This window comes from Desulfobotulus sp. (assembly GCF_034006065.1).
GTDB lineage: Bacteria > Desulfobacterota > Desulfobacteria > Desulfobacterales > ASO4-4 > Desulfobotulus.
In genome coordinates, this window is the sequence record NZ_JAVETM010000018.1 from 1 (window position 1) to 57,671 (window position 57,671).

Consider the following 57,671-nt stretch of genomic DNA (forward strand, 5'->3'; position numbering starts at 1 on the left):
TTTGCGGCGCTTGTTTTCTCCGTGGGGGGTGCGGGCTCGGGTCATGGGAACTCCGGCGGATCAGAAGGTGAAATCGATGCTGTACCAGTCTGTTTCAAAATTCCAGAAGGAGAGAAAAAAAAGGATATGGTGCAGATAAAGCGGCAGGGTGAGTTCGCTGAGCTTGGCCTTGGCCCGGAGCCTGTATGCCCGCCCCTTTTCCATTTCTTCCACCTGGGCGATGACCAGGTTGGAAATATTGCACATTTTTCGTTTGGCTTCTTCAAAATCCTGGGTGACGTGGGGGGCAAAACCCTCCCAGGACCGTGTGACCGTGTAGGTTTCCCGGATGGCGTTGTAGCGGATGGTGTGGGTGAGCTTGATGTCGGAAAGTTCCAGGGAAGGGCGGAAACGTCGCGGACTTTCCAGCACCAGGTAATAGGAAAAGGTGACGGGAACGCCGCTTTGTACGGCAGCTTCGATTTTCGGGGTGAAGGCCCCTTCCGTGCGCAGGTAAACCTCAAGAACCTGGTCCCGGTTGGCCAGGATGAGGTTGGTGATGGCCGCTTCCTTGGCGTGGGCGCTGGCCCAGAAAGGGAAACCTGAAAGGAAAAAAAGGAAAAGCAGGAAGAAGAAACACCTGAACCCTTGCCGCGCGGGATTGGAGGATGACAGCCTGCAAAGGGATGGGTTCATGGAGATTTTCCTGCTCTTGAAGGCCTAATCCCTGGGGCGGGGCGCCACAAGGGAGCGGATCCAGCCAAAGATCGTGTTGCCGCGCAGAAGATCCCGATCCAGCAGATCAAACTGACGGCCGACCTCCCTGGGATCGGAGAGCCAGTCACCCCGGGTGACGATTTTACGGTCCGGATCCAGGGTGCGGAGAACCTGAGCGGGGTTGCCTGCGGCAATGCAGTTTTCGGGAATATCTTTCACCACCACGCTGCCTGCACCGATGATGCTGTTTTTCCCGATGGTGACACCTTTGCAGACAATGACACTGTCGCCCAGCCAGACATTCTCTCCGATGATCACCGGGCGGGTGACGCCGATGGGCATGGATCGGTCATAGATGTCATGCCAGTCTGCGTCTGTGATGTACACGCCGTTGGCCAGCATGGTATTGGCACCAATAACGATTTTTTCCGCAGCACTGATCCGGGCGCCCGGACAGATCAGGCAGTATTCACCGATTTCAATGCCGTGAATATCTTTTCTGTCGCTCCATACACAGAGCCGGACCTTGGCATCAGGACTGGCGATGAGGGTGGTATAACTGCCCACGCGCACAGGACCACCAAAGACTTCCATATGCCAGGGCTTGATGGCGTGGATGCCATGGCCTAAGGATTCAAACTCCGGCTTCAGGAATTTTTTTAAGTAAAATTTCTGAAACCGGTTGTAGGCTTTTTTAATGAAATAGGGACGGTGATCCTTACGCAAGGGAAACCTCGAAATTAATTTTAAAAATCATCCGTAACCACACCATAGGGATTTTTTGCCCAGAACCCATGGTCAAAAAGATCCCCGGCCGACGTGATCCCGTAAAGGGCGTCAGCGGCCATGAGTACCACGGCATTGGTCCAGGTGAGCTTGTCCTCGGGCCAGATCACCATGTCCGGAAAGGTGAAGCCGCACCAGAAGGAGCCGTCTTCATAGCGCCGGTCCAGAATCCAGTTAAAGACGATGCGGGCCTGACCGGGGTTGCCCATGGCGGCAAGGGCAAGGACGAGTTCGGAGGTTTCCGCCATGGTGACCCAGGGCTGGTCGGAAACGCAGCGCACCCCCATGCCTTCCACCATGAATTTCTTCCAGTATTTTTCCATGCGGCGCTGGGCCTCTGCGCCCGAAAGGGCGCCACAGAGTACGGGGTAGAACCAGTCCATGGAGTAGCGGGATTTGGACACATTGAACACGTGGCGGCGGTGGCGGATGGCATGGCCCAGTCGGGTAAGGGCGGTCTGCCATTGGGGTCGTTTTTGATCCAGGATGGCGGCAAGGGCGCAGGCACACTTCAGGCTCATGAAGATGGCGCTGGAGCCTGTGAGCAGGCACATGGGGTCGATTTTGCCTTCAGGACTTCTGGCCCACCAGATTTCTCCTTCCGGAGCCTGCATGTCCAGAATAAAACCCATGGCCTTTTCCAGCATGGGCCAGCAGGACACGAGAAATTCCCTGTCCTGATGAAGCCGCCAGTCGTGGAAAAGTCCCACGGCGATGTAGGCGGTCATGTTGGTATCCTGGGTGCGGTCGTCGGGCAGACCGTTTTTGTATGAGGCGTACCAGGCACCGTTTTCCAGCTGCTGATCCCTCAGCCAGAAGAACCCCTTCCGGGCGGCCTGGTGATGCCCGGTAATGGAAAGGCCCATGATGGATTCCACCATGTCCCAGGGATCGGTTTTTTCTCCTCCGCACCAGGGGATTTCTCCGGAATCCCGCTGGGCCGCCAGGATGCTGTCACCCACGGCCCGGATATCCAGGGCAAGGGGAAGGGTTTCTTTTGCCGTTCTGACTTCCATGTGCTGTCCTTAAATGTTTGCCGACCAGAAGGGGACAATACCGAAACGGTAAGATTCTTTTAAGCCAGGCCATACCGGAAAGCCCGACATCCCTGGAAAAAACGATCCTGACCCATACCAGAAAAAAAAAAGACCTGCAATGCATTCGTGTGGGATGCCGGATGGATGGGACTCTTGCGGGGGGTGGGAAAGGACAGGGCAGTAAAAAGAGCGGTCCCTCTTCTTCAGGGGTTTGGGCTGTGATTGTTTCGTTGACTTTTGCCCCCTTCTATCTTAATCAATAAATCTTGATGTATGAATCTTTCAACGGAGGCCCCATGGAAATTCACAGGACCCCAGGCAGTATGCAGAAACAGTCCCAGGCATGGAAAAAAGAGGGGCGAAGCATCGGCTTTGTTCCCACCATGGGGTTTTTGCATGAAGGTCATCTTTCCCTCATGGATATTGCGGCCCGTAACGCAGATCTGGTGGTGGTGAGTATTTTTGTCAATCCCACCCAGTTCGGCCCCACAGAAGACCTGGCAAGCTATCCGAGAAACCTTGAAAGGGATCTGGAACTGTGTCAGAGCCGGGGCGTGGCCGCGGTCTTTACTCCGGAGCCCCAAGACATGTACGGCCCGGAATTTCAGACCTATGTGACCCTGGAAAAATTGCCCAACCACCTCTGCGGCCTGTCGAGACCCGTTCATTTTCGCGGGGTAGCCACGGTGGTGAGCAAGCTTTTCAATATGGTTTTGCCGGATGTGGCGGTTTTCGGAGAAAAGGATTTTCAGCAGCTGGCCGTGATCCGGCAGCTGACGCAGGATCTGAATTTTCCCGTGCGGATTCTCGGAGGCCCCATTGTCCGGGAATCCGATGGCCTGGCCATGAGTTCCAGGAATACCTACCTGTCTTCCGGAGAGCGGGCTTCGGCCCTCTGCCTTTCCAGGGCCCTGGAAGGGGCGTCCAGACGCGTGAAAGAAGGGGAGATCCGCGCAGATCACATCCGCAGGGAGGCGGAGAAGGAAATCAGCTCCCATCCCTTTACGGAGATCGACTATGTGACCCTGTGCAGGCCCGATACCCTGGAAGAGGTGGAGGTGATTTCAGGCCCCACCCTGATGGCGCTGGCTGTGAAGGTGGGGAAAACCCGGCTGATTGACAATGCCGTGCTGACGCCCTGAGGGCAGATGCCGTACCTTGGGATCCCCGCTGGCGGAGTGAATGGATTTTTTTTTTTTTAAAGTGCTGGTTGATTGTCTTTCCATGTGGCGTTTGGGCCGCATATCAAAAAAAGGAGTTCTGATGAGTAAGGAACGCATGCTGTTTACTTCCGAATCTGTTACCGAAGGGCACCCTGACAAGGTGGCGGATGCCATTTCCGACGCTATTCTGGATGCCATCATGGCCCAGGATACCCGTTGCCGCGTGGCCTGTGAAACCCTGGTTACCACAGGTATGGCCATCATCGCCGGTGAAATCACCACCTCCTGTTATGTGGACATGCCCCAGATTGTCCGCAACACCATCCGGGAAATCGGCTACAATTCCTCGGACATGGGTTTTGACTGGCAGACCTGCGCTGTGCTGACCACCATTGGTCAGCAGTCTCCGGACATTGCCCAGGGCGTGGATCGGGGCAGTGAGGAAGAACAGGGAGCTGGGGATCAGGGCCTTATGTTCGGTTTTGCATGCAACGATACGCCGGAGCTGATGCCTGCCCCCATCATGCTGGCCCACCAGCTGACCCGCAGGCTGGCCAAGGTGCGCAAGGAAGGTGTGCTGAACTTCCTGCGTCCGGATGGCAAGGCCCAGGTAACGGTGGAGTATGAAGGCTGCAGACCTGTGCGCGTGGATGCGGTGGTGGTGTCCACCCAGCATACGCCGGAAGTGGCCTATGCCACCCTGAAGGAAGGGGTGCTGGAAGAGGTGATCCGCTCCGTGATTCCCGCCCACATGCTGGATGCTAAAACCAAATATTTCATCAACCCCACAGGTAAGTTTGTGGTGGGCGGACCCATGGGCGATTGCGGCCTCACGGGACGCAAGATCATTGTGGATACCTATGGCGGTCAGGGCAGCCATGGCGGCGGCTGCTTTTCCGGCAAGGATCCTTCCAAGGTGGACCGCAGTGCTTCCTACATGGGACGTTACATTGCCAAGAACATTGTGGCCGCAGGCCTTGCAGACAAGTGCGAGATTCAGGTGGCCTACGCCATTGGCGTGGCGGAGCCCGTATCCGTGCTGGTGAATACCTATGGCACGGGTAAGCTCAGTGAAACCCGGATGGGTGAAGTGGTGCGTTCGGTCTTTAATCTGCGGCCTGCGGGCATTATCCGTCAGCTGGATCTGCTCCGCCCCATTTACAGCCAGACCGCAGCCTATGGCCATTTTGGTCGCAATGAGCGGCCGGGCTTCACCTGGGAGGAAACCAACATGGTGGACGCCCTGAGGGCTGCCGCAGGCATCTGATCGGAAGAAAAGAAATACTGAAGAAGCTGAAAGGGCGACCCCAGGGTCGCCCTTTGTCGTTCGTTTTTCAGAAAGCTTGCGTCTTATGGATGGAGAGGGGATTTTTTTTGTTTTTCCGTTTTGGGCGGGATCACTTCGAGGAGGGCGCGTAAGGCCTTGTTCACGGATTCCGAGGTTTTGAAGACGCAGGCAATGTCCGGATCAAGGATAATGGAAACCGTTTGCTGTTCTCCTGCAAAACGGTTTTTTTTCGCTTGGGTATAATCCAGATCATATTCGGCCTGCATGTTATCCGAAGGGGTTTTCTTTTTCATGGCGCCTGATCTCCCTTGGGGTTGCATGGCGTGCGCTGATAATCCGCAGAATACCGTTTGTTTGCTCAGTAAAGATTACCAGCAGTATGCGATTTTTGCTTGAATGTCCAAGATGATTTCCCTCTGCTCCTCCAGAGAAGAGTGGCACACATCGTCAAAAATACAAGCGGAAATATCGGCAAAAACGCTCTGGGCCTCTTCAAACCGGATGCCGTGTTTTTTTAGATTTGCTTCGGCCTTTACCGTATCCCATTCGAAGGTCAATGCCATCCTGTCATATCCCCAGGTAGGCTTTTTTCACATCCTCGTTGGCCAGAAGGTTTTCCGCCGTATCTGAAAGGGTGATTTCTCCGTTTTCCATGACATAGCCCCTGTGGGCTGTTTTCAGGGCGAGGTTGGCATTCTGTTCAATGAGAAAGATGGTGGCCCCATCCCGGTTGATCTGCTCAATGATTTCAAAAATCTGTTTGATGATGAGCGGTGCAAGGCCCAGGGAAGGCTCATCGAGGAGCAGGAGTTTGGGCCGTCCCATGAGTGCCCGGGAGATGGCCAGCATCTGCTGCTCGCCTCCGGAAAGGGTTCCGCCAGCCTGTTTGCGGCGCTGGGCCAGGATGGGAAAAAGGGAGAAGATGTATTCAAGATCTGTTCTGATCCCTGCCTTGTCTTTACGGAGAAAAGCGCCCATTTCCAGGTTTTCCATGACCGTGAGCAGGGGGAAGATGTGGCGGCCTTCGGGCACATGGCAAAGGCCCATGGCCACAATTTTTTCCGGAGGCCTGCCTGTGATTTCCCTGTCCATGAAACGGATGCTCCCGCTTCTGGGCGGTGTGATGGCGGAGATGGATTTGAGGGTGGTGGTTTTTCCGGCGCCATTGGCGCCAATGAGGGCCACAATCTCTCCTTCGGAAATGTCGATGGAAATGTTTTTGAGGGCCCGGATGTTCCCATAATAGGTGTTGATGGCCTCAAGCGTCAGCATGGCTTTCCTCCCCGAGATAGGCTTTGATGACAAGGGGGTTGTTCTTGATGTCCATGGGAGCGCCTTCGGCGATCTTGGAGCCGTAATCCATGACAAAGATGCGTTCGGAGATATTCATGACAAGCTTCATGTCGTGCTCAATGAGAAGGATGCTGATGCCATCCTCATCCCGGATTTTACGGATCAGCTGATCCAGCTCCAGGGTTTCAGAAGGGTTCATGCCCGCAGCAGGTTCGTCCAGAAGAAGCAGGAAGGGATCCGTGGCCATGGCCCTTGCGATTTCAAGACGCCTCTGGGCACCATAGGAAAGGTTTTTGGCCAGCTCATTCACCTCTGCGGAGAGACCGACTTTTTTGAGAAGGGCATAGCAGTACTCCGCCGTTTCCCTTTCCTCCCGCCGCACGGACGGTGGACGGAAGATGGCTCCCAGGATTCCGGAGCGGGTCCGGACGTGGCGTCCGATCATCACGTTTTCAAGTGCGGTCATGTTGGGGAAAAGGCGGATGTTCTGAAAGGTTCGGGCCAGTCCTTTTTCCGTGACCTTGTTGGCCTTCATGCCATTGATGCGCAAGCGCGGTTTTTCCGGAGGCGTGATGAAAATATCCCCGTGGGTGGGGGTGTAGATACCTGTGATGCAGTTGAAAAATGTGGTTTTACCCGCGCCGTTGGGACCGATGAGGGCAACGATCTCGCCCTTTCGGATATCCAGGCTGACCCGGTTCAAGGCCCTTAAACCGCCGAAATCCATGGTAAGGGTCTGGACTTTTAAAATGGGTTCCATGGTTTAAGCCGCCCCTTTGTCTTGGTGAAATTCATAGGCTTTGCGTTTGCTCTGGATCAGGCCCTGGGGACGGAAAACCATCATGAGGATCATGGCAGAACCGAAGATCAGCATGCGGTAATTGCCCACTTCCCGGAGATACTCGGGCAGGAGGATCATGATCAACCCCCCCAGCACCACGCCGAGGATGGAGCCCATGCCGCCCAGAACCACGATGGAGAGAATGATGACAGACTCCATGAAGGTGAAGCTTTTGGGATTGATGTAGGTATTGTAACCGGCAAAGATCACGCCCGCCATGCCCGCCCACATGGCGCCCAGGGCAAAGGCGGAAAGCTTGACGCCTGCTTTGTCGATGCCCATGGCCTGGCAGGCGATCTCATCTTCCCGCAGGGCCACCCAGGCCCTTCCCAGCCTGGAATTCTGGAGGCGGTTGATCACAAAGATGGTGAGAATGACGGCAAAGACCATGATGTAGTAGATGTAGAGGATGGCTTCGCTGAGGCTGAAACTGATCCCGAAAAACTCCGGCCTGGGAATGCCGCGGATACCAGTGGGACCGCCGGAGAATTTTCCCCAGTTTTCAAGCACAATGCGGGTGATTTCCCCAAAACCCAGAGTCACGATGGCCAGATAATCCCCCCTGAGCCGCAGCACGGGAAGGGCGAGGAGAATGCCGAACAGGCCGGCAAGGCCTGCGCCAATGGGAAGGCAGGTCCAGAAGCCAAGGGCAAAATGCTTGTTCAGAAGGGCGTAGCCGTAGGCTCCCACGGCAAAGAAGGCCACATATCCGAGGTTGAGCAGGCCCGCCTGCCCCACCACGATATTGAGCCCGAGTCCCAGAACCACATAGATGAGGGCCAGGGTCATGATGCTGATCTGGTAGGGATTCACCAGGTGGGGAAAGAGGAGGGTGATGCCCAGCACAAGCCCCAGGGCCGGAAGGATGAGTTTGGGATTTTCCGCAAGACCCTGAAAAAATCCGGTTTTTTCCTCTGCCTGTCCCTGGGCCCTGCGTTTCAGCCCCCTTTCCTTGCGGCGGAGCAGCTCCCGCCAGGCATAGGAGCCGAAAAATACTCCCAAGCCCACATAGAGCATGTTTTCCCAGCGCCAGAGAATGGTTCTTTCCAGGGGATTCACCCGGATGACCAGGATGGGGAAGGTGAGAAACATGAACCACAGGGCTGCAATGACAGATTTTCTGAGTTCCTGAAGCGTGAACATAAAAACCTCTTTGGGGATTGATCATCAGACCTTTTGGGTGCTGTTTTTGCCAAGAATGCCCGCAGGCCGGAAAATCAGGATGAGGACCAGAAGCGCAAAAGCGAAAACGTCTTCATATTCCGAGGAAATATACCCCGTGGCAAAACTTTCCGTCCATCCCAGGATCAGGCCGCCCAGCACAGCGCCGGGGATGGAGCCGATACCGCCGAGCACGGCTGCGATAAAGGCTTTGAGCCCTGCAATGAAGCCCACAAAGTAGTTGATCTGACCGATGTAGGAAGCAATGAGCACCCCGCCCACTGCGGCCAGGGAAGAACCGATGATGAAGGTGCTGGAAATCACCCGATCCACGTTCACGCCCACAAGAAGGGCCATTTCCCTGTCCTGGGAGGTGGCGCGCATGGCTTTCCCCGTCCGGCTGTACCGGATGAGCAGGGTGAGCAGCACCATGACCACGGCGGTGGTGGCGAGGATGATGAAGCGGGGCGTATTGATGATGTGGGACCAGGGGGCCAGCCACTGGAATTCCGGAATCAGAGCGGGAAAGCGGAGAAAATCCGAGGTCTGGGCCAGCATCACATAGTTCTGCAGAAAGATGGACATACCAATGGCGCTGATGAGGGGGGAAAGGCGCTGGGCGCTGCGCAGGGGCTTGTAGGCCACCTTTTCAATGGTAAAACCATAGGCTGCGGACCAGATGATGGCGGCAAGCCCCGCCAGAAGGAGAATGGCAAGGGGAGGAAAGCCCATGACCGCAAGGGCTGTGGCGGTGATCAGGGCCGTGAAGGCACCGATCATGTAGATTTCCCCGTGGGCGAAGTTGATGAGTCCGATGATGCCGTAGACCATGGTGTAGCCCAGGGCAATGAGGGCGTAGATGCTGCCCCGCGTGAGACCGCTGAGAAAGTATTCGAGAAACTGTTCCATGGGTTTGGTTTTCCCGTTTTTTTATTTAAAAAAATGCTTCCGGAACCATGGCCCGGAACCTTTGGGAAGGTCTGGCGCTGTTTTTCCAGATCTTCCATCCTGTGTGCCGACGAAGTCCGGGAAAGAAAGAAGGGGCAGAGAAGTCAGGGGCAGAGACGATTTTTGCCGTGAGGCGTGTACGCCATCTGCGCGTCTGCCTTCTTCCTTTTCCGGATCCCGGCGGTCCATTCCAGTGGTCCGACCTTTTGTCCGCAGGGTGGCTTACCCTATTTCAGGTCCGGGGGCAAGGCCCCGGACCTGAAACTTTGCTGAAAATACTTTTCAGGGGTGAGAAGGTGCTATTTCAGTTCCACGTATTGGCCGTTCTGAACCTGATACATGGAAAAGCCCACGCCAATGGCGTCGCCTTTGCTGTCAAAGCTGATTTTTCCAAGGGGGGTGTCAATGTATTCCGTGCGAAGGGCGTTCATGATGGCGGGAGCTTCGGTGGAACCGGCCTTTTCAATGGCATTGACAAGGGCAAGGCCTGCGGCGTAGGCGTTGAGGAAGAAGGCGCCGGGCTCTTCCCCATACACGGAGCGATGCTCTTCCTGGGCGGCAATGGCCATGGGATTGCTGGAAACATCCACAGGACCTGTGGCATAAACGCCTTCGGCAAACTCGCCTGCAACGCGGATGAAGGTATCATCCTTGACGCCATCTGCGGAGATGAAGGTGGTTTTCATGTCGTTGTTGCGCATCTGCATGACCAGTTTGGAGGCTTCGGGGTGGTAACCGCCGAAAATCACGCCGTCTGCGTTGCTGTGACGGATTTTCTGTACCACGGCGGTATAATCCACAGCGCCTGCGGTGATGCCTTCATAGAGAACCACTTCCGCTTCGCCGGACTCTTCTATGAATTTTCTGGCAAATTCGGCAAGGCCCCGTCCATAGTCCCCACGGTCGTGGAGGACCACAATGCGCTTCAGCCCCAGGGTATGGAGGGCGAAGTCCACCTGGAGTCTGGCCTGGGAGTCATCCGGGGCAATGGTGCGGAAGAAGATGGGATAATCACCGCTCTGGGTGATTTCCGGGTTGGTGGCCGAGGGAGACATGCAGACAATGCCCGTGTCTTTATAAATGCCCAGGGCGGAGATGGTGGCGCCGGAGCAGATGTGTCCGATCACCACTTTTACGCCATCGGTGGCGAGCTTGGTGGCGGTGTTGGTGGCCACTTCGGGCTTGCACACGTCGTCTTCCGCCACAAGAACCACCTGTTTGCCCAGAAGTCCACCCTGGGCGTTGACATTTCTGACAACCAGTTCTGCGGCGCGTCGGCTGGGGATGCCGTAGGAGGCGAGGTCACCGGAGAGGGCACCTCCGTAACCGATCTTGATCACCTCTTCCTGGGCCTTTTTCCCGCAGGATACGATTAGGGCTGTGGATAGGAAAATGAGGGCCATGATAAGAGAGAGCCGTGCAAAGGGTTTCATCTGGGTTTTTCCTCCCGTTGGGGTTGGTAAAGAATTTAAAAAAACCGATAAAGGATATAAATAGTTAAGAGGAGATGGGGCGTCAAGAGGGAAAGGATTTTTACGGAAAAAGTCCTGGAGGAAAGCGCTTTACGGCCTCCTGGGAAATGGTTATGCTGCAACGTAAGAAAATAGAGGGAGGACGGTGATGAGCCGGACCGTGGCGCTGGTTGTGAAAGAGGACGTTCAGGCCCAGAAAACCGCTGATGCTTTCAGTGTATGGCTGGGGCATCGGGGGGTTCAGGTCATGAGGAGGACGGCCATCGCCGGGTCTCCCATGCCATGTTGTGATGCACCATTGAGCGTGGATCTGGCCTTTGTGCTGGGTGGAGACGGCACCTTTTTGTCCGCAGCCCGCTGGATCGGAGACCTTGAGATTCCCATTCTGGGGGTGAAGTTCGGTGAGGTGGGTTTTCTTGCGGAGGTGCTGGAAGACCGGCTCTATGAAATCGCGGATGCGGTGCTGGAGGGTTCCTATGTTGCCGAGGAAAGAATGCGCCTGCGGGTGACCCTGAGTCGGGGAGGAGAAATTCTGATGGAGGAAAGGGTGTTAAATGACGTGGTCATTTCCAAAAGCGCCCTTGCCCGTCTCGCGCGGGTGCGTACGGAAATTGACGGGCGCTACCTGACCACCTACACGGGCGATGGCCTGATCATCGCCACGCCCACGGGGTCCACGGCCTATTCCATGGCCGCAGGAGGGCCTGTGGTACATCCGGCCATTGAGGCCATCCTCCTGACGCCCATCTGCCCTTTCACCCTGACCAACCGCCCCCTGATTCTGCCCGATGGGGTTCAGATTACCGTGCGGCTGGACCCCCGCTCTTCCGGGGATATCATGATGACCTGTGACGGACAGTCCGGCCATGCCCTGCATCATGGGGACACCCTTTGCGTGGTGCGCGCGGAGGCACCCGTGCGCATGATCACCCTGCCGGATCAGCGTTATTTTGATGTGCTGAAAGCCAAACTCCGCTGGAGCGGAGAAAGAATTTAAAGGATACGGGTTGTTTTTGTTTCTGATTTTTACCTGAGAGGATAGTGGGAGATTATCATGACAACGGACCTTTCCCAGATTGTGAAACGGCTTCCTTTGGGAGGCAGTGGCCTGGAGTTTGTGGATTATCTTGTGGATACTGCCCAGCGTCAGATTCTGTTCCTGGATATTCTCCGAAACCACGGGAATGATTTTTTCCAGTATCTTGCCGACGGCCAGCCGCCTGTGCTGTTTTTTCCCTATGAGATGATCCTGGATGGCCGCACCTTTGAGCGCCCCGTGAACTATGCATTGGTGCGGATCAAGGACAGAAGGAGCCGGGGGGATCGGAAGATAAAGGCTGAGCAGAAAAAAAAGGAAACCTTCCGGCACGATCGCAGACCTGTGGTGGTCATTGATCCCCGTTCCGGCAATGCGCCGGGCATCGGAGGATCCAAACGGGCTTCGGAAATCGGACTGGCCCTGGACAAGGGACATCCTGTGTATTTTATCCTGTTTTTTCCGGAACCCGTTGTCGGCCAGACCCTGGAGGATGTGAAAAATGCGGAGATCGCGTTCATTGAGGAAGTGGCCCGCAGGCACCCGGACAGTGGAAGACCCAGTATCATCGGCAACAGCCAGGCGGGATGGGCCGTGGCGCTGATGAGTGCGGATCGGCCCAATCTCACAGGGCCTCTGGTTCTCAATGGGTCGCCCATTTCCTATTGGGCCGGGGTGCGTGGGCGGCATGTGGTGCGGTATAAGGCAGGTCTCATCGGCGGGGTCTGGAGCGTGGAGCTGGCCAGTGATCTTGGGGCCGGATATTTTGACGGCGCCAATCTCGCATCCGGCCATGAGGGGTTGGACATGGCTGAAGCCTATTGCCGCAGCCCGTACTATCTTTACAGCCATGTGGATACGGAATCGGACAGGTTTCGGGATTTTTCAAGGTGGTGGAGCAGCTACTACCTCATGACTGCCGAAGAAATCCGTTTCATGATCCAGCACCTTTTCATCGAGAACCAGCTGGAGCTGGGAGAGGTGAGCTTTCAGGAGGGCAAGCGCATTGATCTTCGGGATCTGGCGGACCCCATTGTCCTTTTTTCCTCAGACGGTGATAACGTGACTCCGCCCCAGCAGGCCCTGAACTGGATTGTCAAGGTGTGGGGCAGTCTGGAGGAGGTGAAGAAGCAACAGCAGGTGATCATTTATATGGTGCATGCCCATGTGGGCCATATCGGACTTTTTGTGTCGGACAGGGTGGCCAATAAGGAACATTCGGAGATCATCGGCAGCATTGACATGGTGGATTATCTGGCTCCGGGCCTTTACGAGATGGTCATCGAGAAGGGAGACCCGCGCTATTCAGAGAAGGCTTACCGGGTACGTTTTGAAGCCCGGACCTTTGCGGATATTGAAGGCCTGGATGACGGTGTGGAAGATGAGTTGGATTTCTATCCTGTTGCGGAGATTTCCCGCATCAACGACCTCTGTTACAGGAGCTTTTTTCAGCCCTGGATCCGGTGCATGGTAACTCCCCAGTCGGCGGCCTTCATGCGCATGCATCATCCCCAGAGGCTTTTGCGCATGGTTGTTGCGGATATCAACCCTGCCATGCTTCCTGTGAAACTTGCCGCCCGGATGGCCCGCAAGGCAAGGATGCCCGCATCTCCGGAAAATACCTTCCGCAGGGCCGAGGCCACCTTAGTGGATTTTTTTGCCACCTTCATGGACATGGGCCAGAGATTGCGGGATGCGGCGGAAGAACAGCTTTTCACCCTGATCTACAGCAACCCCATGGTGCGCATGCTTTCCAGCACCCAGAGGCCCTCGGTGCGGCCTCAGCGGGAGGAATCCTCCCATGAGGCGGCATGGCGTTCGGTTGAGGAAGGTTTCTGGCGGGAGAAGATTGTCAAAGGGGGGTTTGCGGAGGCTCTGGTCCGTGTGCTGGTGGCTGTGGCAGGAGCAGACGGTGTGGTGCATCAGGAAGAGATTACCGTACTGGTGGAGTTGATCCGCAACCACCCGAAAACCGCGAACATGCCGGATGCCCGTATCCGGGATCTGGTGCGGGAGCAGTCCCGGATTCTGGAGCTGGATCCCGCAGCGGCTATGGAAGCCCTCCCTATCCTGATCGCGGACCCTTCGGATCGTTTCAGTGTGGTGGAAATGGCCCAGTGCCTGGCGCTTTCGGATCTGGTTGTGGATCCTTCCGAGGAAAAGCTCCTGAATCGCCTCATGGAAATACTGGAAGTGTAGGTGAGGGAAACGTCTTCTGCGGGAGGCGTTTCCAGAAGCTTTTTTTTAAGGATTCTGTATCCGTTTTCCCTGGTGGATGCCAATGAGAATATAAAGGAGGCAACCGAGAAAGGGGATGAGGGCGATGAAACCCCAGAGGGCCTTCTTGCCCCTGGATCCGAAATCCCGGCGCAGGACATCAAAAAAGGCGAGGTTGGTGAGCAGAAGAAAGAAAAAACCGATGCCCACCCATACAAGAACGGTCTGCATGAAAAAAGAATCCTTTCAGAAAGAGGGCCTGCAAGGGGCCCGGTTTTTGTCCCTTTCAGATCTGTGACAGAAGCGCTTTTTCCAGATGCTGGCAGAAAATCCGGGCAATGCCCGGACGCAGCCCCATGGGACGGGACGGAATATCCGGGGTCAGGCCCATGGCAAGAAAGGTTTTGCGCCAGGAGTTGGTTTCTCCCATCAGATCTTCTTCAAAATGACGGCCTTTCACCAGGGTGAAGGGCAGGATGTGGGCCTTTGTAAAACCCGCCTCAAAGACCTTGCGTGCAACTTCTTCCTTTCCCGGCGCGCCCTCAATCATACCGTAAAAGGCCCTTTTTCCCCAGGTTTCCATGAAGATTTTTCCAAAAAGATGGAAAAAAGCCCCGCCCGGATGGATTGAGCCGTGCAGAGCCAGCACCAGGGCCGTATCTTCGGGAAGCTGTGCGGCCTCGTCCAGGGCCAGGGCTGCCTGGTGGCAGTCTTCCACGGAGGCCAGGAGGGGAAGTCCCAGCCCGGTTCTGAGGGGGGCATTTCGGCGGAGGGCTGCGAGTTTGTGAAACTCTGCAGCGCAGACCATGTGCAGGGATTGGATCAGGGCGCAGGGGTGCCCTGCATCCGCCAGTTGTCGGAGGATCAGCTCCGGCGGCGGTGGGGTGTGACTTGTGCGGTGCTGTTGAACGCTCCGGGACGCAAAGGCCCAGTGAAAATCACACTGGGGAAAGGCCTCCCGGAACCGGGCCTCCAGAAAGTCCCGGACTTCCTGGCTGTCCTTTTGGGTGCCAAAGGCCGTGAGAATGACAGGGATTCGGGAAGGGGAATGGGCAGGCATGGGCTTTCCTCATGAAAGGGATGGAAACATCAGAATCCGGGAATCCGTGACAGGGGCTTGTTTTTTTACGGGTTTTTCTTCCGGAGTTTTCCTGCAACGTCCAGCACGGCTTCGGCGTAGGGCCGACTTTTGTTGTAGGTGAGAATCACCTTCAGCTGGGCCTCAGGGGACATGCCCCGTTTCCACCCATGGTTTTTCAGGTAACGGGCTGCACTGAAAATGGCGTCTTCATGGGTGCTGAGCCGGACTTTGCCGTCTCCGTCTCCATCCGCTCCGTGGGCCTGGATATTGGAGGGCATGAACTGACAGATTCCCACAGCACCGGCATAGGATCCCGGAATTTCCGCAGCATTAACCCCCTTGGCTGCGGCATAGGCCAGAAGGGGAGCGAGTTCCTTCTGGGCCCAGACTGCGCGACTTTCCGCCCTTTTATTAAAGGTCTCCCTGTCAAAACGGGTTTTATCCTTTACCCTTTCCCAGATGAGATCCCGGACTTCCGCGCTGTCCATGGCAGCGATGCTGGCAAGGTTCGCCGCCGCAGGATGGCGGCCCATGAAGGTCCCCAGCCGGGTTTCCACCAGAAGGATGGCGGTGACGATTTCCGGAGGTACGCCGAACTGTCTGAAGGCCTTGTCCAGGGTTTTCTCATGGGTCTGCATGTAGGTTTTTGCCCGGCTGATGGAGGCTTCGGTGGAAAACTGGGCATAATCGAGCTTGCTTTCCTGCACCAGGAAGAAAAGCGAAGGAATGGCGGGGTTGAACCGGAAGCCTGGATGGGAAAAGACCTGCTGGATCTGGGCCGCATCCACGCCCTGGCTCAGGAGTTTTTCCAGTACGGGGACAAATTCGGGATCCTGGGGCGCAGGGAGGGCTGAGGTTTCGTCTGCAAAGGAGCATAAGGGGAAAAAAAACGTCATACACAGGGCGAGAAGGGAAAAAAATCCCTTGCCAGCCTTTTTTTTTCGGCGTTGGGACCGAAGAGAGGGCGCACCAGGGGCTGGGAAAAGGGGGCCTTCGGCCATGGAAGATCGGGAAAAAGGGGGGGTATGCATCTGAAAAATTCCTTCGTTTACGGTAACGGCCTGGGAAGCCGGATGTTTTTTTTAATGTACGGGAATACCGGGTTCTTGGGGCGTAGGCCTCAGGGCTGGATCCCAGGCGTTCTTGCAGGATCCCTGGGCAGGGGGATAAAACTGCGGCGGCGTCTGTAAAAGCTTGCGACTTTGTCGTATCCTGCCCTGCGGATGCGGTGCAGGAGGGCTTCGCTGTAAGCGCCCACGGATTCGGGATCATGGGCGTCCGAGGCGAGGGTGAGGGGAATCTGCCTCTTGGCGCAGCCATGGAGAAAGACGGCCGAGGGATAAGGTTCGCCCATGGGCTGCTCAAGACCGGAACCATTGACCTCCACAGCCAGATCCTTGTCGCGGATGCGGTCCAGGATGGCTTCCATGCGGTTTTCAATGGCTTTGCGTTCCCCAGGCAGGAGGTCGGGAGCGAATTTTTCCATAAGATCGAGATGACAGAGTACATCGCAGAAGTCCGCTTCCACCAGGTCTTCCAGGGCGTCCATGTGGGCATGGTAGAGGGAGGCGGGGGGCAGGTGGGACCAGGAGGCCCTTGCACTGCGGCTGGCGATGTTGTGGCCGAGAACAAAGTGGACGGAGCCGCCCACCAGATCCAGATCAAAGGTTTCGGTGATGCGCCGGATTTCAGGGAGGGCCTGGGGATGAAAATCGATTTCAAGGCCTGCGAGAACGCGTATGGTTCCTTCCCAGGCCATGGCCAGATCCCGGATGGTATTCATATAAAAGGGAATGTCCTTTGGGCCCATGCTGTGGCTTCCGGGAAGGGGAGGCAGGGTGAGGTGATCCAGGAAGGCGATCTCCCGGAGGCCCCTGGCCACGGCGGCCCGAACCATGGCCGCAGGCGCGCCCCTGGCATGGCGGCACAGAGGGGTGTGGATGTGGTAGTCAAGCATGGGAGTGTTCCTGGTAAGCTGTGAAAATACAGGCTGCATGGCTGTCCATGACGCGTGCATCCTAGCCTGATTGGAGCGGGGGGTCAAATGGTGAAAAAGAGTGAAAAGCGTATTTTTGTCTGCCAATCCTGTGGCCACCGCGCACCGCGCTGGATGGGGCGTTGCCCCGAATGTGAGGCCTGGGACAGCTTCATGGAGGAAAGGGAGAGACCTGCTGCGGTGCGTATTGCGGGGGAGCCCCTGGTGTTTCCCATGGATGCCATTCCCCTGGATGCGGAAAACCGCACGGAAACGGGCATTACCGAGCTGGATCGGGTACTGGGCGGGGGGCTTGTGTCCGGCAGCCTGGTGCTGATCGGCGGAGATCCGGGCATCGGGAAATCCACCCTCATGCTTCAGACCCTTGCGGGACTTGCGGGGGAAAACCGGAACGTGCTGTATGTTTCCGGCGAGGAATCCATTCGTCAGATTCGTCTGCGGTCCGAGCGCCTGGGCGCTGTGGCTCCGGGTATCCTGGTGGCTGCGGAAACGGAGGTGGAAAGGGTGCTGCACCTCGCGGAATCCAGAAAACCGGATGTACTGGTCATTGACTCCATCCAGACCATGTTCAGCCCGGAGCTGGCGTCCGCGCCGGGCAGTGTGTCCCAGGTGCGGGAAGCCACCCTGCGGCTCATGGTTTTTGCCAAGCGCAGCGGAATTCCCACCCTCCTTGTGGGGCATGTCACCAAAGATGGGGCCATTGCCGGTCCCCGCCTTCTGGAGCATATGGTGGATACGGTTTTGTATTTTGAGGGGGATCGCAACCACGTCTTCCGCATCCTGAGGGCTGTGAAGAACCGATTCGGATCCACCAATGAAATCGGTGTTTTTGAAATGCAGGAATCCGGGCTCCGGGAGGTGGGCAATCCTTCCGCAGTTTTCCTTGCGGAAAGGCCCGAAGCTGCTGCAGGTTCCGTGGTGACCACCAGCATGGAGGGTTCGAGACCCATTCTGGTGGAGTTACAGGCTCTGGTCACAGGCACGGGCGCGGGCTCTCCCAGGCGGACCATTGCGGGGCTGGACAGCAACCGCGTGGCCCTGCTGGCTGCGGTTCTGGAAAAAAAGGTGGGGCTGAACCTGGCAGGCCACGACATTTTCATGAATGTGGCCGGAGGCGTGAAGGTGGATGAACCTGCCGTGGATATGGGAGTTGTGGCGGCCCTGGCCTCAAGTTTTCTGGACCGGCCCGTGGATGGAAAAACTGTGGTTCTCGGAGAAGTGGGACTTACCGGGGAGGTGCGGGCGGTGAGCCATCTGGAAACCCGCATGACCGAGGCTCTGAAAATGGGGTTTACCCGTTGCCTTGCGCCTGCTTCTTCGGCAAGACGGTTACAGGCGCCAAGAGAAATGGTGCTGGACGGGGTAAGGACGGTGGAAGAAGCCATGGAAAAGCTGTTTTAGTTTTTTAAGGTGAAGCGGCTTTCTGAAAAAAGAAGGGGAGTTTTTTTCCCGGTCACCTTGACGGGAAAATAAAAAAGAACGTATTTAACAGAGATTTTTGCAACACTTATCCTGGAAATGGAGCAGCATGGCGGCAAAAAAAGCCAAAGGTAAGGTCGTGGGAAAAAATCCGGCAAATCCCTGGGAAGACCACTATACCCGGTTGGCCCGCAAGGAAGCCTATGCGGCGCGGTCTGTGTACAAGCTTAAGGAAATCCACACCAAATACGACATTCTGAAAGAAGGTGCCCGCATTCTGGACCTGGGCTGCGCGCCGGGTTCCTGGCTGCAGTATGCGGCGGAGATGGCGGGGTCTTCAGGGGATGTGCTGGGTGTGGATTTAAAACCTGTGCTTCTGGCCTTGCCGCCCCAGGCCCGGGCTGTGGTGGGGGATATCTATGACCTTTCCCCTGAAATCCGGACGTGGATCGGTTCGGGATTGGATGTGGTCTTAAGTGATATGGCCCCTGCCACCACGGGGATGGGGGATGTGGATGCCCTGCGTTCGGCGGCCCTTTCCGAGGCGGCGCTTTTTCTTGCTTCGGAAGTGCTTTTGCAGGGAGGCCATTTTGTCTGCAAGATTTTCCAGGGACGGGGTTTTGATCCCTTTGTGGCGGAGGTGCGCAGGCTTTTTGAAAAAGAGCGGATTTTCAAGCCCCAGAGCTGTCGGAAACAGAGCCGTGAGATTTACGTGATAGGCCTTGGCTTTCAGGGCCGGATTTAAATTAAAAAAGCGGCTGCAGGTGCGGCCGGGGTGGAGGATGTATGGCAGGGCATAGCAAATGGGCGAACATTCGCCATAAAAAAGGTAAGGAAGACATTCGGCGGGGAAAAATTTTCACAAAACTTGCCAAAGAGATCATGGTTGCGGCCCGCATGGGCGGAGGCGATGTCTCCTGCAACCCGCGATTGCGCGCAGCCACGCTGGCGGCGCGGGCGGAGAACATGCCCAAGGACAATATCGAAAGGGCCATCAAAAAGGGAATCGGAGATCTGGATGGGGCCAATTACGAGGAAATCACCTATGAAGGATATGGTCCCAGTGGTGCTGCCGTTCTTGTGGAAGTCATGACAGACAACAAAAACCGCACCGTCGGCGAGGTTCGCCATGCCTTCAGCAAGTGTGGGGGGAATCTCGGCGCCAATGGCTGTGTGGCCTGGATGTTTGATAAAAAAGGGCTTATCGTTGTGGAGCGGGGGGCTGTGGATGAGGAAGCGCTGATGGAAGCGGCCATTGAAGCTGGGGCGGAAGATGTGCGGGAAGAGGGAGACTGCTTTGAAATCTTCACCGCGCCCCAGGATTTTGAGGGTGTCCGGGATACTCTGGAAAAAGCGGGCTTTACCTTTTCCATGGCGGAAGTGAGCATGATTCCCCAGACCATGACCCGCCTTGAAGGCAAAGACGCCCAGCAGATGGTCAAACTCATGGAGATGCTTGAAGACAATGATGATGTGCAGAAGGTACACACCAATGCGGATATTCCCGAGGACCTTGAATAGAAATTCATAAGAAAATGCGGGAGGCCTTTTTCGTTTTTTTCTCTGGTGGGAGGTGGATCATGATCCGAGCCCATATGCTTTGGCTTGTCTGGCTGTTTGTTTTCAGCGCCTGTGGTTCTTCCGGAGAAGTGAAACGGGAAAGCGGGACGGCTAACGAGCCTCCTGTTGCGGAATTTCTCATGGATATTCCTGAAATTTTTACCGATGCTTTCGGGAATGTCCGGGCTCCCGCCAGAATTTATGTGGACGCCGCTCTCTCTTCGGATCCGGACGGCGTCCTTTCGCGTTATGTCTGGCAGGTGAACGGTGAGACCGTGGGAGAAGGGCGCTCCCGCTGGCTGGATCTGAGTACGGCCGGAACCCACCGCATCACGCTGCGTGTTACGGATGATGGCGGTCTGAGCCAGACTCAGGAGCAGTCCCTTGTATTGGATGCGGGAGGACGCCTTTCCCTATCCGGCAAGGTTTATGCGGTTTCCGATGGCAAAGCCGGATCGTCCGGGGCTCTGGGGGTTTCTCCTCTGGATGTGATTCCCGGAGAGATGGTGGTGCGTTTCCGGGAAGGGGGGCCTGGGCTGCGTTCTTCCATGGGGGAAGAGGGGTGGCGTTCTGTGGCAAGGCAGGGCGATAGGACCCTTTTCCGTTTGTCCGGTGAGCGCAGGGTTCTTTCCCAGGACAGGGAAACCGCAGTCCGGGAAACCCTGGATGCAATAAGGGAGATGGCCTTAAGGGCGGATGTGCTCTGGGCTTCGCCCAACCTCCGGCGCCGGGTTTTCACCCTTCCTGTGAACGACGCAGCCTATGTGGAAAACCCGGATCGCTTCTGGCCCCTGGAAGCCATTTTTGCTCCGGGAGCCTGGGAAAAAACCCAGGGACAAGGCGCTGCCATTGCTGTGCTGGATACGGGGGTGCTGGCGGAGCATCCGGATCTTAAAGACCGCCTGGGCCCGGATGGGTATGATTTTGTGGATCAGGATGGGGATCCTGAGGATCCGGGGACGGGCAGCGCTGCCTTCCATGGCACCCAGGTGGCGGGCATCGCCCTGGCCACGGCGAACAATGGCATCGGCATGGCCGGTGTGGCGGGAAAAGCTGTCCTGATGCCCCTCAGGGTCATTGATGCCAAGGGGGAGGTGAGTACCTGGGCCCTGGCTGAAGCCATCCGGTATGCCGCAGGCCTTGAAAACGCCTCGGGCCTTCTCCCATCCCGCAAGGCAGACGTGATCAGCTTAAGCCTCGGGGGCGAGGGGGAGAATCCTCTGGAAAAGGAAGCCGTGGAAGCCGCACTCAGGGCCGGGGTGCTGGTGGTGGCGGCTGCGGGCAATGACGGGGCGGACAGAAAAAACTACCCTGCGGGTTATGCGGGGGTTTTTGCCGTAGGCGGAGTGGGGCGGAATCTGCAACGGCATCCTGACAGCAATTACGGAGACTGGATTTCCCTGGTTGCGCCCTGGGGGCCGGTGTACACCACCTCAGGCTCCCTGATCCGGAAAGAGCCCACCTATACGGGAACCGCCGCAGGTACGTCCATGGCCACGCCCTTTGTTTCCGGTGTTTTAGCCCTGATGCGCAGCCAGCTGCCTACCCTGTCGCTCGCCCAGACCCAGGCCATTCTGGAACGGGGCGGGCTGACCCGGGATCTCGGTGTGGCGGGAAAGGACATGGAGACGGGGTGGGGGCTTGTGAACGCTGCCCAGGCTCTGGAGGGCCTCGGGGGCTTTTTTTTAAGTGCCCTGCCCGAGGCTTTGCATATGGGAATTTCAGGCCTCAGAGCCTTTTTGTATCTGGCCCAGGGGGATGAGGGGGCTTCTTTGTTCATCCAGAAACCCCAGGCTCCGGACTGGATTCGTGTGACGGGAAAAAAAGTCCATGGGGATGGCTTTGGACTTTATGAGATTGAAATTCTCCGGGACCATGGAGATTTTCCTGCGGATGGGGGGGCGACTCACCTGGAGATCCGTGCGTCCTCAGGGCTTTACGTGTATCCCGTTTATGTGGAAGGGATTCCTGCGGCCTCTGTTGTTCTGCCCGATGACAGCTTTGCCGTGGTGCTGGAAAGTCTTCAGGGAGAAGGTAGCCTCCGCATTCCCCTGGACCGGGCGAACCGGGATGCGGATGGGGGGTACCCCTGGGTTGCACCGGAGGTTCCTGCGGGGCTTTACCGGATTTACGCCGAGGGAAAAGGCGGCGTGAAAGGGCATTATCCGGGAAGAAGCGGGGAGGTGGTATGGCTCTATCCCCAGGCTCCGGATACGGACAGACTGGATTTTGTGATAAAAAATCCTTAAAAAAGTATTTTGCAGGCCTGATGTTTGGACCTGACTGGGATCCGAATGGTGAACGGGTATTTGTACAGACGTCAGAAGAGGCGGAAGGACAGACCGGGACCGGGTTTCGGTGATCCTCGAGGGCTTTGTCTGACCTTACCCGGAAAGGAAGAAGAACAATGGGTCAGAGACCGTGGCGAATTCTGGGAATTGTTCTTGCGGCAGGACTTGTGCTGCAGGGTTGCCCTGCGGGCAGAAAGAGCATGGGATCCGCTTCACCGGAAGTGCGTGTCCTGTACCATGGAGCGGATTGCGGTCTGCACAGCGATGCGCCCCTGGGGGTGTGGATCGGTGGGGATTCGGATCTCCTTCGCCTGGGCGAGGGAGCGGGTCGGCTTTGTGAAGCAGGGCGTGATTTTCTGCAGGACGTGGATTTTGACAGAGAAGGGGTCCTGCTTCTGGGGCTGGGAATGCGACGTACCGGAGGTTATGGCATCCGTCTGGCTTCACCGGATCTGGAGGTCAGTGGCGATACGGCCATGATCCGTCTGCATCTTCTGCGTCCTTCCCCCGGAGCCCGGACAATCCAGGTCCTCACCTGGCCCTGTGTGCTTTTGCGCGTTCCCAGGGGGGATTATCGCCATGTCCAGGCCGTGGATGAGGCGGGCCGCCTGGTGGTGAAAACCAGGATCCGTTAAAAATGGTATCCTCGGGACTGGACGAAAAAAAACAGCGTCAGGCGCATGATGCAGAGGCGCCTGACGCTGGGGACGGTTATTTAAGAAAAAGCATGCGGTTGACCGCCCTGAGGGCGGGAATGCGGATTTCCTCAGGAACCGATACCTTGCCGGATTCGGTTGAGAGGCTGTGGAGGAGGTCTTCCAGGCGGATCTTTTTCATGTCCGGGCAGTACATTGCCGTGCTGGCCGGGTAGAAGCGCTTGTCCGGACAGGCCTGTTGCAGGGGGTGGAGAAGGCCGGTTTCCGTACCAATGATGAATTCGGTATGGCTGGATTCCGCAGCCATGCGGATCATGCCCGAGGTGCTGGTGATGGCGTCCGCAAGAAGGAGTACCTCGGGCGGGCATTCGGGGTGGGCGATGAAAAAGGCCCCGGGATGCTGTTTGCGGGCTTCGGCCACGGCTTGCCTTGTGAGGGCGTTGTGAAAGGGGCAGAAGCCTTCCCAGAGGTGGATTTTTTTGCGGGTGCGTGTGGCTGCGTAAAGGGCGAGGTTCCGGTCCGGGGTCATGAGGATTTCTTCACTGTCGAGACTTTCCACCACCCGGAGTACGTTGGCTGAGGTGCAGCATATGTCGGAGAGGGCTTTGACCGCAGCTGTGGAGTTGACATAGGTCACCACAGGAACGCCGGGAAGCTCGGCCTTACGTTTTTTTAAGGATTCTGGGCTTACCATGTCCGCCATGGGGCAGCCCGCATCCGCAACGGGCAGAAGAACGGTTTTTTGCGGTGAGAGGATGGCGGCGGTTTCCGCCATGAAACGTACGCCGCAGAACACAATGATGTCTGCATCGGTTTCTGCAGCCTTGATGCTCAGCTCCAGAGAGTCGCCACACAGATCCGCCACTTCCTGGATTTCCGGTGGTTCATAATTGTGGGCCAGGATGATGGCGTTTTTTTCTCTGGCAAGCTTTCGAATGGTCTCTTTCATGGGTAGCAGTCCTGTATTTTTTTCATGGAAGGGATCTTTGGGAAAAGCGTCCCTTTTTGAAGATTTTCTTGCAAAAGGAGAAAATTTTCAAGGATTATATTGATTTTACATGCATATTCGATGAAGTTCCCCTGAGGTCATGGATCGGGTCTCCTTATTCCGCAAGCTCAAAGATCTGGGTTCCTGGCGGTGGGGTGAAGATGAACATGGAATCCGGGCAGTTTCTGTGGGTTTCTTCTCCGAAAAAGCGGATGCGTGTGACATCCCCGTAGGCATTGAGGGTTTCTGCGCTGATAATACGGCCCGTCTCCCTTTCCGTTTCAATGATAAGCTCCGTGAGGCCGGGTTCGGGACTTTTGGGAAAGAGCCTGATCCGGATGCGTTCTTCTTCTGATGTATCCGTTTCCGTTCGGGTGAAATCCTCCCGCAGGGATGCCATGTCAGAGAGAAAACGGCCGCCTTTTCCCTTGCCGAAGTAGGGAGCCGCATCGCCCCGCAGGACTTCTTTTTCCAGGGGAGAATGAATCCAGAGGGTGTGACCATCCGTGACAATGAGGCGGGGCTCCGGGTTTTCATACTCCCAGCGCATGCGGCCGGGATGGGCGAAGACCACGCGTCCTTCCGCCCTTTCGGAAATCCCCATGGCCGCAAGGATGGAAACCTGTTGAAAATGCGCGGAAAAGCATTGACCGCCATAGCGGGATTCCATGAGGCCCAAGGGATCTGACCCAGCCAGGGTGGATGTTCCGGGCAGAAGCGTGATGAGGACAAGAAAACTGAAAAAAAAGCGATGCATGGTTCCTTCTCCTGTATAAGAATGATACAGCAGGCGCTACGGTAGCGAAAAGCAGGACACTTGTAAACGTCTGCTGCAAGGATGTTTGACCCGAAACAGTAAAAAAGCTTAAAGGAAAAGCGCATGGCGCAAAAAGATATCCAGTTCAGGCTCATGGCCAAAGACAGAAGCGGTGCCCGCAGGGGAAGCTTTACCACCCAGCACGGAACCGTTCAGACACCGGCCTTCATGCCCGTAGGTACGGCGGGATACGTGCATTCCACGCCCACGCGGGATGTGGCGGAAAGTGGGGCTCAGGTGCTTCTGGCCAATACCTACCACCTTTCTCTGGGCGAACGCCTCGCTTCGGTGCGGTACATGGGCGGTCTGCATCGTTTCATGGGGTGGGATCAGACCATTCTGACGGATTCCGGAGGGTTTCAGGTCTTTTCCCTGCCGGATCGGGTGATTGATGATGAGGGCGTCACCTTTTCCTACGAAGAGGACGGGGAGCGGGTAAAGCTGACGCCCGAGCGATCCATGGAGATTCAGCGGGATCTGGGGGCGGACATTGTTATGGCCTTTGACGAGTGTGTCTCCCATACCGCAGACCGGAAGTATGTGGCGAAATCCCTGGCCCTGACCACGGCCTGGGCGAAACGGTGCCGATCCTTCACCCTTGCGGATCATCAGTTTCTTTTTGGCATTGTGCAGGGCGGGGTGTTCGATGACCTGAGGAAGAAAAGCGCTAAGGAGATAACGGACATCCCCTTTGACGGATTTGCCATCGGCGGGGTGAGCGTGGGCGAGGGGTTTGATCTGATGCGTCAGGTGGTGGGGGTCACAGCACCCTGTCTGCCCGAAGACATGCCCCGGTATCTCATGGGGGTGGGCCTTCCGGAAGATATTCTGGAGGCTGTGCATCTGGGGATGGACATGTTTGATTGCGTGATTCCCACACGCTATGCCCGCCAGGGTACCCTCTTTACCCGCACGGGGAAGCTGCGTATCAAAAATAAGAATTTCCGTAAGGATCGCTACCCCCTGGATACTCAGTGCTCCTGTTACACCTGCAAGACCTTTTCCCGTATGGTGCTGCGTTATCTCTTTTTTTCCGGAGATCCGCTGGCAGAGACCCTGGCCACCATCCATAACCTGACCTTTTATCAGGATCTGATGGGGGATATCCGTAAGGCCATAGAGGAAAACCGTTTTGAAACCTTTAAGAGGGAATGGCTGGAGATGTACCGCAGGGGACGTTGATTTCCGGATGGGCGGCGGGACGGAGGAGCAAGGGAATTGACGCCGGGTTTTGAAAAACCTTGGACTCCGGACGCAAAATGGCTTATCCATGGGGCTGAAAATCGACAGCAGGAAGAGGGGGTGGGGCGCTGAGGAGCCCTGCAGGGGAGGAGTCCAGGGGGTGTTGGAGGGAGCCGGAGAGGTAGCCCCCTGGTGAATCCACAGATTTTGAACCCCATCTTCCGCTGGACTTGGGGGAGGATCGGGGCTCACGTGCAACCAGGTTGCAGTGGGGTGGGGTGTTTTGCGTATGGATGCGGTTCATGTTCAAGGCCTTGGCCAGGGGACGTTTTGTCTTGGGCTTGGGGATTCGGAGGCTTTCATCCGGGTGCGGGCCATGGCGCAGCAGGCGGTGGGGGAAAGGGTTTTTTCTCCCACGGATCTTGTGGCTGCGGCTCTGGGGTCCTGTCTTTTTGCCGTTATGGAGGTCCTTCTGGAGCGATGGGGATACAACCCTTCGGATTTCCGCCTGACGGTGAAAAAGGAAATGGCGGATGTTCCCCGCCGTATTGGCGCTTTGACCGTGACAGTAATCCCTCCTTTTCCTCTGGAGGCTCTTGAAAAAAAGAAACTGGAACGGGCCATGGCCTTGTGTCCGGTGAAAAAGAGCCTGGGGCAGGATGTGCGGGTGACCATTCTCTGGGAAGAGCCCCATGGGGATTCCGGGATTGAGTCCGCAAAAGGTCCGGGTCTGTGAACCGCTTTGGGCGACAGGAGAGGAAGTTTATGCGTGTTCAGTTTTTTTTCCGCAGGCTGATGGTTTTGCTGGTCCTTTTGCTGGTGGCCTGTACTGAGAAGGAAGAATATGGGGTGCTGCATATTGTCTCCCAACCTGGCGATGCCCAGATTTTTATCAATGGCGAGAGAAGGGGGAATACGCCGGAGATTGAAAGTCGCGCATTCACGATTCGTCTGAAAAAGGGGTTTTACCGGATAGAAGGTTACAGGCCCATTGATCCGGATATGGAATATTATGGTGTGCGCGAGGATCTTTTTGTGGGTGCCAACACCGAACAGCACCTCTGGCTGCGGATGGAAAAGCGCTTGACAGAAAAGGGCATGGCCAATGCCGCCCTTCTTTATATGGAGCGGGCCTTTGCGGATCGCTACCACGACCTTGGCAACGGCACGATTATGGATTTTGAGACAGGACTCCAGTGGATGCGTTGCAGTGTGGGACAGCAGTGGGATGGGGAGAGTTGTCTTGGCGTGCCCCAGGCCCACACCTGGGCCCAGGCCACGGAGGCGGCGCGGGGGATGAATGTTGTGGGCGGTTATGCCGGGAAGAAAGACTGGCGTCTGCCCTCCGTGGAAGAACTTCAGTCCTTGGTGTTCTGCAGCTCGGGTTATCCGGAGCACTGGAATAACACCGGCAGATCCTGCGAAGGAGAGTATCGCCGTCCTGCCATTCTGGAAGCGGCTTTTCCCAATACGCCCAGTACCTGGTTCTGGACAGGCGAGGAAGATGCGGAAGACCCCCAATCCGCCTGGTTTGTGTTTTTTCATTACGGCAGTAGCCAGACAGGAAAAAAGCACAATGAAAAATACCTGCGCTTTGTAAGGGATGGGGGACTCTGATCCGCGTTAAGTCCGCCTGCAGGGCAATCTGAGCCCCTGGCACCCGATGACGATTTTTTTCAGGGGTATTGGCTACGCCATACCCCTGTCGCTTTTTGCGATGGTAGAAAATGCTGAAATCACAGGCCTGCGTTTTGTTTTCCAATTTGGGAAAGCAGGGCGCGGGCCTGTTGTTTTTTTACTGAGGGATTGAAGAAATCTTTTTTTGCAGTTGAACAGCTGAAGAATTCTGCCGTTTTTTGGGCTTAACTACCCGATATTGATGGTTGAATGACGTTTGTTGTTTGTTTTCTGTATTTTTGAACGGGAGAAATGCAAAAAAGCCGGTTGAAAAAAGCTTGTGTTTTTCATCATTTCTTTTTAAATGGGGCCTTAAATTTTTTAAGGCTTTTTCCTTTTTGTGTAAACGATATGCTGTAAGAGAGAATTCATTTTCAGGGTTTGTTACGCGGATTTTACGGCCCTTTGGAAAAAGTGTTTTTTGCCTTCGCCGGTTCCTACCCATGGGGCTGCGCGGGCAGAGGACGCCTTTATTCCTGTCCTGATGCGATGCGATATGCCCTGCTCAGGATCAGGAGAAGGTTTTCGGATTCCTTAAGGATTGTTATGCGCGATCCCCGGTCTTTTTGGACTTGTGGTCCTGGGTTGTTTTTTAACCTTAAAGAAACGACAGGAAAGAATTCTTCTGATAACAGGCTGAAACCTCAAAAACTGGTTGAAACAATGAAATCAGCAAGGGTGTCCAGGTTCTTGGGTGCAATTTGTGCGTTTTTCGCCGAAGGATTGGCGAAGTCTCTGGCATGGATGTTTTTTTTCTGCCTGATCTGCTTCTGGCAGACATCCGCGGCTCTGGATTTTCCAAAGATGGATATCCGTGCCGTGGAGCTTTCGTCCAGAGGGGGAGGGGTTTTTCCATTTTTTGTACGAATAACAGACTGTTCGGATCTGGCATCCCTTGCCCTGACAGCCGATGGTTTTCACGAGACCCGGGGAATGGATTCCGCGATTCGCAGAAATGATCTGCAACAAGGCTGCGAATTCCGTTTTGATCTTCCCTTTTCAGGCACTCTTCAGGTGGAAGCGCGGGGCGAGACCCGTACGGGGCAGGCCTTTACCCATACCGAATTTTTTCGCCACGAAAGACATCTGCCCACCCTGCGTTTCAAGGAGCTTGGTTTCGAGGAAAGGGCGGGTGAGCCCTTTCTTGCCGTCTGGGTGGAAGCCGAAGATGACACAGACATCACGTCGGTGTCTGCGGATGTGGTTGGTCTCCGGGCCTCGGATCTTCGGGCTTCCGGAGGCCTGGTGGCCGAAGCCCGGAAAACGGCCTTTGCGGATACGGACGGCAGTTTGCGGGTTTTCCCGGACTGGGATGATCAGAGTCTTTTTGTGTTCAGGATTCCCTTAAAAAACAGAATGAGCGCTGAGGCCATTGCCCAGGATGGTCTTGTGCTCATGACCCTTTCTGCCACGGATGCCTCGGGTAACCAGGCTTCTCTTTCCAGAGTGGCCTTCACGGGTAAGGATGTGGTGGAGGCTGCTGAGGATCTGCGGGTGAATCCGGAACGTATCGTATTCACAAGCCTCCTTGAAACCTCTGTTCTTCTTCCTTCTGTGCATTATCAGTTTCGGGGGCGAACCCCCCTTCCTGGTGCGGGTTCGGGAGTTCTGTATTCCTCCTCCCGACCGGATCTTGTGGGGGTCACTTCGGGTGGGGGGGTCTATCCTCTGGCGGCCACCCAGGATGAGGAGGTGCACATCACGGTCTCCTATCCGGGCCTTGCATCTGTGGAGGTGCCCGTAAGTGTTGCGCCGGACAGGCATCTTTCCGCCATCCGCATGGTGGAGGATTCGGGCGAACCTGTAAGCCTGTGGACCCTGCCGAAGCTCAACACTCGTTTTTCCTTTCCCAGACTGGAGGGCGTTTTCAGTGATGGCGGAACGGCAATCATTGATGCCCAGTTTCCCGTGACCTACAACCTGGCGGAGGATGCCGGAGGGATCCTTGACCTGCATCCAGCCCTTGGTCTCAGAGCCCTGGCCCGCGTTCCGGAGCAGTCTCCGCATTTTCTCACCATCCGGTGTCAGGGACTTGAAACCAGAGTCTCCGTTGCGGCTATGGATGCCCTCCCTGAGGTTTCCATGCTTCTTCCGGCAAGCATTGTCCAGGGCAGGGACATCGAACTCATGGCCGAGGCCAGGGACGATGTGGGCATACGGCGGGTGGATTTTTACATGGATGGCATGCGTATCGGTTCTCGGGACAATCCTCCCTACCGCATTCGTCTTGCAACGGATGCGGATATGCTGGGTCGGGTTTTCCGATTTGAGGCCCTTGCTGCGGATACGGCGGCTCAGGAAAGCCGAACTCCCGTTTCCGAGGTGCGGATTATTGCAGCCAACACGGACAAGGTGCCGGAGCTGAAAATCCTGAGTCCAACGCCCCTGCAGCGGGCCATAGAGATGGCCCCTGTGCGTTTTGAAGCGGGTCGAAAGCAGAAGGACGGGGAAGACATGGGAGACGATGTTTCCCATGTGGTCTTTCATCTGGATGGTAGAAGGGTGGGGGAGGCTTTTTTCCCTCTTATCGAAAAAAGGGGAGAGGACAGCTATCTGATCTGGCGTGTGGAAGGCCTTCTGCCTTCCATTTCCGTGGATGAGACCACCCTTGCCGTTTATGGGGAGGTCCATGGCAGAAAGGGCGGGGTACGGAATACGGCTTCGGAAACTTTTCGCATTCTCCGGAACCGATCCCCTAAAGTGAGGCTGGTTTCTCCCTTGCCCGGAGCTGCCTTCAGTCCAGGACAGAAGGTTGGGGTACGTCTTTTTGTTGAGGACGACACCCTTGCAGCGGGTACGGAAATCCGTCTTTTTGCAGACAAGGTTCAGGTGGCAAGCCGTCTCCATCAGAATAAAAGTCAGCAGTGGCACACAGGTCTTGCAACGGGTACTGTCGAGGAGGTCTTTTCCTTTGAGGTGTCTGCGGAAAAACTCGGGGACCGTATCCGTCTGCACGGAGAGGCAACGGATTTCCACGGTGTGGTGGGAAGGAGCGAAGCCCTGGATTTCCGGGTCCTTCCCGACACCCCGCCCCAGGTGGTCATCGCCTATCCCACGGAAGGAGCCCATTTTGTATCCGGACTTCCCTTTGAGATCCGCGCCCAGGCCACGGATGATGTGGGGGTCGCCAGGGTGGATTTTTATGTGGATGAGCGTCTTATCGGATCTGATTCAACTGCTCCTTACTCCGTTTCCTTCAATACGGTTGAAGACAGAACCAGAGAACGTATCCTTTCTCTTCATGCCGTGGCTACGGACAGCAGCGGACAGGTGGCAAAGAGTCTTCCTGTACGGATTACCCTCGGTCGGGATGAGGCGCCTCCCGTACTGAATCTGGCTTCCCCTGAAATCCGGCATACGGAGGCAGGTGCCGACATTGCAGAAGTGATAGAAGCGAGTACCGTGGTACTCAAGGTGACGGGCTATGACAATGTGGGGGTTACCCGTCTTCTGCTCACCGGCGTGAAGGCCGATGCTTCAGGTCATGTGCTGACCGGGGAGAAGACCGACATCCTCACCGGAGCTGATTTTGCGCCCCAGCAGATTCCAGGAGCCCTGAATGCCTTTTCTGCTTTGAAGCGGATTCGTATTCCCATGGGAACCGGTGCCGAAGGGGTGCGGGACTATCCCGTAAGTGTCAGGGCAGAAGATGCGGCGGGGAATTTTTCCGAGCTCCAGGTGCGGATTCGGGCGATCAAGGACAGACCGCCTGAGGTACTTTTTGTACGACCTGTGCATGGTGTGGTGCATGCCAGGGATCGGGTGGCGGTGGATGTGGCGGCAAAGGATGATCTCGGCGTGGTGAGGCAGGAGCTGGCCTGGTTTGTGGGGGCTTCCGCCACCCCGGTTCTTGTGCAGCACCAGGAAGTGTTGCCTCCCCATGAAAGCCATCAGGCCCATTTTGAGCTGGATCTGGCTTCTCTGAATCTTCCCAACGCGGAAGGCCTCTTGCGTGCCGTTGCCACGGCCTTGGACGCCAGGGGCCAGATGTCCGTGCAAGAGCTTCCCTTCACAGCGGCGGAGATCCGTATCGCAGCGGACCAGGAAGGTCCCCGTGTCGGTCTGATGGCTCCTGTACCGGAAATTCCGCTTTTTGCGGGAAGTGCGGTCACCCTCTCCTGGAAGGTGGTGGATGCCTCTCCCCTGAAGAGCCTGACCCTGCTGATGAACGGGGAGGTATTGAAAGAAATTCCCCTGGAAGGGATGGCTCAGTCCGGCAACCTCCATCCTGTCTCCCTTCCTTTATCCGGCGATACCGTCACCTTTACCCTGAAGGCCAGAGACGTTTTCGACAATGAGAGCATCTCCCACTGGCCCTACCCTCTGATTCAGGATCTTCCGCCCGTGGTTTCCATCCATGTGCCTGTTTCGGGTTCCCGCATGGTGGAGGGGGAAGCCCTTGCGGTTTCCGCCATCATGAGCGATGACCGGTCCGTGCAATCCGCCCTTTTTCGTATCCGCAAAGGGGATGGGATTTTAGCTGAAAAAACCTTCAATGCAGCAGAAGTGAAAAAGGCCATGGATGCCGGAGCCTATCTGATCTGGGGCACCCGTGTACCGACCCGTCCCGAAGGGGAGGGAGGTGCCGTAACCGTGGAGGTGCTGGCAACGGACAGCGCAGGCCAGCAGGGAAGGGCCGAGGTGGGCCTTGAAATTCTGGACGATCTGGAAGCCCCCGTAGTGGAGCTGATACTGCCCGAAGGGCCTTTTGCTGTGGCTCCCGGAGCGGGTTTCAGGGTAAAGGGCAGGGTGGGGGACAATCAGTATGTGGAGGGGATTTTTCCGGAGCTGATTCTGGCCGATGGCTCGATTCAGCCTCTGGCCTGGCGTTCTTCCCGCAAGGACAGGGTGGAGCGCATCGAGGTGCCCAATCCCAATTCCTTTGGTGCCCTTCTGGTGGGTACCCGTTTTTATGCGGATTTTGAAGGTACTGTGACCCTGCCTGCGGATCTGCTTTCCGAGGCGGGGAAGACCCTGGGTTTCCGCATCCGGGCCACGGACAAGGGGGTGAACACAGCCCTTTCCCCGACGCTGGATCTTCTTGTGCTTGGGGATGAGGCTGCACCGATTATCCGCATGGTTTCTCCTTCGGAAAAGGTGTATGTGGGGGAAAACCCTTCCATTTCCCTTGTGATTCAGGATGACATTGCCCTGGCATCCTGGAAATTGTCCCGCATGGATCTCTCCGGGACGGTGGTGTTGAAAGAAGGCCCTCTTTCCGGCACCCTCGCTACCTTCAATAACATCCCTCTGGACCTTTCTCATCTGGATCCGGAAAATCCTGAGAACAGCAGCACCCTCATCCTTGTGGAAGCCCGTGACGCCGCAGGCAATGGGGCCCGGACGGAAAAACGGGTGCAGCTTCTGGCTGATCCTGTAGCAAAGCTTTCCTTAGAACATCCTGCACCGGTCTCTACGGCCCTGGAAGGCGGGCTTTTCTTCTACACCTTGCGGGTGGAAGACGCCTTTTATCCCCGACCTCCTGCATTTTTCAGCCTGAACACCACCTTCCGCAATCTTCTGGAAAGAAAGTTTTCCGGTATTCACCAGAGGCAAGGGGACGCCTTACTTCCCCGCATGCGGATGACCTATCCCGAGGCGGAGGGGCTCAATTCGAAACTTGTTGTTTTTGGCCGTCCCTACCTTGAAACGGGAGAGGAGGGACTCACGGTGTATCCAAAACCCATGAGCACAGGTGCAGCCAGAATTTTGCGTCTGGAGCTTCCCCAGGGCCATACGGTGCGTTATGGCCTGCGTTACCGCCGCGGTCTGGAGTGCGGGCTTGCCACTGAAGAAAGCTGGGTGGAAGGGGCTGATGGGGTGGATCTTGGAGCCCTTGTCTCTGATTCCGGTTTTACAGCCCTTGTTATCCGGCCGGAAGTCAGGGATGCATCGGGCCGTGTTCTTGATTTTTTTATCCGGGAAATCCGCATAGATACCCACTCCCTTGCAGGAATCTCCTCCTATGCTGCGGAACGGGGCAGGCAGAATATTGGTGATGGACATCCTGTGATTTCCGTTCTGCTGGCGGATGGGGATGGAGAGGCCCTTGTTTCTGCGGGAAGCCTTGGACACATGACGGGAAAGGATTTGCGCAGGGGCAGCCTTGGCTTTCTTCCCGACGGGGTGGGATACGGAACCCTTTCCGTGTTTGGCCATGTGGTGGATCCTGTCCATGCCATTGCGGATCCGGTTCCCCTTTCTCCCCTTGCCACCTGGAATGTGGTGGCAGGGGAGGCGAGACCTGAAGTCCGCATTGTCAAGCCTGCTCCGGGCAGCCGGGTGATTCCCGGAGAGCGCCTTGAAGTCCAGGTGAAGGCCAGCCACAGCGAAGGCCTTCTGGACCGTCTGCTGCTTTTTGACGAGGGCGATCAGCGGGTACGGGAGAGCGGCGGTTATTTTGGTAAAGATACCTATACCTTCATCTATGATCTGCCCATGGATCTTGTGGGCGGTGAGGTGGGCTTGCGCGTCCGCGCCATGGACACGCGGGGCCGCAGTGATGAAGCCGCACTGCTGCTTCCCATCCAGCCCAATGCCCCACCGGAAATCCGCATGACCCGCTTTGCCACCTATAAGGTAAATGGCAGTTTCCGCAAGGTGTATACGGAAGAAGACCGCTTGAATTATGGGGAGTTCTGGGTCCGCCGCAACGAGACCTTCGGGCTTGGCTGGGAGATCATGGATGATGTGGGGCTGAAGCGTACCACCCTTTACATGAAAGAAGCCGATGGCAGCCGTGCTCTGATTTATGAAAAACACCTGGATGTACCCTGCCCCAAGGCCCATTCCAGAAAGGAAAAACTGTCCGAAGAAATCCTTTTCAACCGCAATGTGCCCACGGAATACGAGCTTGTGGTGGAGGACCTGCATGGAGAAAGGGCGCTCCGTACCTTTATTGTGCATCCTCTGACCAACATGGCGCCCGAGGTGCGTATCACAGCCCCTGCTCCGGATCAGATGATTGCCGCAGGCACCTTCCGCATTCTGGTGGGTGTGGTGGCCACGGATGACAGGGAAATCTCCGCCAATGCCATCCGTCTTTATGTCAACAATACCCTGCTTTCCGGTTCTTTGAGGGCAGTGACGTCCAAGGATGCCGCCGTGGGTGGTCCTGCGGTGGTGGACCAGGCCTTTTACGGGATACGTGCGGCCATCGCCAGCGCCTATACCGAAGAAATGGCCAGGGAATACGGCAGGCCGGACAGTCCCCATGCCCGTTTTTATCTCTGTGAGATGGAAGTGCCTTCGGGGCTGATCCGTGAAAATGAACCGGTGCGGATGACCGCGGTGATTACGGATGCGGAAAAGGCCGTTGGCCGACATGAGGTGATCTGGCAGGCAGCCGCGGATACCATTCGGCCCGAGGTGGTGGTGGAGGCACCGGAACCGGGGTACGCACCCGTGGAGGGTACGGATTTCAAATTAAGCTTCCGGGCCTACGACAATGTCAAGGTGGAGCGTATTGCGGTATATCGCAGCTATGGGGTGCGCAGCGGAGGCGGGACTTACCGGAAAACGGATTACGGCAACGCCCTTTTCACCATTGATCACATTCCCGCCAAAGACCACATTCCCATGAGCACCAGCAATGTGGATACCCCCCGCTATGAGCGTCTTTTCCATGTTCCTCTGCTGGCGGAGCTGGCCTCCCATTTTCCCGGACTTGTTGTGGATGAAAGCACCATTTTTGACGTCTGGACCCGGGTGGTGGCCTGGGATGCCAGCGGCAATGATAACCAAAGGGAGCTTGCCTGGCGGGTGCTGGTGGACGAAAGGCCCGTGGTGGATATCCTTTCCCCCGAAGACGGGGCGAAGGTGGTGGAAGGAGCACCCATTGCTGTGAATGTCCATGCCTTTGACGATGTGGGCATTCACCATGTGCGTCTGAAGGCCTTCCACGGCCTGGGGACTGATGCCGTGGAGATTGCCTCCATTCGCCATGACCAGCCGCCCTTTCAGTTCCAGGTGATGGCTCCGGCCTTTGTTCCGGGTGGCGATAACCGGATACGTATCCATGTGGAGGCCATTGACGGTTATGGTGTGAAGCATGGGGATCTGGACCGCCATAGGGCTGAAGAGGAGATTTTCCTTGAGATCGTGGAGGACGAACCGCCCGTGGTGGCCATTGGGGTTCCTGAAGATGGCACGGAGCGCATGGAGGGAGAGTTCCTGCTGGTGCAGGTGAATGCCACCGATGATGTGGGCATTGATTGTGTGATGCTCGAGGTGGATGGGCTTAAAACCGGAAACCGGGTCTTTACGGATACCCAGTATCCCTTTGAGTTTCTGGTGGAAATTCCTTACGGCCAGGCTGGCACGGATTTGATTCTTTCTGCCCAGGCCAGGGAAATCCGTTACGGAGGTATTGCAAGAACGGTGTCAACCCTGCATCCCGTACGTGTCCATGTGAAGCGGGATGTCATCGCACCGGAAATTCTCATTCGTCGGCCTGAAAATGCCGTCGCCGATGCGGTGGAGTTCCGTACCCTGCCCTTTGAGCTGGATGTGAAAGACAATGTGCGGGTGAGTCTGGTTCAGGCGGATCTGATTTTACAGGATGGCGGAATGGAAAGGGTGGTGGCTCAGCGTCTCATGCTCACCCCTCCCTATGCCGCAAGCCTTACCCTGAAGGGCATTGCCGATTATCTGGGCCGGGAGGACAATCTTCCGGAAAGCCTTGCCATGAGCTTACGTTTTACGGCACGCGATGGGGCGGGCAATGTGTCCACCCTTTCCCTTCCCGTGAATCTTCGGCGGAATCTGCCACCGAAATTGCATGTGATGAAGTTTCTGGATGCCAGGGGATACAGCCTTGGAGAGATGCCCAGGGGTCTTACGGAAGGGCGGAAGATCATCGTGGCCCTTGAGGCAGGCCATGATGCGGACGAATTCGGTGTGGACAAGGTAAGGCTGGAGCAGGCCCTGGGTACAGGGGAAGCCTTAGATTTCTTCACGGAAGTGGGAGAAGACCATGCCGCTCCCTTCCTCTTTCACATGAAGGTTCCCGCAGGCCATGCGGGGGATCAGCTGCGGTTCCGGGCCCATGCCGTGGATGTGGACGGTATTCATTCCGTGGAGCCTTTGGTGCGCACCCTGGAGATTCTTCCGGATCTTCCGCCCACGGCGGTCATTGTCCATCCTCTGGAACGCAGTGTGGTGATAGAGGGCGAAGCCCTGGAAATCCGGGTGAAGACGGAAGATGACCTTGGCTGGGAGGGCATCGACCGGGTGATATTTTATGTGAACGATATCCCTGTGCACACGGCCTGGAACAATGTCACGGATGTATCCGGCAGCTATGCCATGAACAATGAATACAGAGCTGTGATCCAGCCCCCCAGAGGTGTGGATGGATTTTATCTCCACGCCGAGGCCTATGATGTGCTGGGTCAGATGGGCCGCTCCCAGACCGTGCGGGTGGGCCAGATCCCGGATACGGTGAAACCCCGTCTTTCCGTCCTCTGGCCTGCGGAAGGGGCCATTCTCACAGCGGCAAAACCTCTGCGCATCACAGCCCTTGTGGAGGACATCGGGTATGAGGATGAGAGGCGGGTTTTTGCCCGTCTTGTGCGGGAATATCGCAGGGAAGGACTCTGGGTTGAGGCTGCGGCCAGTGGAGATCAGGAGCTTTTCCGCAATGACGAGAGAGAGGCGGGAGATCCGACACCCGTCAGCAATCCCGACCATCACCGCTACATCTACTGGAAGGATTTTGTGGGCAGCGGGGATCTTCTGATCCGGGAGGGGCTGCCCGATGAGCGTTTGGTGGTGCAGGTCCGGGTGGAAGCTCCGCCCCATGGTCCTGTTCTTTCCGAGACCCGTCATGAGGTGGGGCTTGGCCTTTCAGAGCAGCGCTTTTTCCTGCCCGCCCTGCCGGAAGCCTCCCACCGGAGTCTTGCACGATCCGTCCACTATACGGCCCTGGGGCAGTTTCAGACGGAAAACCGTACGGGGGGACTCATCGCAGCCTGGAGTACCTGGGATCCCATGCGTCTGGAACCGGGGTTAGGCAATGCCCTGTATCCGGTTTACTCCTACGAGACCCTGCCCCGCACAGGCCTCTTCCTGGCCGATGATGTGGGCGGAAACCCCGGGGGGGACGGAGCCCTGTACCTGCACTCCGAGCTGCTTTCCGGTGCTTCGGAGATCTTCACCGGCACCATCACGGAAGTACATGCGGACAGCGCCTTTGTTCTTGCTTCCAAGACCGGTGTTTCCTTTGCCCCTTCTGAAAAGACGCCGGAAAGTTCCTTTGTGAATGCCCTCCGGGCTACCATCGCCAAGAACCCCGAAACGGGGAAGGCCCATGACGGGCACGGGGAAGGCGAGCTTCTGGTCTACAATGTCCGCAATGCGGACGGACATTTTGGCTTGCCCTATCTGCTCACCGGCCGCCTGGACATGCCCTACAAGGAAGTGCACGGCCTCGCCCGCATCGACGATCTGGCCCTGGTGGCCAATGGCCATGGCGGGGTGCAGGTGGTGGACATCAGTAACCTCTCCGCCCCTTACCACGTGGGCTATATCAAGCCCGACGGCTATGCCCGGGATGTGGCGGTGATGGATCATTACGCCCTCATCGCGGCCTCTCATCAGGGTCTGGTGGTGGCGGATCTCCAGAGCCCCTCCCTTGCCATTATCTCCCACATCGATACCCATGGGGTGGCCAACCGGCTTTTTGTGGAAGGCCGCACCGTGTATGTGGCGGACATGGCCGGGGACGGCAGGGTGTCCCGCCTCAACATCATTGACCTGAGCGATCCCTACCGTCCTGAAATGAAACGCACCGTGGATCTTCTGCCCGCACGGCCGGATTTTGTGGCGGACGGCGCCTATGATGTGCTGGTGGCCGGAGGCAGGGCTTACGTCACGGTTCTCTATTCGGATCAGGAGGACAGGCCATCCCAGACCCTGGTGGAGGTGGTGGATCTCGGGGCTCCGGACTTTGAAGATTCCACCATTCCTGCCCTGATCCATGAAAGGGCCACAGAGCGGGATTTTGCGGCCCGGGGTATGGCACTGGCCTGGGGTAAGGTGCATGTGGCAGGCGGCAGGCAGGGGCTTTGCGCCCTGGAGCTGCCGGGACTTTCCGTTTCAGGCCACTCCCCCGCATCCGAGGCCAGGGATGTGGATACGGACCTGGCCTTCATCGGTGTGGAGTTTTCCAGATCCCTACCCGAAGATCTGAATTTCAGGGAGCATGTACGTATCCAGATGATGGACGCCCGCATGGGCGAGGAAGTGACGGAGCACTTTACCTTTGCCTTTGCCGAAGGTGAGGGCATGGAGTCGAGGCGACGGCTGCGCATCCTGCCCAGGGAAGGAACAACGCTTTCAGTCAACACGGCCTACCTCGTTACCCTGCAAAAGGGAATGCCTGCCGCAGTGGGCGGTCCCCTGGGCCGGGACTACACCTTCCGTTTTTTCACAAGCCGCAGCGCGGATGGGGCAAAACCCCGCATCGTTCATTTGTCTCCGGACAAGGGGTCCATCCAGGGTGGAACGGAAATCACCGTATCCGGCTATGATTTCGGCAGGAATCCCGTCCTCTATCTTGGCGGTCAGCGCCTGGTCATCCAGGAGGTGCTGGAGGGTTCCGGGGCTCCGGACGGCCTTGACCGCGTGCGGGCCATCACCGCTCCCCACTATGCAGGCCCGGCATCCTTAAGGCTTGTGCATGAGAACGGCCGGGAGCATATGGCCATCGGTATCTTCACCTATGTGGATATGTTGCAGATCGGTTTTGTCCATCCTGCGGTGGTGCGGGTGGCCCAGACCGGTGAACGGGACCGGGTGACCCTTACGGGCTATGGTTTCCATGATGGTCTGGAGCTTCGGGTGTACAGGCCCGGAGACACCCTGCCTCTGGCGAAAAACACGGTGGACGGGGATGCCCTCTCCCTCTACAGCGCTGAAAGGATGGACTGGCTTGTTCCGAGGATAGAGGAGGGGCAGTACCGGGGATTTGTGGACATTGAGTTGCGGGACGGGCAGGGTCGCAGGGCCTACGCACCCCAGGCCCTGTTCTATGGTCGTCTGGCCGTTAACCGTACCTTAGAAACGGCAAAGGAAGTCCTTAAGGTGCCCGATCCCCTGAAGATGCCGCCGGGTCGCATTCAGGATCTTGTGACGGATGCGGATCTGGGGCTTGTCTATGTCATGGGCCGCGGGACAGAGGGGCTTTCCCCCGGAAGGGTTTTTGATGTGAAGGACATGGATCAGGTGGCAAGGAGCTGGCTCTCCCTGATCCGTTATCCCCAAGGCCGCGTCCAGGATGCTGCGCCCATGTTCCGCCTGGGTTATTATGACCTGCCTGCGGATCTTCGGCCCGAAACCCTTATTCTTTCGGAAAAGCAGCTGTATGTGGCGGCCGAGGCCCTGCATTTTCCCCACATTAAAACCCCCTTTGCCAACCAGCGGGTGATCCTCGTTTATGACCGCATCCTGAAACTTCCCGGAGAAGACGGAGGAGAACTGCCGCCCGAAGGAGACTACAGGGACTGGCGCTATGCCCTGCCCCTGCCCTTTACCAAGGCCCCCACCACCCTGGCCCTGGCGGGAGATCTTCTTTTTGCCGGTAACGCTGTGGATGGCCTTGCCGTGATCCATGTGGCGGACCCCATGAAACCCGCACTGATCCGGGTGATGAAAACGGCCCGTGTGCAAGGCATGGAGGTGGCCTTGAAACCCCATGGCCTGCAGATCGTGGGAGATCATCTTCATGTGCATGGAGGCCGCAGACTGGTCTTTTCCCTGCGCAGCCCAGGGTTGCCCCAGGTGGGGGCTTTTTCCGCCAAAAGGCATGCCGCAGGTATCAGGAAGAGCAGACTCCTTGCGGAGCATGGCAGCGCGAATTTTGATCTTTCCCTGATGGATACCACAAGACCTTCCCATGTACGGACCCTGGGGCATTACGACAGCCGGGGGACTTTTCTTTCCGGGACTGTGAAAAAAGTGGGGGCGGGCACCAGTCTGGTCTTCAGCGCATCGGATGAATGGAGTGAACGTTCTCCAGGGAATCGTCACTACCTTTCCCTCTATGATGTCCAGAGTCCGGAGCTGCCCCTTCTTCTCGATGCGGTGCACTATGGGGAAGGGGAGGCTGTGATGGCCGCAGATCTTGCCGCAGACGGCATGCTGGCCGTGGCCACAGCTTCCCGTCTGCGTCTTGTGGATACCCTGGTGCTGGATCTCAAAGAGTCCCTTCCTGCAAACGGAGCTTCGGGTATTGCCCTGGATACGGGTATCCGTCTGCACTTCAACCGTCCCCCTCCTGTGGAAGAAGGTCTGGATACGGGGGCAAGCTATGGCCCTTATATCCGTCTCTTCCGGGAGGACGGCAGCGAAAAGGGGATTTCACTTCCCTTCACCCTGAACCGGGATCCTTCCAATCCCGCCATTTTTCTTGTGCAGCCCCAAAACTCCCTTGCCCCGGGCGCATCTTTCCGTCTGGAACTGAAGGAGGCGGTCGCCAGTCGGCGTACGCGGGGACTTTTCAATTATGAGATCCGTTTTCAAACGGGCAGGGATCATCTCGGCGCTCCTGAAATTACAGGGGTGACACCCTCGGTGCTGGAAACCGGTGGGGGTGAAGTGGTGGTCCGGGTAAAAAATGCCCATGCTCCCACCTTTACCATCGCGGACAGGGAAGCCCGGATTCTTGAAAGCACAGAGGAAGAGGGGCATGTCCGGGCCTTCAGGCTGGAAGCCCCTGCCAATCTTGCGGGACCGGCCCTGCTGCGGGTGGAAAATGGGAATGGAGCTTTCCATGAAAGGATAGGCGCCCTTCTCTACGTGGAGCCCCTGATCCTGAAAAGACTCTCTCCGGCCTGGGGTTCCCTGGGCGGTGCTACGGAGGTGGTTCTGACGGGGCAGGGCTTCCGGCCCGGATTGAACCGGGTAGAGGTTTTCTTTGGCGGTATTCCCGTGGCCGAAGACAGGATTCGGGTGCTGGATCCGGAGCGGGTGCTGGTGGAAACTCCGGCCAACCGCATCGGTACGGTGGATGTGGAAGTGCGTCTGGATACGGGGCAGTCTGCTGTTCTGGAAAAGGCCTTCACCTATCTGGAGCCGGTGCAATCGCGGATTCCCGGAGGCAGCCGTATCCGTCACATGGCCCTGGATGCCACGGGGACCTATCTGGTCACCGCGACAGGGGGCAGTGTGCAGGTTTACAACATTGATCCCGCATTTTTGAAAGGGAAGGACGGTGCGCCCCTGTCTTTGGACCTTCTGCGGGGTCTTGTGGACCGGGATGGCAATAAGCAGGATGACCGCATTGTCAGCAGTTTCACCCTTCCGGACGGTTATACAGCCATGGGCGTGGCCCCCTATTTTGAGCGGGGGATGCAGCGGGTGCTGGTCACGGGGGTAAAACCCGGAGAGCCCGGATCCGCCGCCTTTTTCGTTTTAGCCTATGACCCCATGGACATGAAGAGGGTGACCCTTGTCACCCGGCTTCCCCTCTTTTCCGATCTGGCAAGGGGCATTGAAGCAGGCCAGCAGCGGGCTGTGCTGGCCATGGGAGAGCGGGGCATCGGCTGGGTGGATATTCATATCCAGACCAAGGCCTACCTTTCCCGCACCTTTGCCCTGCCCGACAACAGATCCGCCTTAGATGTGGCAAGGCTTGGGCCGGAACCCGGAGCCAAAGACCGCTATGCCGTGGTGGCGGGCAAATTCAATGTGGCGGAAAACCGCCTGGAAGCCCCGGAGGATCCTTTTACCGGCGGGTTTTATATTGTGGAGACGGATCCTCTTTCCGGAGGCCGGATTCTCGGTTCCCTGCCCGTACCTGCCAGCCGGGTGCGCATAGAGGGAAATCGGGCCTATCTCGCCGCAGGGGATGGCGGTGCGGTGATTGTGGACATTGCAGATCCCTCAAAGCCGAAAATCCTTTCCCGCATCACGGCCTTTGGTTCTGTGCGGGATCTCGATGTACTGGGCAACACCCTTTATCTTGCCCTGGGTGAAAGGGGGATTCTTACCGTGGATGTGACCCGGCCGGATCGTCCCCAGATCCGGGAGGGCCTGGAAAACCATCCGGACATTCCCATGGAGAATGTCATTGCCGGGCGCTATGGTGCCATCGGCGGGGGCAGTGGCCTTGTTCAGGTGGGAAAGGATGTGGTGCTCAAGGTGGTGGATGTGCTTCCCTACCGGGGCATTCTGGATAAAGGGGCGGACGGGCCTGTGCGCATCCGGGTGCGCTTTAATAAAGACATTTCTGTGCTGCCCGAGGAATCCGGCAACCTTTTCCGCTTTCATCTGAAGGATGAAAGCGGCAGAAAAATTCCCTGCTCTACGGAAATTCAGTCCAATGACGTGATTCTTACCTTAGACCCCGACCATGGTCTGGAGCTGGGAGACAGGGCGCATCTGCGGGTGGAGGCGGGGGTGGCCTACATCAAGCCCATCCATTCGTCCCGTCTGACCCTTTACAGGCTGGAGCAGGATCAGCACTTCACCTTCATCTACCGTGGGGCGCGGCCGGATGCCCTGAGCCTCGATACCCTGCTTCCAAGGCGGGTCCCCGTCGGAAAATCCGCCCTCATTACCGTATCCGGTCTGGGCATTCCCGCAGATCCCGAAAGGGTGCGTCTCTTTGTGGGCGGTCATGGGCTTCGGATACAGGCCATTGAAACCAATGACGCGGAGGAGAGGGCTGCCATCATCCGGGCTGAACTGCCTGCCCTGAGCCGGGCCGGTACCTATGATCTGGTGGTGGAAGTGAACAAGGCCGGGATCTGGGAAAGTGCTGCCCTCTTGGGAGCTTTGCAGGTGGACGCAGTGGTGCGCTTTGACCGGATTCTTCCCTCCTGGGGTCCTGTGGAGGGGGGGAGTACCCTGACCCTCTACGGAGACGGTTTTGAACCGGGCAATACGGTGATGGACGGCGTGGAGGTGGTCATCGGCAACACGCCCGTCGCTTCCTTAAGGGTTCTTTCCTGGGACAGGATGGAGGTGGTAACAAGGCCCGGCACCGTGGGCAGACACCGGGTGACGGGCAAGGACCGCTATGGTCATGAAGCCCGGCTTTCCGAAGAGGTGGGTTTTGGCTATGGCATGAAACAGCTTTCAAGCCACAGCGTGTCCTTTTCTCCCTCGGATGTATGGGTGGATGCAGGTACAGGTCTGGCCTTCACCAACGGGGGACATCTTGGAGAAGGCTATACCCTGCACCCCTTTGCGGGTTTCCGCTTTGTGGAAACCGTGGCTGCCGCAGGCTTTGACGTGCAGAATTCGGAGGCCCCCCTGCTTACGGGAATGGTGGGTACCCTGCCCAGCGGACCGGAGGGCAGAAAAATCCTTGAACAGGCGGCGAAATACCATGCTCTGGCCTTTCAGGGGGCTCTGGAAGGCTTGCGGCCTGATGAGGAAAAACGTCTTCGGGATCTGGGCCAGGATCTTCCTGCCTTCGGCTATGATTCCATCCGTCTTTATTCCGATGAGGTTCTGGAAGAAGGAGTGAAACGCAAACGCCTTTATGTGGCCTCGGGATCCGGCGGCGTCAAAGCCCTGAATCTGGATGAAGCCAACGGCCTGCAGAAGATTTCCCAGGTGCTGGATCGGAATGCGGGAAAACGGGTGGGATCCGTCGTGAAGCTCGGTCCCAGCCTTTTTGCTGGTCAGACGGGGCATGGCGTCTGCCGGTCGGAGGAACCCTGCAAAGATCCGGGGCTTGTGGAAACCCTCTCCTATCATTATGCAAAAGATCCTGTCGTTCTCGGTTCCCTGACCGATGCCTGGGGGCAGACCATACAAGGATCCCGTTTTGTGGGAGAAGATGGGGGCTGGCTTTTTGCGGGTGGTCTGCTTTGGCAGAATAAATGGAAGCCCAAAGAAGAGGAACCTCCCTATATTATTTCCCGGAGAACTTATACCGGAAAACCCTTTGGTCCTCCGCCCATTGAGGAGGGCGTGGACTCCGGAGAAAGGGAGCACCTGCTCACCGCCCTGAACCTCCAGGACAGGGCCCTGCGCATGGCCTATCCTCTGGCGGGAAGTCTTCATGATCTGGCGGTATACGGGGATGTGCTTTTTGCGGGAACGGACGCGGGTATTGAGATTCTCGACCGCAAAGACCCTGAAAAACGCAGTCTCTTTGCCATCGCACCGCCTTTGCAGCAGAAGACCGGTGCGGGCTACAGGATGCGCAGCTTCGGCAGCCTTCTTTTTGCGGCTGCGGGCGGTGGCGGGGTGATCGTTTTGGATATCCGCGATCCCTGGCATCCCGAGGTGATTTCCGCGGGCAATGCCCAGGTGGTGGAAGGCCTGGATGTGTACAAGGACAGGCTGATCACCGTTTCCGGAGGCGGAGGAATGAAGCTTCTGGAGCTTCCCGGTGCCTTTGTGGTGGAAAGCTCCGTGCCGGAAAGGGGCCGGATGGTTGCGGCGGCACCCTATGTGTTGCGTTTTAACGAATGGCTGACCCTTGAGTCCCTGAAGGAGGCGGAGGCCATCCGGGTGCTGCGGGAAGACGGAGAGGAGGCCGTGCCCTTTCAGCTTGAAGCAGAGGGGGGAGACGGGGGCGTCTCGGACACCTTCCGGCTTCTGTTTGACCGCAGCCCCGGCGTTTCTTATCGCATCCATGTGGAAAAAGCCCGCAATCTGCGGGGGGGAGGACTCTGGAGGCCCTTTACGGGCCGGGTTCTTGCCGGGCCGGAAGGGGCACTGCAGCCCCGTGTGCATTCCGTGGAAGGGGGGCTTGTGCTCCGGGGTTCGGAAAAAAGCATCCGCATCCACGGGGAAGATTTCCGCAACAGTCCGGATCTTGAGGTATTGGTGGGCATCTGGCCCGTTCCCGTGGTCTGGCTGGACAGTACGACCTTAGAAATTCCGGGCGGCGCCCTGAATCTGCTGCCCCTTCAGCCGGGCGCCCATCATCTTCGGGTAAGGGATCTCGATTTTGCTGCGGACGTGCCCGGCGGCATTGTGCTGGCGGAAAAATCCGAAGATACCCGTTTTACGGTGTCTCCGGACTCGGGCAGTACCGCAGGGGGAAGCCTCGTCAAAGTCAGCGCCGATGGTCCAGCCATTCTGCCCGGAGCCAAGGTTGTCATGCGGCCGGTGGGAACCCATGGAGAAGGGGATCTGCGTTCCCGTTTCTCCGAAGAGGGTTTTGCCATTGTGGATCTGAAGGATGATGTGCAGACCCTTTCCTCCTTTCAGTTCCGGCTTCCCGGCCTGGGTACGGAGGATCCCCTCTTTTATGATGTTTATCTCGATATGGGCGGGGAGCTGGTGCACGCAGGAACCTTCTCCTATACCCTGGATGAGAGCCGGGCCATGGACCTGCCCAATTATCCGCCCATGACCATCGGTGCCGTTCATATCCGGGACCGGGAGATGTTTGTGGGGGTGAAGTCCGGGAAAAAGCCCAGTGCGACCAATCGTTTTCTCATGGAATCCGGTCTTGAGATCTACGACATTTCCATCTGGGACAGACCCGTCCGGCTTTCCCAGATGCCCACGGAGGCTCCTGTTACTGGCCTTGCGGTGCGGGATCATCTGGCCTTTCTCGCCGCAGATCAGGAGGGGCTTCTTGTGGTGGATGTCTCCGACATCAAAGAGCCCCTTCTCCTCAACCGCTTCCCCGTACCGGGCCACAGGGCCACGGATCTTGCCCTGAACGCCAACCGCCGCTGGCTGACCATGGCCGTTGCCGATGATCTGGGCACGGGCTACCTGCGCTTTTTTGATCTCATGGATCCGGAGCTGGACCCACCGGCAGGCCTTGCCGTGATCCCCCTGGCCGAGGGGGCGGTTGCGGGTCAGCCCCTGGCCCTGCAATGGCAGGGAGATACCCTTTTTGTCCTTCTTGCTCAGCAGGGGCGTCTGGTGCTGGTGGAGGTGAACGGCCTGGATACGGGGCCTGTCCTCAAGGCCTTCCCCCTGGAAAGGGGGCAGATGAAGGGGTCTTTCAGGGATGTTTCCCTTGCCGTCCTTTATGGTCGCGTGGTCATCACCAATGGCTCGGATTATGTGATCCATGAAAAAAGCGGTGAGGGGTACAGGGCTGTGTACTGGCAGGAGATGCCAAGGGGACATCATGCGCTCTGCCTTGATGAGGGCGGACTTCTCGCCGCAGGCGGTATTGGTCTTATGCCCACGCCCGCCGTTTCCCTGGCTGTGGCGGCCCTGAATCCTGGGCCTGGTGCCCTTCTCCATGGCGGAGAAAAGATCCGGATTCACCTGAACCGCCGCATTGACACCCGGCCTGAAAGTCTGGAAGCGGCCATTTTCCTGAAGGACAGCACAGGGGCACTTCTGGGTGAAGACACCTTTACCCTGGAGGGCATCAACACCCTTTCCGGCAGTTATGTGGATATCCACTTTGCACCTGCCCCTGCCCATACAGGAAAGGTACGCCTTGAGATAAAAGGGGATCTTCTGGATACGGCGGGAAAGAATCTCAGCCAGCCGGTCACTGCGGAATATACGCTGAAGCAGGGCCTCCGTCCTGTTCTCCATTCCGTGTTCCGGGTGAATAAGGACAAGACCTACGGGCACTTCTTCCACGGAGACGGCAGGGAAGAGGTTCGGGTGGAAGGCCGGGGTTTTGGCCGGAACACCGCAGGCCTTGAAGTCTTTGTGGGGGATGTCCGCATTTCGGAAAGCCAGATTCTTTCCGTGGATGAGGAGGTTTTCACCTTCCGTCTGCCCGCACTGCATCTGGCCCTTTCCACGGCGGCCCTGCCTCTCCGCGTGCTGAAGGACGGGGCCGAGGCCCTGCTCCATGGGGCGCTGGTCATCCAGCCCAGGCTGGTGCTTCAGGAAGTGAAGCCTGCCATGGGGCCGCCCCAGGGCGGCAATGTGCTGGAGCTTCTGGGTGCGGGTTTCTCCAGCCATGTGCGGGTGAAGGTGGGAGCCGCCGAAGCCGGGGATCTCAGGGTGTACAGCGCAAACCGCATCACCGTGCGGGTGCCCGCGGGCAGTTTCGGGCCTGCGGATGTGTCCGTGACCACCCGTCTTTTCCCGGATGAGGCAAGTGTGCTTCAGGGTGCCTATTTCTATGCCAGTCAGGCCACAGGCTCCGCCGCGCTTTCCGGAGCGGGTGAGGCCGCTACCCCCGTTTCTGCCGTGGCGGTCAGGGATCAGGTGCTCTATTCCCTCACCGGCGGCTCCTATGCCGCCCGGGACCGCCAGGGCAGGAGCCTCGGCCGTCCCGGCACAAGCCGTGGCAGGCTCTATATCCATGACATCTCAGATCCCGTGCGGCCGAGACTTCTTGAAAAGACCCTTGCGGACCTGAGTCAGCCCTTCCACTTTGAGGCCCAGCTGCCGCCCGAAGGCTTCCGGGATCTTGCCTTTGAAGGCCGGGATCTTTTCCTTGTGGGCGGTAAAAGGCTTTTTCATTTTGACATCACCCTGCCTTCGGATCCCCTGCTCCTTGCGGAAATCCCCATGGCTGCGGATCTGCGTTCGGTACAGATCCGGGACGGGCTGGTTTATGTGGCAGGAGACGGAGGGCTTTCCATTTATCGCATGGATGCGGAAAGGGGCCTGCGGGAGCTTGGCCGCCTTTCATCCACCGATCTTGGAGGCGCACCCGGAGCCTTACGTTTTGATGGAGACCGCCTCTGGATGGGGATTCCCGATGCCGGAGCCCTGGTGGTGCTGGAGCTGGCTTCGGGGGCCTTTAAGATCGTGGCAAGGCATCCCCTCAGGGATATGGGCGGCCATGGGCTTTCGCCTGCGGATCTGCTGGTGCTCCACGACCGGGTGCTGGTGTCCGGCGGCGGCCGGGGAACGGTGGTCTGTTATGGTCTGGGGCTGAAGGGACTTGTGCCTGTGGCGGAGCTGCGCCTTGCCTATCTTGTGGCGGGCGGGGATGTCTTTGCAGGCCGTATGCAGCTTCAGGGACACAGACTTTTTGTGGCGGGTGGAGAAGGGGATCTTCAGGTCTTTGACATCGCATCCTGGCTTTCCGGAGACTATGGCAGGGAGATCGCTCTGGAGGATTATTACGGTCTCATCGGGGATGTGCGTACCTTTGGCATCGGCAGGGGCGCTCTGTATGCGGGTTCCACCCATGTGTATGCGGAGGGCCGTCCTGCGGAAAACCCCTTAGAGCCTGGTGCCTCTATATCGCAGCTGGGAGGCAGCGTACACACCCTGGTGCAGGAGGCCCTCACCGTGGTGGAACAATACCCCCTTCCCGACGGGGTGATTCCCGGCAATGCTGCCCTCAGTCTTCAGTTTAACCGCATTCTGGACCCGCTCCAGATGGCGGAGATGAAGGACCATCTTCTTGCCGTAAGCCTTGCGGGCAGTCCCGTTGAGGGCTGGGTGGATGTCGAGGTGAACAACACGGGGACCCGCCTTGGGTTCAGACCGGCAAGGCCCTTTGAGGATGGCAGGCGTTATGTTCTCACCCTTTCCGGTGCTCTGCGGGATCTTTCCGGCCGGACCCTGGGCCGGGAGTATCGTTTCCGCTTTGTGGCGCAGGATGCGGTGCAGCCGGAAATTCACGGCTTCAGGCCGGATCTTGCTTCCTGGCGGGGCGGGGTGGAGGCTGTACTCCGGGGCCGGGGTTTTACCGGGGAAAGCCGGGTGCGCATTGCGGGTATGGAGGTGGCCGGAGATAAGATCCTTTCTGTTTCCGACGGAGAAATCTGCTTTATTCTTCCAGGGCTGGAAGGCCCGCCAGAGACCAACCGCCTTGCCGGTGCCGAGGTAATCAACGGAAAACTGAAGGCCTTCCGGGCCGGGCTTTTCCTTTATGTCACGGATCCGGAAGTCTCTTCCATGGGCCGCTATGACAGCCAGACCGGGCAGGTGAACGGCAATCTCCATGAATTTGTCTATGGTTCCGGAGAATGGCTGGGGCTGAAGGGCAGGGGGTTCAGCCTGGATACCCGTGTTCTTGTCCATGGCAGACCCGTGGAAACCCGCCTTGTGAATGCCGACACCCTCATTTTCCGCATTCCTGATGCGGCCATCGGGCCTCTGGATGTGCACCTTGAAAACCTTCCGGACGGCTCGGACCGGATCCAGGTGGCAGGTCTCTCCCTGGCCTTTGAGGCCCGGAGGTGGATGGCGCAGAATACGGCCCTCTTTGCCCGTTCCGGCGATTTCATGGCCCTGCACGAGGTGCAGTCTTCCCGTCAGGAGACACGCTACTTCATCGCCCTTTATGCCACACCCGACGGCGAAGCCCCCATCTTTTTGTCCCGCCTGGAAGTTTCAGGCCCTCTCAATCAGCTGGCTATGGGGGAAGGCTGGCTTCTGGCCCATCTTCAAGATCCCGACAGCCTTCTTGTGGTCAGTCTCGCCAATCCCTATGCACCGGAGCTGGCGCATACTCTCGTCAACCCCGGCGGAGACCGTTTCCGAAAACTCTGGATTCAAGGGGAGAATTTCATTGGCTTTGGTGAAGAGGGTGCGCTTTTCCAGGGCAGTCTCCATGGGGCGGGCTGGCATCGTTTTGAAACCCAGGCCCTGGATGCGGATTTTGACGGCAGACGGCTTTACCTCCTTTATCCCACCCGCATCGGCCTGCGGTATCCCGAAACTCTGGGTACGGAAACCGGATCCAGCCCCCATGTGCTGGTGAATCCCAAAAAAATCCGCTGTGCGGATCAGCGCATGCTGGTTTTAGAATCCAACCGTCTGGAATTCTGGCTCACGGAAACCGAAGATGGCCTGCCCCGGTCCCTGGGCAGCGCCTTTTTCCCCAATCTCAAGGATGCCGCCGCATCCGGTGATCTTCTTGTGGTGGAAACCCTGGAGAAGGGAAGCCAGCGCTGGCTTCTCCATGATGTGGACATGGAAGGGGAAGGCCAGCTCCTTGCCGCCCGCAGAATAACGGCCATCCGTGCGCCGGAAAATAGAAGGGTGCATTTCCATGGGGATCTTCTGGAGTGGACGGGGCAGGGCTACCACAGTCTGAAACTGCCCCTGTTCAATACCATGGGTCTGCGACCCACCCCAGACATTGAAGATCCCTTTGCCCTGCTCAGGCTTCAGGTGAGCGGGGACGCTTCCGCCTGGAGAGAAGTACTCACGGAGGTGCGGGATGCTTCGGGAAGGCTTCTGGAAGGCCATCAGCGCCATCTTGGTCGGGAGCTTCAGTTCCAGATCACAGGGGAAGGCTATGTGGAGGGGGAACTTTATGAAGTGGGGCTCTTCAATGCGCCCATGGCCCTCATAGAAGGGGGAAGGCTTCATCTGGATCTTCCCTGGCGGATACGGGCGGCCCTTCCCATGGGCCTGACCCCGCCCCTTTTGCAGGGTGTGAAACCCCTGGCAACGGTGACGGGAAGAAATACCCGGTTCACGGCTTCGGGAACGGGCCTTGACGGTGTGGAAACCCTGCATCTGAACGGATCGGCCCTTTCCATGGTGGATGTGGAGAAGGAAGAAGGCGGCCGCAGGCTTCATTTCAAGGCCACCCTGGATATGCCCGGATTTTATACCTTAACGGCCCAGGGACCGGGCGGAAGCTCCCGTCTTGATGCGGCCATTTCCGTGCAGGAGGCCCTGGCCGTTTCAGGTCTTGCAACGGACAACCCCAGAGGAGATCAGCTTTTAAGTGATGCTGGCGGCACCTGGGTTGCGCTTTCGGGCAAGGGTCTTAGCGATGGCAGGGTGCAGCTTCATTTCTTCCCCGCAGGCGGGGGCTTTGAGCCCGGTCCTGAAAACCGCAGGACTTATGCCACCCTGGAAGGGGGCATCCGTTTCAAGGCACCGGCGGTGTTGCCGGAGCAGGCTTATACTCTGGTACTCCGTAAGGGGGAAACCCAAGAAAGGCTGGATCTTGAAGCCGTCCTGAGGGGCGTGGACGATACCCGGCCCAAGCTCAAAGAAGAAAAAGCCTTCAGCGGAAGCAGACCCGGTGAGCTGGTCTTTGACGAAGCCATGGTGGCGGAAGCACTTTCGGTGTCCTGCGTTTTCCTTGATTATTCCGGCAGGCCGGAGGCGGATTATTCTTCTCGATTTGAGCTGCGCACAGAGGGCGGGCATGTGCATTACAGGCTGAAACCGGGGGAAAACCTCGGCCCCAACCAGCGCTGCACCTTCCGCATCACAGGACTTGCGGATCTTTATGACAACCTGCCCGTGAATGGCAGCAAGCTGAAAGAAGGCATCTACACCCACACCTTCAGCATGCCCGATACCCTGGCCCCACGGGATCTGAAACTGATCCGGGAAAAAGACGGCCTTACCGCAGACGACCTTTCCATGGTGCTGACCCGGAACAGAAGCCATGGCTTCCTTGTTTCCGCCGTGGACAACATGACGGAAAAGGAGGCTTTGCGTTTCCAGGTCCGGATTTCAAAGGATGACGGCTTGACTTTTGGTCCCTGGACAGGGGTGGGCCCCAAAGGCCTGGTTCTTTCCCCTGCGGAAGGGGACAGCGCCTTGCGTATACGGCTTCAGGTGCGGGATGGGGCGGGTCTTGAGACCGAGGCCCTGTACCGCATTGCCCTGAAGGATCCGGAGATTCTGCTGGAAAGCTTTGAAACGGAACCGGCCCCTGTGGAGGAGATTTCCAGGGCGGATCTTGTCTTCCGTCTCAAGGGAGATACGGATCTCATCACCCATGCGGTGCTGGCCGTGGGCGACCATTCCTGGACCCTGGCTGCGGATGCCGCCCGTCCCGGTATTTTCCGTCAGGCCTATCTCCATCCCAGGATCAAGGATATGCCGGATCCGGAAAATCCCAGGGTCCGGGCCACCCTTGCCGTGCATTATGGTTATGGAACTCCCCGGATGTTCACGGGTGAGCATCTGATGGTGAAGGACGCAACCCCGCCTGTGGTGCGCATTGTTTCTCCGGACGACGGGGCCAGAATCCCCATGGGCGAGGTGACGGATGTGCGGATTCAGAGCTTTGACCGTTACGGCATTGACGAGGTCTTTGTCCGGGTGAACGGAGGCCCAGAGGAAGCCCTTGCCAATCCCGGAAAGTACAGCCTTCTTCCCGTGGATGAGACGCCGCTCCGGGTGGAGGCCTGGGCCAGGGACGGCAGCGGCCTGGTTTCCCAGCCCGTGGCTATCACCCTTTATCCCTATGATCCGGAAAAGGGCGCGCCCCGGCTGGATCTCTACCGGCCCGAGGACGGCTCCCTCTTCCACGAAGGGGAGACCGTGACCCTGGAGATGGGGCTGCGCAATCTCAAGGAAGCCACCCTTTTCATGGATGTGGGGGCGCAGACGGATGATCCCAGAAATCCGGCGCCTCTGGTTTTCACCCGCACAGAGGAAGAGCCCGAGCGTTTCACCCGCAGGGTCACCCTTCCCAGAACCGGGGAAAACATTGTGGTGCTGCTGCGGCTTCAGGCCGGAGATCTGGTGGCCCGGAGATTTGTGAACCTGCAGCGGGACGAAGGTCTTCCGGAAAACATGGAGATCCGATCCCTGCCGAAATCCCGCCTGCTGACGGGTACGGAACTCTGGGTGGAGGCCCTGCCTCCTGCGGACATGAAGGATTTCAGTCCTGATTCCTCCGTATGGGTGGAAGAACCCGAAGGCGGTACGGCTTCCTTTAACGTGACCATAGGCACTGGTCCGCAGAAGATCGCCGTGGGCAGCCAAGGAGAGAGGCTTGCGATCCGCTCCCTCCTGAAGGACAGATCCGGAAACGAAAAGGAGGAAAGCCGCAGCCTGACCAAGCTTGCCTACCTTGGTGCGGCGGATGAGGAAATCACCGAGGCCGGAGCGCCGGATCGGGTGCTGGGCGCCATGGCGGCCCTGCCTTCGTCCGATGGTGGAACTTTGGATCTTTATTATGTGGAAAACTGCCGGTCCGGCGGCTATACCCTTCACGGTCCCGGCGGGCCGGTGGAAAATGCGGATCAGGGAAGGCTGGATGGTCTGGTCTTCACCGGAGCCGGGCTCATGGCGGAAAAGGAAAGGGCGGGGGAACGCTGGCTTTCCTTCTGGCCCCTGACCTCCGCAGGCCTGGGTTCCGGCAGGGACTGGCCCCTTGCGGGCCGTTTCCTGGGTGGCAGCGGCAGGGTGGCCTTCACCCGCCATGGTCAGCTTCTCGATGGCCTGATTCTGTCCGATGACGGGGTGCAGCCCCTGGCGGGCCGCATGGCGAGGGGCGGGATTGTGGATCTGGCTCTGGATCGGGACAGGCTTTACCTGCTCACGGATACGGGGCTCAGTCTTTATGGGATTTCCAAGGGGCCTGTGCTGCAGCTGGATGCCCTTTTCCATACGGCCCTGGATGGGGGAGAAGGACTTGCCGTTTCCGGAGAGCGTCTTGTGATCTGGCAAGGCTCCCAGCTGCGTTTTTATCGCATTCTCGATGAAGGGGGCCATGTGGAGGCTCTGGGCATTCAGGATTGCGGCGCTGTGGTGGAAAGGGCCTTCTTTGATGGCGGGCTGCTCTGGGTACGCAGTGAGGGACCCCACAGACCCGGCACCTGGCAGGTCTGGAAGGACGGCGAGCTCGTGGGCTTAGATACCCGTGGAGCCGAGGACTTCCTTTTTGCGGGCAACCGCCGTTTTGCCAGAATGCCCGCAGAGGAGGGGGGCCTCTCTTCCCGTATACTCGGCAGGCTGACCCAGGCAGAAGAAGGAAGCGGAGCCTTTGCTCCCCTGCTGAAGGAAGGGGTCGGAGGTCTTCTCATCACAGGCCTTGATTCAGGGGCTGCCCTGGGCGGGGCGGACTTTATCCTGCTGGATGGGGCGGGAAGGGTATTGGCCCCAAGGCCCGTCTATGAAGAGGGAAAACCCGCACTCTTTGTGGATCGGGAACAGGGAATGGGGGAAAGCCTCCGCCTTCTGAGGCTGAATCGCTCCGGATCTGTGGCCTCGAAGGATCTTCCCCTTTCCCAGACGGCCTATACGGAGATAAGGGAGCTGCATCCCCTTGCCGGAAAAGAGCTGCCGAAGGGAATCCTTCTGCCCGTCAGCGCCCTTTTCCATGAAGACGCACGGGTATCCGACGCCAGCCTCTTTTTGAATCAGGGTCTTCAGGGCAGGCTCTTTGGGGATGCGGGTTCCGTTCTGCGGCGCTGGCTGACCCTGCCGGATACCGGGGATACCTTCCGCCTTCAGGTAAAGGCGGGGGATACTCCGGTCATGGATGAGGGCTACGGGCTCATGGAAAACCAGCCTGCCGGTCAGGTGCATATTCTCACACCCATGAACAACACAGGTTTTGTGGAAGGAAGCCTCCTCGGTCTGGAATATGCCGTGACCGCGCCCGAAGGCAGGCCCCTTGCCTTTGTGGAAGTGCTTCTTTCCGAGTACTTCAACCATACCCTTAAAGGCCGCTGGCTCATTGCGGATCCCCGTGGCAGGCTGGAAATAAGGCTGCCCGGGGTTTCTGAAAAGGAGGCCTTCCGTGTCCGTGTCCGGGCCCACTTCGGTGATGCCTTCTTCTACAGCGAATCCGAGGTGCAGATCCATGTGATTCCCACGCTTCAGATTCCTTCGGTGCGCATCGGAGGGGTGGGAGAAAGCGTGATGGCGGGTTCTGTTCTGGATCTGGAGCTGCTTTCAGACCTTCCTCCGGGTTTTGTGCCGGAAATCCGTGTGATGAATCAGGATCAGGTACTGGCTTCCGGGGATACCCGCCTGCGTTTTGTGGTGCCGGAAAACCTTGAAACCTTCCGTGTGGAAGGCAGGCTCAGTGACGGCCTGGGCAAGACGGGAAGTGTGCGGCATTCCGTGCAGGTGATACCTGCCCTGAAACCCGGTCTTCACCAGAAGAAACTTCCCTTTGACTTTGGCATTGCCGATGTGGGCAGGGGCTGGTTTGCAAGGGGACGGGAGCTTTTCAATGAAAAAGGCGAACGCCTTGCCCGTATGGAAACCCCCATCCTCGCCATGGACAGGCTCGACGACCGGCTTCTTCTTTTTCTGGAAGAAACAGGCCTTGTGGTGGTGGATCCGGAGGATGATTTCAGAATTCTCAGTACCCGGCCCATGGCGGTGAACCTCACCCGTATTTCCGTGGCGGACAGCCGCATGCTGGCCTCAGACGGGGTGAACCTTTACACCTTCAGCATTTCCGGCAATGCCGTGGAGCCTGAGGGCTTTATCCCCGGTGCGGGGAAAACACTGGACATCCTGCCCGAGTCCGGAGGCTGGGTGTATCTGACCCCCACCCGCCTTGTGCGTACCAATGAAAAGGGAGAGGAAAAGGCCGGGTTCAGGGGCGATTTTGCTGCCATGGCCGTGATGGAGGACCGGATCTGGGTAACGGGTCCGGATCAGGGTCTCTGGGATCTGTCTTCCGATAACCGCCTTACGGCCCATGCCGCAGGAGAAGGGGGGGACCGGCTCATGGCCTTAGATGGGGATCTCATTCTCCTTTCCGGCAAAGAAGGCCGCCTCAGTCTGGTGGATGCAAGAAATCCGGATTCTCCTTCCATACGCGGGCGTTTTGCCATGGAAAGGGGGGGCAGCAGCGCGGCCCTTCTCAGCGGAGGCCGTATTTTCCTCGGTGGTTCCAGAGGCGCCATCCTCACCCTGGCCCAGAATCAGCCCCAGCCCCGTCTGCTCCATGCTCCCCAGCGTCCTAAGGGCCGTATCCGCACTGCGGATATTAAAGAAGGCCGCGTGGCTTTGGCAGCGGATTTCCACGGAGCCTCGGTGCTGGAGCCTAAAAAGGGGGTGTGGCTCGAAAATCCTCTGATTCCTGAGTATTCCGCCATTGTGGATGCCCTCCTCTTCCATGGGGATAAGATCCTCATGCTGCAGACGGCCAGAAATCATATTCTTTCCATGGATACAAAGGGCGGGAAGCCCCATCCCCTCCTTGGGGGTCAGCCCTTTGAGCGCATGGCCCTGGCCAGGCATTATCTGGCCGCCTCCGTGGGGGCGGATGTCCATATGCTTGATTTCAGAACAGGAAAAATCCATGTGATCACGCCCTCTGTCGGGGACGGGGTCAGTGCCCTGGCCACCGCCGGAGAAAGCCTGCTCATCGCCACCATGAATGGTGCTGTGTACCGTGTGGAAGATCCTGCCATACGGCCCGCCATCCTCTTTGCCTCCCCAGAGCCTGTGCGGCTCATGGCCGCAGGTGCGGATTATCTCTGGCATGTCCGGGGAAGGGATCTGCACAGGTTGAACCTTGCCACCCTGGAGGACAGTCACCTGTCTCTGGACAGCCCACCAACGGCCCTGGCCGTTTCCCAGGGCAGGGTCTGGGTGGCCGAAGGGGGCAGGGTGCATGCCTTGGATGCCCAGGGCTTCACCTCCCTTCCCCATCTGGGCGTGGATGCGGGCATGGCTGTCACCGCCATTGCCGTCAGCGGCAGCCGTATGGTGCTGGGACTGGGTGTGGAGGGGTACCGTATACTGGAGCTGCCCTTGGACGCCTCTCAGGCCGCTGCGGGTCTGGGCCTTCCCAGGCGCAATACGCTCTATGTCCAGAACGAGATGATTTTTGCCAGCCTTGAGAATGCTGCGGGGGTGCATGCCGTCCATTACCGGGTGAACGGAGAGCTGGTGGCGGTGCGCAGGACAGCGCCCTTTGACGCCTTCTTCCGGGTTCCCGCCTGGCTGAAAAACGGTCAGCCCTTCCATCTGTCTGCGGAAATTGAAACGGTCTGGGGAGAGTTGCGTCGCTCCGAAGAAAGAGCGCTCATGCTCCAGGGCGAAAATCTGCCCGCCAATCCCTTTACCGTGAGTCTCAATGTGACGGGTCGCTACAGGCCGGGACTTCTCGGCCTGGAGGCCCGGGTAGAGGACAGCGCCCACGCCGTGGCCCAGGTGGAATTCTACCACAGCACTGGCGGCATGGCCGGGCCTTACAGCATCATCGGCCGCCATTACGGGCCGGAGTATGTGATCCAGCGGGACATCGGTTCGGATACCCGCATGGAATACCTTAAGGTCAGGGCCGTGGATGTCTATGGCAACTGGGCGGAGTCTTTGCCCCAGGCCTTCCGCCGCTATAAAGACTATTTCCCGCCGGAAGCCCGGCTGCATCTGGAAGGTACCCTGAAGGCGGGAAAACCCGTGGGCGGACATGCCTTTGACGTGGTGATCCATCTTTCCGATGAGGGCAGCGGTGTGGCAAAGGCCCTGCTCATGCGGGAAGGGGTGCTGGTGGCTGCGGCCTTCGGAGACGGGATCCTGCGTTTCAGGGAG

At 57.7% G+C, this 57,671-nt stretch carries 30 protein-coding genes (1 of these 30 running past the window's edge); 13 read left to right on the forward strand and 17 right to left on the reverse strand.

The window, feature by feature from the left end:
• Positions 1-60: 60 nt before the first annotated feature.
• Genes RBR60_RS08505 through RBR60_RS08515 form a run of 3 tightly spaced genes read right to left on the reverse strand, consistent with a single transcriptional unit; the run spans position 61 to position 2,498 of the window.
• Entirely contained in the window at positions 61-675 is a 615-nt protein-coding gene (locus RBR60_RS08505) for a DUF4390 domain-containing protein (RefSeq protein WP_320355707.1), read from the reverse strand.
• 24 nt (positions 676-699) lie between these two features.
• Positions 700-1,422: an acyltransferase gene (locus RBR60_RS08510; RefSeq protein WP_320355710.1), complete on the reverse strand. Its 723-nt coding sequence runs from the start codon at positions 1,420-1,422 to the stop codon at positions 700-702.
• 20 nt (positions 1,423-1,442) lie between these two features.
• Positions 1,443-2,498 (reverse strand): phenyltransferase domain-containing protein, encoded by a 1,056-nt coding sequence (locus tag RBR60_RS08515; protein WP_320355712.1) that lies wholly within the window; start codon positions 2,496-2,498, stop codon positions 1,443-1,445.
• Between the two features lie 317 nt (positions 2,499-2,815).
• On the opposite strand from RBR60_RS08515, the gene panC reads away from it, so the two are divergent.
• Together panC and metK are read left to right on the forward strand one after the other, a co-directional pair.
• The gene (panC, locus tag RBR60_RS08520) at positions 2,816-3,661 is read left to right on the forward strand and encodes a pantoate--beta-alanine ligase (protein ID WP_320355714.1); all 846 of its coding nucleotides are present in this window, start codon (positions 2,816-2,818) and stop codon (positions 3,659-3,661) included.
• A 121-nt stretch (positions 3,662-3,782) separates the two neighbouring features.
• A complete protein-coding gene (gene metK, locus RBR60_RS08525; protein ID WP_413815455.1) occupies positions 3,783-4,949 on the forward strand; it encodes a methionine adenosyltransferase in 1,167 nt (388 codons plus the stop codon).
• A gap of 83 nt (positions 4,950-5,032) precedes the next feature.
• On the opposite strand, the gene RBR60_RS08530 is transcribed toward metK, so the two are convergent.
• The 7 genes from RBR60_RS08530 to RBR60_RS08555 form a co-directional block, all read right to left on the reverse strand.
• Positions 5,033-5,263, reverse strand: coding sequence for a hypothetical protein (locus RBR60_RS08530; RefSeq protein WP_320355716.1), 231 nt, complete (start codon positions 5,261-5,263; stop codon positions 5,033-5,035).
• Between the two features lie 75 nt (positions 5,264-5,338).
• A complete protein-coding gene (locus tag RBR60_RS16805; protein WP_413815456.1) occupies positions 5,339-5,533 on the reverse strand; it encodes a BrnT family toxin in 195 nt (64 codons plus the stop codon).
• Between the two features lie 4 nt (positions 5,534-5,537).
• Positions 5,538-6,242, reverse strand: a complete 705-nt coding sequence (locus RBR60_RS08535) for an ABC transporter ATP-binding protein (protein WP_320355718.1) — start codon at positions 6,240-6,242, stop codon at positions 5,538-5,540.
• Positions 6,229-7,023: an ABC transporter ATP-binding protein gene (locus RBR60_RS08540; RefSeq protein WP_320355720.1), complete on the reverse strand. Its 795-nt coding sequence runs from the start codon at positions 7,021-7,023 to the stop codon at positions 6,229-6,231. Before RBR60_RS08540 ends, RBR60_RS08535 begins: the two co-directional genes overlap by 14 nt.
• A gap of 3 nt (positions 7,024-7,026) precedes the next feature.
• Positions 7,027-8,247 carry an ABC transporter permease subunit gene (locus RBR60_RS08545; protein WP_320355722.1) on the reverse strand — a complete coding sequence of 407 codons (1,221 nt, stop codon included), beginning with the start codon at positions 8,245-8,247 and terminating at the stop codon, positions 7,027-7,029.
• A gap of 24 nt (positions 8,248-8,271) precedes the next feature.
• Positions 8,272-9,174, reverse strand: a complete 903-nt coding sequence (locus RBR60_RS08550; protein WP_320355724.1) for an ABC transporter permease subunit — start codon at positions 9,172-9,174, stop codon at positions 8,272-8,274.
• A 338-nt stretch (positions 9,175-9,512) separates the two neighbouring features.
• Positions 9,513-10,646: a branched-chain amino acid ABC transporter substrate-binding protein gene (locus RBR60_RS08555; RefSeq protein WP_320355726.1), complete on the reverse strand. Its 1,134-nt coding sequence runs from the start codon at positions 10,644-10,646 to the stop codon at positions 9,513-9,515.
• A 187-nt stretch (positions 10,647-10,833) separates the two neighbouring features.
• Here RBR60_RS08555 and RBR60_RS08560 point away from each other — a divergent pair, with 187 nt between their 5' ends.
• Both RBR60_RS08560 and RBR60_RS08565 read left to right on the forward strand, forming a co-directional pair.
• Positions 10,834-11,682: an NAD(+)/NADH kinase gene (locus RBR60_RS08560; protein ID WP_320355728.1), complete on the forward strand. Its 849-nt coding sequence runs from the start codon at positions 10,834-10,836 to the stop codon at positions 11,680-11,682.
• 57 nt (positions 11,683-11,739) lie between these two features.
• Positions 11,740-13,920, forward strand: coding sequence for a DUF3141 domain-containing protein (locus tag RBR60_RS08565; protein ID WP_320355731.1), 2,181 nt, complete (start codon positions 11,740-11,742; stop codon positions 13,918-13,920).
• A gap of 45 nt (positions 13,921-13,965) precedes the next feature.
• On the opposite strand, the gene RBR60_RS08570 is transcribed toward RBR60_RS08565, so the two are convergent.
• The 4 genes from RBR60_RS08570 to RBR60_RS08585 all read right to left on the reverse strand — a co-directional run bounded on the left by RBR60_RS08570 (position 13,966) and on the right by RBR60_RS08585 (position 16,976).
• Positions 13,966-14,169, reverse strand: coding sequence for a PLDc N-terminal domain-containing protein (locus RBR60_RS08570; protein ID WP_320355733.1), 204 nt, complete (start codon positions 14,167-14,169; stop codon positions 13,966-13,968).
• 55 nt (positions 14,170-14,224) lie between these two features.
• On the reverse strand, positions 14,225-14,998 hold the full coding sequence (locus tag RBR60_RS08575; protein WP_320355735.1) for a sirohydrochlorin cobaltochelatase: 774 nt from the start codon (positions 14,996-14,998) through the stop codon (positions 14,225-14,227).
• A 65-nt stretch (positions 14,999-15,063) separates the two neighbouring features.
• A complete protein-coding gene (locus tag RBR60_RS08580; RefSeq protein WP_320355738.1) occupies positions 15,064-16,050 on the reverse strand; it encodes a lytic murein transglycosylase in 987 nt (328 codons plus the stop codon).
• A gap of 89 nt (positions 16,051-16,139) precedes the next feature.
• The gene (locus tag RBR60_RS08585) at positions 16,140-16,976 is read right to left on the reverse strand and encodes a histidinol-phosphatase (RefSeq protein ID WP_320355740.1); all 837 of its coding nucleotides are present in this window, start codon (positions 16,974-16,976) and stop codon (positions 16,140-16,142) included.
• Between the two features lie 87 nt (positions 16,977-17,063).
• Here RBR60_RS08585 and radA point away from each other — a divergent pair, with 87 nt between their 5' ends.
• The 5 genes from radA to RBR60_RS08610 all read left to right on the forward strand — a co-directional run bounded on the left by radA (position 17,064) and on the right by RBR60_RS08610 (position 22,920).
• A complete protein-coding gene (gene radA / locus RBR60_RS08590) occupies positions 17,064-18,416 on the forward strand; it encodes a DNA repair protein RadA (RefSeq protein ID WP_320355742.1) in 1,353 nt (450 codons plus the stop codon).
• A gap of 127 nt (positions 18,417-18,543) precedes the next feature.
• A complete protein-coding gene (locus RBR60_RS08595; protein WP_320355743.1) occupies positions 18,544-19,179 on the forward strand; it encodes an RlmE family RNA methyltransferase in 636 nt (211 codons plus the stop codon).
• A gap of 41 nt (positions 19,180-19,220) precedes the next feature.
• Entirely contained in the window at positions 19,221-19,955 is a 735-nt protein-coding gene (locus tag RBR60_RS08600; RefSeq protein WP_320355745.1) for a YebC/PmpR family DNA-binding transcriptional regulator, read from the forward strand.
• Positions 19,956-20,014: 59 nt separating this feature from the next.
• Positions 20,015-22,243, forward strand: a complete 2,229-nt coding sequence (locus tag RBR60_RS08605; protein WP_320355747.1) for a S8 family serine peptidase — start codon at positions 20,015-20,017, stop codon at positions 22,241-22,243.
• A gap of 158 nt (positions 22,244-22,401) precedes the next feature.
• A complete protein-coding gene (locus RBR60_RS08610) occupies positions 22,402-22,920 on the forward strand; it encodes a protease complex subunit PrcB family protein (protein WP_320355749.1) in 519 nt (172 codons plus the stop codon).
• 76 nt (positions 22,921-22,996) lie between these two features.
• Here the strand turns inward: RBR60_RS08610 and nadA are convergent, their stop codons facing one another.
• Positions 22,997-23,890, reverse strand: coding sequence for a quinolinate synthase NadA (gene nadA, locus RBR60_RS08615; RefSeq protein ID WP_320355751.1), 894 nt, complete (start codon positions 23,888-23,890; stop codon positions 22,997-22,999).
• 154 nt (positions 23,891-24,044) lie between these two features.
• Entirely contained in the window at positions 24,045-24,686 is a 642-nt protein-coding gene (locus RBR60_RS08620; protein ID WP_320355753.1) for an outer membrane lipoprotein carrier protein LolA, read from the reverse strand.
• 123 nt (positions 24,687-24,809) lie between these two features.
• Here RBR60_RS08620 and tgt point away from each other — a divergent pair, with 123 nt between their 5' ends.
• From tgt to RBR60_RS08635, 3 genes are all read left to right on the forward strand, one after another.
• Positions 24,810-25,928, forward strand: coding sequence for a tRNA guanosine(34) transglycosylase Tgt (gene tgt, locus RBR60_RS08625; protein ID WP_320355755.1), 1,119 nt, complete (start codon positions 24,810-24,812; stop codon positions 25,926-25,928).
• Positions 25,929-26,217: 289 nt separating this feature from the next.
• Entirely contained in the window at positions 26,218-26,664 is a 447-nt protein-coding gene (locus RBR60_RS08630) for an OsmC family protein (RefSeq protein WP_320355757.1), read from the forward strand.
• Between the two features lie 29 nt (positions 26,665-26,693).
• On the forward strand, positions 26,694-27,545 hold the full coding sequence (locus tag RBR60_RS08635; protein WP_320355759.1) for a DUF1566 domain-containing protein: 852 nt from the start codon (positions 26,694-26,696) through the stop codon (positions 27,543-27,545).
• 178 nt (positions 27,546-27,723) lie between these two features.
• Here RBR60_RS08635 and RBR60_RS08640 read toward each other — a convergent pair whose 3' ends face one another.
• Positions 27,724-28,050, reverse strand: a complete 327-nt coding sequence (locus RBR60_RS08640; protein WP_320355761.1) for a hypothetical protein — start codon at positions 28,048-28,050, stop codon at positions 27,724-27,726.
• Between the two features lie 359 nt (positions 28,051-28,409).
• Between RBR60_RS08640 and RBR60_RS08645 the strand changes: the two genes are divergently transcribed.
• On the forward strand, positions 28,410-57,671 hold the 5' portion of the coding sequence (locus RBR60_RS08645) for an Ig-like domain-containing protein (protein WP_320355763.1). Its footprint extends 8,445 nt past the window's final position; the window shows 29,262 of its 37,707 coding nt (coding positions 1-29,262); the start codon lies at positions 28,410-28,412; the stop codon falls past the right edge of the window.

Excerpts from the sequence above, each read along its gene's own strand:
- RBR60_RS08505 (WP_320355707.1), bottom strand. The coding sequence starts at position 675 with ATGAACCCATCCCTTTGCAGGCTGTCATCCTCCAATCCCGCGCGGCAA.
- RBR60_RS08515 (WP_320355712.1), bottom strand. The coding sequence starts at position 2,498 with ATGGAAGTCAGAACGGCAAAAGAAACCCTTCCCCTTGCCCTGGATATC.
- panC (WP_320355714.1), top strand. The coding sequence starts at position 2,816 with ATGGAAATTCACAGGACCCCAGGCAGTATGCAGAAACAGTCCCAGGCA.
- metK (WP_413815455.1), top strand. The coding sequence starts at position 3,783 with ATGAGTAAGGAACGCATGCTGTTTACTTCCGAATCTGTTACCGAAGGG.
- RBR60_RS08530 (WP_320355716.1), bottom strand. The coding sequence starts at position 5,263 with ATGAAAAAGAAAACCCCTTCGGATAACATGCAGGCCGAATATGATCTG.
- RBR60_RS16805 (WP_413815456.1), bottom strand. The coding sequence starts at position 5,533 with ATGGCATTGACCTTCGAATGGGATACGGTAAAGGCCGAAGCAAATCTA.
- RBR60_RS08535 (WP_320355718.1), bottom strand. The coding sequence starts at position 6,242 with ATGCTGACGCTTGAGGCCATCAACACCTATTATGGGAACATCCGGGCC.
- RBR60_RS08540 (WP_320355720.1), bottom strand. The coding sequence starts at position 7,023 with ATGGAACCCATTTTAAAAGTCCAGACCCTTACCATGGATTTCGGCGGT.
- RBR60_RS08545 (WP_320355722.1), bottom strand. The coding sequence starts at position 8,247 with ATGTTCACGCTTCAGGAACTCAGAAAATCTGTCATTGCAGCCCTGTGG.
- RBR60_RS08550 (WP_320355724.1), bottom strand. The coding sequence starts at position 9,174 with ATGGAACAGTTTCTCGAATACTTTCTCAGCGGTCTCACGCGGGGCAGC.
- RBR60_RS08555 (WP_320355726.1), bottom strand. The coding sequence starts at position 10,646 with ATGAAACCCTTTGCACGGCTCTCTCTTATCATGGCCCTCATTTTCCTA.
- RBR60_RS08560 (WP_320355728.1), top strand. The coding sequence starts at position 10,834 with ATGAGCCGGACCGTGGCGCTGGTTGTGAAAGAGGACGTTCAGGCCCAG.
- RBR60_RS08565 (WP_320355731.1), top strand. The coding sequence starts at position 11,740 with ATGACAACGGACCTTTCCCAGATTGTGAAACGGCTTCCTTTGGGAGGC.
- RBR60_RS08570 (WP_320355733.1), bottom strand. The coding sequence starts at position 14,169 with ATGCAGACCGTTCTTGTATGGGTGGGCATCGGTTTTTTCTTTCTTCTG.
- RBR60_RS08575 (WP_320355735.1), bottom strand. The coding sequence starts at position 14,998 with ATGCCTGCCCATTCCCCTTCCCGAATCCCTGTCATTCTCACGGCCTTT.
- RBR60_RS08580 (WP_320355738.1), bottom strand. The coding sequence starts at position 16,050 with ATGCATACCCCCCCTTTTTCCCGATCTTCCATGGCCGAAGGCCCCCTT.
- RBR60_RS08585 (WP_320355740.1), bottom strand. The coding sequence starts at position 16,976 with ATGCTTGACTACCACATCCACACCCCTCTGTGCCGCCATGCCAGGGGC.
- radA (WP_320355742.1), top strand. The coding sequence starts at position 17,064 with ATGGTGAAAAAGAGTGAAAAGCGTATTTTTGTCTGCCAATCCTGTGGC.
- RBR60_RS08595 (WP_320355743.1), top strand. The coding sequence starts at position 18,544 with ATGGCGGCAAAAAAAGCCAAAGGTAAGGTCGTGGGAAAAAATCCGGCA.
- RBR60_RS08600 (WP_320355745.1), top strand. The coding sequence starts at position 19,221 with ATGGCAGGGCATAGCAAATGGGCGAACATTCGCCATAAAAAAGGTAAG.
- RBR60_RS08605 (WP_320355747.1), top strand. The coding sequence starts at position 20,015 with ATGATCCGAGCCCATATGCTTTGGCTTGTCTGGCTGTTTGTTTTCAGC.
- RBR60_RS08610 (WP_320355749.1), top strand. The coding sequence starts at position 22,402 with ATGGGTCAGAGACCGTGGCGAATTCTGGGAATTGTTCTTGCGGCAGGA.
- nadA (WP_320355751.1), bottom strand. The coding sequence starts at position 23,890 with ATGAAAGAGACCATTCGAAAGCTTGCCAGAGAAAAAAACGCCATCATC.
- RBR60_RS08620 (WP_320355753.1), bottom strand. The coding sequence starts at position 24,686 with ATGCATCGCTTTTTTTTCAGTTTTCTTGTCCTCATCACGCTTCTGCCC.
- tgt (WP_320355755.1), top strand. The coding sequence starts at position 24,810 with ATGGCGCAAAAAGATATCCAGTTCAGGCTCATGGCCAAAGACAGAAGC.
- RBR60_RS08630 (WP_320355757.1), top strand. The coding sequence starts at position 26,218 with ATGGATGCGGTTCATGTTCAAGGCCTTGGCCAGGGGACGTTTTGTCTT.
- RBR60_RS08635 (WP_320355759.1), top strand. The coding sequence starts at position 26,694 with ATGCGTGTTCAGTTTTTTTTCCGCAGGCTGATGGTTTTGCTGGTCCTT.
- RBR60_RS08640 (WP_320355761.1), bottom strand. The coding sequence starts at position 28,050 with ATGGGTAGGAACCGGCGAAGGCAAAAAACACTTTTTCCAAAGGGCCGT.